At 67.9% G+C, this 51,694-nt stretch carries 46 protein-coding genes; 19 read left to right on the forward strand and 27 right to left on the reverse strand.

Annotated features, from left to right (window positions below):
• Both WBB14_RS20095 and WBB14_RS20100 read right to left on the reverse strand, forming a co-directional pair.
• Positions 1-698 (reverse strand): alcohol dehydrogenase catalytic domain-containing protein (locus tag WBB14_RS20095; protein ID WP_424241395.1); only part of this gene is annotated, 698 nt, incomplete at its 3' end.
• A gap of 61 nt (positions 699-759) precedes the next feature.
• Positions 760-1,968 (reverse strand): ABC transporter substrate-binding protein, encoded by a 1,209-nt coding sequence (locus WBB14_RS20100; RefSeq protein WP_424241396.1) that lies wholly within the window; start codon positions 1,966-1,968, stop codon positions 760-762.
• A 232-nt stretch (positions 1,969-2,200) separates the two neighbouring features.
• Here WBB14_RS20100 and WBB14_RS20105 point away from each other — a divergent pair, with 232 nt between their 5' ends.
• A complete protein-coding gene (locus WBB14_RS20105) occupies positions 2,201-2,941 on the forward strand; it encodes an IclR family transcriptional regulator (protein WP_424241397.1) in 741 nt (246 codons plus the stop codon).
• Positions 2,942-3,019: 78 nt separating this feature from the next.
• On the opposite strand, the gene rocF is transcribed toward WBB14_RS20105, so the two are convergent.
• Positions 3,020-3,982, reverse strand: a complete 963-nt coding sequence (rocF, locus tag WBB14_RS20110) for an arginase (protein WP_424241398.1) — start codon at positions 3,980-3,982, stop codon at positions 3,020-3,022.
• The gene (gene rocD / locus WBB14_RS20115; protein WP_424241399.1) at positions 3,982-5,217 is read right to left on the reverse strand and encodes an ornithine--oxo-acid transaminase; all 1,236 of its coding nucleotides are present in this window, start codon (positions 5,215-5,217) and stop codon (positions 3,982-3,984) included. The genes rocF and rocD overlap by 1 nt, the downstream gene beginning before the upstream one ends.
• Positions 5,218-5,378: 161 nt before the next feature.
• Here rocD and WBB14_RS20120 point away from each other — a divergent pair, with 161 nt between their 5' ends.
• Together WBB14_RS20120 and WBB14_RS20125 are read left to right on the forward strand one after the other, a co-directional pair.
• Positions 5,379-6,200 carry a MetQ/NlpA family ABC transporter substrate-binding protein gene (locus WBB14_RS20120; RefSeq protein ID WP_424241400.1) on the forward strand — a complete coding sequence of 274 codons (822 nt, stop codon included), beginning with the start codon at positions 5,379-5,381 and terminating at the stop codon, positions 6,198-6,200.
• A 156-nt stretch (positions 6,201-6,356) separates the two neighbouring features.
• Positions 6,357-7,757, forward strand: coding sequence for a GGDEF domain-containing protein (locus WBB14_RS20125; protein WP_424241401.1), 1,401 nt, complete (start codon positions 6,357-6,359; stop codon positions 7,755-7,757).
• A 30-nt stretch (positions 7,758-7,787) separates the two neighbouring features.
• Here WBB14_RS20125 and WBB14_RS20130 read toward each other — a convergent pair whose 3' ends face one another.
• Positions 7,788-8,975, reverse strand: a complete 1,188-nt coding sequence (locus WBB14_RS20130) for an MFS transporter (RefSeq protein ID WP_424241402.1) — start codon at positions 8,973-8,975, stop codon at positions 7,788-7,790.
• A gap of 91 nt (positions 8,976-9,066) precedes the next feature.
• Between WBB14_RS20130 and WBB14_RS20135 the strand changes: the two genes are divergently transcribed.
• Complete coding sequence (locus WBB14_RS20135) at positions 9,067-9,522, forward strand: Lrp/AsnC family transcriptional regulator (RefSeq protein ID WP_424241403.1); 456 nt, start codon at positions 9,067-9,069, stop codon at positions 9,520-9,522.
• 10 nt (positions 9,523-9,532) lie between these two features.
• Here WBB14_RS20135 and WBB14_RS20140 read toward each other — a convergent pair whose 3' ends face one another.
• The 4 genes from WBB14_RS20140 to WBB14_RS20155 form a co-directional block, all read right to left on the reverse strand.
• Positions 9,533-10,702 carry a metallophosphoesterase gene (locus WBB14_RS20140; RefSeq protein WP_424241404.1) on the reverse strand — a complete coding sequence of 390 codons (1,170 nt, stop codon included), beginning with the start codon at positions 10,700-10,702 and terminating at the stop codon, positions 9,533-9,535.
• 139 nt (positions 10,703-10,841) lie between these two features.
• A complete protein-coding gene (locus tag WBB14_RS20145; protein ID WP_424241405.1) occupies positions 10,842-12,068 on the reverse strand; it encodes an alpha-hydroxy acid oxidase in 1,227 nt (408 codons plus the stop codon).
• Positions 12,069-12,173: 105 nt separating this feature from the next.
• Positions 12,174-13,037: an archaetidylserine decarboxylase gene (gene asd, locus WBB14_RS20150; protein WP_332014084.1), complete on the reverse strand. Its 864-nt coding sequence runs from the start codon at positions 13,035-13,037 to the stop codon at positions 12,174-12,176.
• Between the two features lie 233 nt (positions 13,038-13,270).
• Positions 13,271-15,625: a cytochrome P450/oxidoreductase gene (locus WBB14_RS20155; protein WP_424241406.1), complete on the reverse strand. Its 2,355-nt coding sequence runs from the start codon at positions 15,623-15,625 to the stop codon at positions 13,271-13,273.
• Between the two features lie 112 nt (positions 15,626-15,737).
• Between WBB14_RS20155 and WBB14_RS20160 the strand changes: the two genes are divergently transcribed.
• The gene (locus tag WBB14_RS20160) at positions 15,738-16,574 is read left to right on the forward strand and encodes an IclR family transcriptional regulator (protein ID WP_424241407.1); all 837 of its coding nucleotides are present in this window, start codon (positions 15,738-15,740) and stop codon (positions 16,572-16,574) included.
• On the opposite strand, the gene WBB14_RS20165 is transcribed toward WBB14_RS20160, so the two are convergent.
• Positions 16,571-17,512 carry a LysR substrate-binding domain-containing protein gene (locus tag WBB14_RS20165; RefSeq protein WP_424241408.1) on the reverse strand — a complete coding sequence of 314 codons (942 nt, stop codon included), beginning with the start codon at positions 17,510-17,512 and terminating at the stop codon, positions 16,571-16,573. The two genes, WBB14_RS20160 and WBB14_RS20165, sit on opposite strands and share 4 nt — an antisense overlap.
• A gap of 144 nt (positions 17,513-17,656) precedes the next feature.
• Between WBB14_RS20165 and WBB14_RS20170 the strand changes: the two genes are divergently transcribed.
• Together WBB14_RS20170 and WBB14_RS20175 are read left to right on the forward strand one after the other, a co-directional pair.
• Positions 17,657-18,619, forward strand: coding sequence for a Bug family tripartite tricarboxylate transporter substrate binding protein (locus tag WBB14_RS20170; protein ID WP_424241409.1), 963 nt, complete (start codon positions 17,657-17,659; stop codon positions 18,617-18,619).
• Positions 18,616-20,208 (forward strand): sulfatase family protein, encoded by a 1,593-nt coding sequence (locus WBB14_RS20175; RefSeq protein ID WP_424241410.1) that lies wholly within the window; start codon positions 18,616-18,618, stop codon positions 20,206-20,208. Before WBB14_RS20170 ends, WBB14_RS20175 begins: the two co-directional genes overlap by 4 nt.
• A gap of 108 nt (positions 20,209-20,316) precedes the next feature.
• Here the strand turns inward: WBB14_RS20175 and WBB14_RS20180 are convergent, their stop codons facing one another.
• The 6 genes from WBB14_RS20180 to WBB14_RS20205 form a co-directional block, all read right to left on the reverse strand.
• Positions 20,317-21,948, reverse strand: coding sequence for an ATP-binding cassette domain-containing protein (locus WBB14_RS20180; protein WP_332016091.1), 1,632 nt, complete (start codon positions 21,946-21,948; stop codon positions 20,317-20,319).
• 172 nt (positions 21,949-22,120) lie between these two features.
• Positions 22,121-23,116 (reverse strand): serine hydrolase, encoded by a 996-nt coding sequence (locus WBB14_RS20185; RefSeq protein WP_424241411.1) that lies wholly within the window; start codon positions 23,114-23,116, stop codon positions 22,121-22,123.
• Positions 23,117-23,273: 157 nt separating this feature from the next.
• Positions 23,274-24,143: an HpcH/HpaI aldolase/citrate lyase family protein gene (locus WBB14_RS20190; RefSeq protein ID WP_424241412.1), complete on the reverse strand. Its 870-nt coding sequence runs from the start codon at positions 24,141-24,143 to the stop codon at positions 23,274-23,276.
• A 9-nt stretch (positions 24,144-24,152) separates the two neighbouring features.
• On the reverse strand, positions 24,153-24,872 hold the full coding sequence (locus tag WBB14_RS20195) for a response regulator transcription factor (protein ID WP_424241413.1): 720 nt from the start codon (positions 24,870-24,872) through the stop codon (positions 24,153-24,155).
• A 320-nt stretch (positions 24,873-25,192) separates the two neighbouring features.
• Positions 25,193-25,663, reverse strand: coding sequence for a hypothetical protein (locus WBB14_RS20200; protein ID WP_424241414.1), 471 nt, complete (start codon positions 25,661-25,663; stop codon positions 25,193-25,195).
• Positions 25,664-25,765: 102 nt separating this feature from the next.
• A complete protein-coding gene (locus WBB14_RS20205) occupies positions 25,766-26,365 on the reverse strand; it encodes a GNAT family N-acetyltransferase (RefSeq protein WP_424241415.1) in 600 nt (199 codons plus the stop codon).
• Between the two features lie 108 nt (positions 26,366-26,473).
• On the opposite strand from WBB14_RS20205, the gene WBB14_RS20210 reads away from it, so the two are divergent.
• Positions 26,474-27,706, forward strand: coding sequence for an NAD(P)/FAD-dependent oxidoreductase (locus WBB14_RS20210; RefSeq protein WP_424241416.1), 1,233 nt, complete (start codon positions 26,474-26,476; stop codon positions 27,704-27,706).
• Positions 27,707-27,795: 89 nt separating this feature from the next.
• Here WBB14_RS20210 and WBB14_RS20215 read toward each other — a convergent pair whose 3' ends face one another.
• Positions 27,796-28,929 carry a 3-deoxy-7-phosphoheptulonate synthase gene (locus WBB14_RS20215; RefSeq protein WP_424241417.1) on the reverse strand — a complete coding sequence of 378 codons (1,134 nt, stop codon included), beginning with the start codon at positions 28,927-28,929 and terminating at the stop codon, positions 27,796-27,798.
• Between the two features lie 241 nt (positions 28,930-29,170).
• Here WBB14_RS20215 and WBB14_RS20220 point away from each other — a divergent pair, with 241 nt between their 5' ends.
• Together WBB14_RS20220 and WBB14_RS20225 are read left to right on the forward strand one after the other, a co-directional pair.
• A complete protein-coding gene (locus tag WBB14_RS20220) occupies positions 29,171-30,397 on the forward strand; it encodes an EAL domain-containing response regulator (protein WP_424241418.1) in 1,227 nt (408 codons plus the stop codon).
• Between the two features lie 180 nt (positions 30,398-30,577).
• On the forward strand, positions 30,578-31,888 hold the full coding sequence (locus WBB14_RS20225) for a ferredoxin reductase family protein (RefSeq protein WP_424241419.1): 1,311 nt from the start codon (positions 30,578-30,580) through the stop codon (positions 31,886-31,888).
• Positions 31,889-31,893: 5 nt separating this feature from the next.
• Here the strand turns inward: WBB14_RS20225 and WBB14_RS20230 are convergent, their stop codons facing one another.
• Together WBB14_RS20230 and WBB14_RS20235 are read right to left on the reverse strand one after the other, a co-directional pair.
• On the reverse strand, positions 31,894-33,552 hold the full coding sequence (locus WBB14_RS20230) for a mucoidy inhibitor MuiA family protein (RefSeq protein ID WP_424241420.1): 1,659 nt from the start codon (positions 33,550-33,552) through the stop codon (positions 31,894-31,896).
• A 145-nt stretch (positions 33,553-33,697) separates the two neighbouring features.
• Complete coding sequence (locus tag WBB14_RS20235; RefSeq protein ID WP_424241421.1) at positions 33,698-34,588, reverse strand: LysR family transcriptional regulator; 891 nt, start codon at positions 34,586-34,588, stop codon at positions 33,698-33,700.
• Between the two features lie 104 nt (positions 34,589-34,692).
• Between WBB14_RS20235 and WBB14_RS20240 the strand changes: the two genes are divergently transcribed.
• The 3 genes from WBB14_RS20240 to WBB14_RS20250 all read left to right on the forward strand — a co-directional run bounded on the left by WBB14_RS20240 (position 34,693) and on the right by WBB14_RS20250 (position 39,897).
• Positions 34,693-36,000: an MFS transporter gene (locus tag WBB14_RS20240; RefSeq protein ID WP_424241422.1), complete on the forward strand. Its 1,308-nt coding sequence runs from the start codon at positions 34,693-34,695 to the stop codon at positions 35,998-36,000.
• 86 nt (positions 36,001-36,086) lie between these two features.
• Positions 36,087-36,797, forward strand: coding sequence for a DUF2325 domain-containing protein (locus WBB14_RS20245; RefSeq protein ID WP_424241423.1), 711 nt, complete (start codon positions 36,087-36,089; stop codon positions 36,795-36,797).
• A gap of 97 nt (positions 36,798-36,894) precedes the next feature.
• Positions 36,895-39,897: a PAS domain-containing protein gene (locus tag WBB14_RS20250; protein WP_424241424.1), complete on the forward strand. Its 3,003-nt coding sequence runs from the start codon at positions 36,895-36,897 to the stop codon at positions 39,895-39,897.
• Positions 39,898-39,932: 35 nt separating this feature from the next.
• Here the strand turns inward: WBB14_RS20250 and WBB14_RS20255 are convergent, their stop codons facing one another.
• On the reverse strand, positions 39,933-41,420 hold the full coding sequence (locus WBB14_RS20255; RefSeq protein ID WP_424241436.1) for an RNA polymerase factor sigma-54: 1,488 nt from the start codon (positions 41,418-41,420) through the stop codon (positions 39,933-39,935).
• A gap of 119 nt (positions 41,421-41,539) precedes the next feature.
• Complete coding sequence (locus tag WBB14_RS20260) at positions 41,540-42,541, reverse strand: sigma-54 interaction domain-containing protein (protein WP_424241425.1); 1,002 nt, start codon at positions 42,539-42,541, stop codon at positions 41,540-41,542.
• A 185-nt stretch (positions 42,542-42,726) separates the two neighbouring features.
• On the opposite strand from WBB14_RS20260, the gene WBB14_RS20265 reads away from it, so the two are divergent.
• Positions 42,727-44,103 (forward strand): sigma-54-dependent transcriptional regulator, encoded by a 1,377-nt coding sequence (locus tag WBB14_RS20265; RefSeq protein ID WP_424241426.1) that lies wholly within the window; start codon positions 42,727-42,729, stop codon positions 44,101-44,103.
• A 2-nt stretch (positions 44,104-44,105) separates the two neighbouring features.
• Here the strand turns inward: WBB14_RS20265 and WBB14_RS20270 are convergent, their stop codons facing one another.
• Complete coding sequence (locus WBB14_RS20270; protein WP_424241427.1) at positions 44,106-44,489, reverse strand: hypothetical protein; 384 nt, start codon at positions 44,487-44,489, stop codon at positions 44,106-44,108.
• A gap of 164 nt (positions 44,490-44,653) precedes the next feature.
• On the opposite strand from WBB14_RS20270, the gene WBB14_RS20275 reads away from it, so the two are divergent.
• Both WBB14_RS20275 and WBB14_RS20280 read left to right on the forward strand, forming a co-directional pair.
• A complete protein-coding gene (locus WBB14_RS20275; protein ID WP_424241428.1) occupies positions 44,654-44,887 on the forward strand; it encodes a hypothetical protein in 234 nt (77 codons plus the stop codon).
• A gap of 75 nt (positions 44,888-44,962) precedes the next feature.
• Entirely contained in the window at positions 44,963-45,583 is a 621-nt protein-coding gene (locus WBB14_RS20280; RefSeq protein WP_424241429.1) for a DUF4142 domain-containing protein, read from the forward strand.
• Between the two features lie 34 nt (positions 45,584-45,617).
• Here WBB14_RS20280 and WBB14_RS20285 read toward each other — a convergent pair whose 3' ends face one another.
• From WBB14_RS20285 to WBB14_RS20295, 3 genes are all read right to left on the reverse strand, one after another.
• Positions 45,618-45,959 (reverse strand): DUF883 family protein, encoded by a 342-nt coding sequence (locus WBB14_RS20285; protein WP_424241430.1) that lies wholly within the window; start codon positions 45,957-45,959, stop codon positions 45,618-45,620.
• A gap of 76 nt (positions 45,960-46,035) precedes the next feature.
• On the reverse strand, positions 46,036-46,365 hold the full coding sequence (locus WBB14_RS20290; RefSeq protein ID WP_424241431.1) for a four-helix bundle copper-binding protein: 330 nt from the start codon (positions 46,363-46,365) through the stop codon (positions 46,036-46,038).
• A gap of 218 nt (positions 46,366-46,583) precedes the next feature.
• A complete protein-coding gene (locus tag WBB14_RS20295) occupies positions 46,584-47,654 on the reverse strand; it encodes a DNA topoisomerase IB (RefSeq protein WP_424241432.1) in 1,071 nt (356 codons plus the stop codon).
• 126 nt (positions 47,655-47,780) lie between these two features.
• Between WBB14_RS20295 and WBB14_RS20300 the strand changes: the two genes are divergently transcribed.
• The 3 genes from WBB14_RS20300 (at position 47,781) to WBB14_RS20310 (ending at position 49,252) form a co-directional block, all read left to right on the forward strand.
• On the forward strand, positions 47,781-47,948 hold the full coding sequence (locus WBB14_RS20300; protein ID WP_424241433.1) for a hypothetical protein: 168 nt from the start codon (positions 47,781-47,783) through the stop codon (positions 47,946-47,948).
• A 48-nt stretch (positions 47,949-47,996) separates the two neighbouring features.
• On the forward strand, positions 47,997-48,149 hold the full coding sequence (locus WBB14_RS20305; RefSeq protein WP_013393887.1) for a DUF3309 family protein: 153 nt from the start codon (positions 47,997-47,999) through the stop codon (positions 48,147-48,149).
• Positions 48,150-48,310: 161 nt separating this feature from the next.
• The gene (locus tag WBB14_RS20310) at positions 48,311-49,252 is read left to right on the forward strand and encodes a 2-hydroxyacid dehydrogenase (protein WP_424241437.1); all 942 of its coding nucleotides are present in this window, start codon (positions 48,311-48,313) and stop codon (positions 49,250-49,252) included.
• Positions 49,253-49,262: 10 nt separating this feature from the next.
• On the opposite strand, the gene WBB14_RS20315 is transcribed toward WBB14_RS20310, so the two are convergent.
• Complete coding sequence (locus WBB14_RS20315) at positions 49,263-50,096, reverse strand: universal stress protein (RefSeq protein WP_424241434.1); 834 nt, start codon at positions 50,094-50,096, stop codon at positions 49,263-49,265.
• 114 nt (positions 50,097-50,210) lie between these two features.
• A partial coding sequence (locus WBB14_RS20320) for an FUSC family protein (RefSeq protein WP_424241435.1) occupies positions 50,211-51,694 on the reverse strand: 1,484 nt, incomplete at its 5' end.

Genomic DNA, 51,694 nt, shown 5'->3' on the forward strand with positions numbered 1-51,694 from the left:
GCGTCGGGCGCCGCGCCGTCGATGGCGGCCAGGGCGCCGGCTTCCAGCGCGGCCTGGCGCTTGGCCGGGTCGATGTCAACCACGATGGCGCCCGCCCCGCCCAGGGCCTTGATCAGCGTCAGGCTCATCAGGCCCAGGCCGCCGGCGCCGAAGATGACCACGGGGTGCGACCGGTATACGTCGGCGCCTATCTTCTTGAGCGCGGAATAGGTGGTGAGCCCGGAGCAGGCATAGGGGGCGATCTGCGCAGGATCGAGGTCGCCGATGTCGATCAGGTAGCGCGGGTGCGGCACCAGGATATGGTCGGCGTAGCCGCCGGCTCGGTGCACGCCCAGGCAGGCGGGCGCGGAGCAATGGTTTTCCATGCCGGCCAGGCAAGGCGGGCAGTTGCCGCAGCCGATCCAGGGATAGACCAGGTAGTTGCGGTCCGCCGACAGCCCCTGGGCGTCGGGGCCGGCCGCGACCACCGCGCCCACGGTTTCGTGGCCCATGGTGAGGGGCAGCGAGACGCCGCGGTCCTTCAGCGACAGCGTGCGGCCCTGGCCCAGGTCGTAGCCGCCTTCCCACAAGTGGATATCGCTGTGGCAAACGCCCGCCGCGCGCACCTTCAGCAGCACCTGCGACCCTTGCGGCGTGGGGGTGGGCGGGTTCATTTCCTGCAAGGGTTCGCGGAAGTTCACGACGCAATAGCACTTCATGGGATGTCTCCTCCTGGGTGTTTTGACGGCCGGCCCGCAGGGCGGGCGCGGCGTGGCAAGGCTATTTCTTTATGCTCGGGCATTCACTGTCCGCCAGGGACACGAAGACCTTTTCGCCCGGCACCGTGGACAGGATGCGGTAGAAGTCGCCGGGGTACTTGGATTCGGCGGGCTTCTTCACTTCGACCAGATACAGATCCATGATGACGCGGCCGTCTTCGGGGCGCACCCGGGCATTCTTGATCAGTTTGGTGGTGATGGGCAACTCGCGCATCTTCTGGTTGACGGCGGCGCCGTCGAAGCTGCCGACGGCCTGGGCGGCTTGCAGGTAGTGGGTGGTGGCGACGTAGCTCAACGCTTGCACGATGGACGGCGCGCGCGTCACGCCCATCTTCTTCTGCCAGCGCTGGGTCCAGGCGCGGGTGTCCTCGTCGGCGTCCCAGTAGAAGCCGGTGGGAAAGGTCAGTCCCTGCGCCACGGGCAGGCCCATCGCCTGCACATCGTTGATGAAGGTCAGGAAGGTCAGCATGCGCTGCTTGCCGCCGGTCAGGCCGAACTCCTGGGCCTGCTTGATCAGGTTCACCAGATCGCCGCCGGCGCTGGCCAGGCCCACCACGTTGGCCTTGGACGATTGCGCCTGCACCAGGAACGAAGCGAAATCCATGGCGCCCAGGGGATGGCGCGTGCTGCCCAGCACCTTGCCGCCCGCCGCGTCGACGAAGCGCGAGGCGTTGGCTTCCAGGGACTTGCCGAATACGTAGTCGGTGGTGATGAAGTACCAGGATTTGCCGCCGCTTTCGACCACGCTCTTGACCACCGCGTTGGCCAGGGCATAGGTGTCGGGCGCCCACTGCGTGCTGAGGTTGCTGCATTGCTTGCCGCTGAAGTCGCCGGCGAAGCCGCCGCTGATGAGGGCGGTGCCGCCTTTTTCCCGCGCCACGCCTTGCGCGGCGAGGCCCGCGGAGCTGGCGCCGCCGTCCACCACCGCCACCAGGCCTTGCGTGTCGAACCAGCGGCGCACCAGGGCCGAGGCCACGTCCGCCTTGTTCTGGTTGTCCGCGCCTATGACCTCGACGGTCTTGCCGGCGACCTTGCCGTCGAAGTCCTCGACCGCCATGCGGACCGCCATTTCCGAGCCCAGGCCGCCCAGGTCGGAATAAATGCCGGAGCGGTCGTTGGACACGCCCAGGCGCACTACGTCGGATTGGGCTTGGGCCGCGCATGCGGCCAGCGAGGCGGCCAGCGCCGCCAACAGGGGTTTGATACGCATCTGCTTGCCTCCCGGCCCGGAGCGGGCCGAATTGTCGGTTTTTCGTTGGGATGCCGTGTATCTGCTTGCACTGCGCCAGTTCTCCATCTGGCCGAAAATTATTTCACATTGGTGAAAGAAAATTCTTGTGTGAGAATTTAGGTTCGCATATGTGAAATGTCAACATAGTGGATTTCCCAAGCCGCAGGCGTGCGCCACCGGCAAGAGGAAATCCGCGCGAGGGGTCGACGCCATGGAAGTGAAGCTCGTCGCAAGAACGCTGGAACTGATCGAACTGTTTGCGCAGGAGCGGCGGCCGATGCCGCTGACCGAGCTGGCGCAAGGCCTGGGCGCGCCCATGTCCAGCTGCCTGGCGTTGGTGCGCACGCTGGTGGCGCGGGGCTATCTGTACGAGGTCCGGCGCCGCGCCGGCTACTACCCGACGCCCAAGCTGCACGCCTTGTGCGGACTGATCCAGGCGGGCGACCCCTGGATGGAACACGTGCGCCCGCAGCTCGCCGCGCTACGCGACGCGGCCAATGAAACGGTGATGCTGGGCAAGATCCAGGATGGCGCGGTGCTGTTCCTGGACGTGGCGGAGTCCACGCATCCGGTGCACTACGCGACCCGGCCAGGCGTGCGGCGGCCGTTGCATACCAGCGCGGTAGCCAAGGCCATCCTGGCCAGGCTGGCGCCGGCCGAGCGCGACAGCATTCTGGTGGCAGCGGAGTATGAACGCTACACCGACCGCACGCTGGTCACGCGCCAGGCGTTGCTGGCGGACGTGGAGCGGACGGCGGTCCGGGGCTGGGCGGAGAATGCCGGCGAAAGCGTGGCCGACCTGACCGGGTTGGCGGTCGCGCTCGACTTGGGCGGCGAATGGTATGCGCTATGCATGGCAGGGCCGAGCTCGCGCGTGGCCGACCGGCGTGTAGAGAACCTGCGATTCTTGGCCGAGGCGGCGGAGACGATCCGCCTCGGCCGGGAAAGCTAGGGTCTGCGCAAGGCCCGAACCAATCGGAACATGCCATGGCTCGGGGCATGACACGCCGTCAAGGCGTGCCGAACCGCCTCAGGAGCCGCGGCGCATCAAGGTGGATTTGCCGAACAGGCTTTCGATCAGGTCCACCGCCAGTTCCGCGGTCTTGTTGCGCACGTCGAAAGCCGGGTTCAGTTCCACCACGTCCAGCGAGCGCATCAGGCCGGTGTCGGCGATCATTTCCATGCACAGTTGGGCTTCGCGGTAGGTGGGGCCGCCCGCCACGGTGGTGCCCACGCCGGGGGCGATTTCCGGGTCCAGGAAATCCACGTCGAAGCTCACGTGCAGATGGGTGTCGGCGTCCAGCCCCGCCAAGGCTGCTTCCATGGTGGCGCGCATGCCCATTTCGTCCAGGTAGCGCATGTCGAAGACTTCCAGGCCGGCTTCGTGGACCAGGCGCTTTTCGCCCTGGTCCACGCTGCGTATGCCGATCTGCCGCACCCAGCCCGGCTCGATGTCGGGCGTCTGGCCGGACATTCCGGTGATCTGCGCCGGGCCGTAGCCGCACAGGCATGCCACGGGCATGCCGTGGATGTTGCCGGTGGGCGTGAGCGAGTTGGTATTGAAGTCGGCATGGGCGTCCAGCCACAGCACCCGCAGCTTCTTGCCCGCCGCGCGGCAGTGGCGCGCTACCGCGCTGATGGAGCCTATGCCCAGGCAGTGGTCGCCGCCCAGCAGGACGGGCAGGCGGCCCTGGCTCAGTTCCTCGTAGACGGCGTCATGCACCGCGCGGTTCCAGGCGGCGACCTCTTCCAGATGGCGGTAACCCTCCACCGGCGGCAGCCAGGGGTTGGCAGGGCCGTAGAGGTTGCCGCGGTCGGTGACCTGAAAGCCCTGGGCCTCGATGACCGGACCGAGGTCCGCGACGCGCAGGGCTTCGGGGCCCATGGACGCGCCGCGCGCGCCGGCGCCGATGTCGGTGGGCGCGCCGATCAGGGTGATGTGGTGGGGCAGGTTGGCGGTGTTCTGCAAGTCGCGGACTCCGGGTGAGGGCATCAAGTGGCGGATAGTACCGCGGCCAACTGATCGCAAGCCCAGTCGATCTGCTCGCGCGTCACGATCAGGGGCGGCGACAGGCGCAGCGTGTGGCCGTGGGTGTCCTTGACCAGCATGCCGCGTGCCAGCAGGGGTTCGCACCACAGGCGCGCGCCGCCGGCGTCGGGCTCCAGTTCGACGGCCAGCATCAGCCCGCGTCCGCGCACCTCGCGCACCGGGCCGGGCAGGGCGCGCAGGCGCTCCAGGAAGTACGCGCCCATGGCTGCGGCGTTTTCTATCATGCCTTCCTCGGTCAGTACGCGCAGCGCGGCGCGCGCGATGGCGCAGGCCAGCGGATTGCCGCCGAAGGTGCTGCCATGCTGGCCCGGCTGGAACACGCCCAGCACGTCGGCGTTGGAGAGCACCGCGGACACCGGATAGAAGCCGCCCGACAGCGCCTTGCCGATCAGCGTGACGTCGGCCTCGATGCCTTCGTGCGCTTCGGCCAGCAGCGTGCCGGTACGGCCCAGGCCGGTCTGGATCTCGTCCAGGATCAGCGTGATACCGCGTTCGGTGCAGCGCTGGCGGACCCGGGTGAAATAGCCCGGGGGCGGCAGGACCACGCCGGCCTCGCCTTGTATCGGTTCGACCAGGAAGGCCACCGTGTTGGGCGTGATGGCGGCGTCGAAGGCATCGAAGTCGCCGAAGGGCACAACCTTGAAGCCCGGCGCGAAGGGCCCGTAGTGGCCGTAGGCGTCGGGGTCGGTCGAGAAGCCCACGATGCCGAGCGTGCGACCATGGAAGTTGTTGGCGCAGACAATGATCTCGGCCTGGTCCTGCGGCACGCCGCGCACTTCGTAGCCCCATTTGCGCACCGCCTTGATGGCGGTTTCCACGGCTTCCGCGCCGCTGTTCATCGGCAGGATCTTGTGCGCCCCGGTCAGGCGCGCCAGGTCTTCATAGAATGGCGCCATCTGGTCGTGGCGGAAGGCGCGCGAGGTCAGCGTGAGCTTCTGCGCCTGCTCGGTCATGGCGGCCAGGATGGCGGGGTGGCAATGGCCCTGGTTCACGGCCGAATAGGCCGACAGGCAGTCCAGGTACTTGCGGCCGTCCACGTCGTAGAGCCAGACGCCGCTGCCGCGCGCGATGACCACGTCGAGGGGATGGTAGTTGTGCGCGCCGAGCTGGTCTTCGACGCGGTCGCGGTGGCTGGCGGCGGACTGCGCGCCCGGCTGGGTATTCAATACCGCGCTCATGAGCGTCTCCCGAGGAGGTATTGCAGCCATCTTAGCGCCCCAAGCCGCTCTGCGGCATTGCCATTGCGTGACAAAAGGGCATTGCGGGCGGCCGCAGCAGGCTGCTGCACAATAGCGGTTGCACCGGGCAATGCCCTGTTTTTCATACCTGGATGGTCCTCATGTTCCTGCATCAACTGCTACTGAAATTCACCCGCTGCGCGGCGGCCGCCGGGTTGGCCCTGGCTTGCGCAACCAACGCCACGGCGCAGGACAAGCCGCTGCGCATCGGCGTGATTCCAAGCGTCGCGAACGCCGCTACCGAACTTGCGATTGCCCAGGCCAAGAACGAGGGGCTGGACGTCAAGCTGGTGGAATTCAATGACTGGGTATTGCCCAACATCGCGGTGGCCGACGGTTCCGTGGACGCGAACTTCTTCCAGCACGAACCTTTCCTGGAACTGTTCAACCAGCGCCGCGGGGCGGACCTGAAACCCATCGCCTACGGCTATTCCACCACCATCGGCCTGTTTTCCAAGAAGCTGAAGAAGGGCGACGCAGTGCCCGACGGCGCGACCATCGCGGTGCCGAACGACCCTGTCAATACCGGCCGCGCCTTGTTGCTGCTGGAATCCATCGGCCTGATCAAGCTCAAACCCGGCGTGGCCCATCAGGCCACGCTGCAGGACCTGGTGTCGAATCCGAAGCACCTGAAGTTCGTGCAGATCGAAGGCTCGCAGTCCGCGCGCACTTTCGACGACGTGACCGCGTCCGTTACCTACACCACCTTTGCCAAGCAGGCCGGCTTGAACGAGAAGGACGGCCTGGCGTTCGACAACACCGATCCAGCCAATGTGCGGCGTTATGCCATCCGCTGGGTGGCCACGCCGGCCGGCGCGCAGGATCCGCGCCTGCTGAAGTTCATTTCCATCTACCAGAACTCGGCCGAGGTGAAGGCCAAGCTGCGCAGCCTGTACGGCGACCTGATCGACTTTCCCTGGTAGCGAGCGGGGCCTGACCCGGGGGGGCGTTGACGATTCTTGCCAGTTGGGATCAGGGATTACTCGTATACTGGCCCCAATTTTTAACCCCCCGGCCTGTTGACGCCACCATGGCTTCTGTCCGGAGGGCCGCGCCGTCCTTCCGTCGATAGCAGAGCCATGCGTATTCCATCGTCCGATGATGCTGCCCATGCCCAGGTTCTGGCCGTGCAAGACGGCCGCATCCTGGCGGCTGCCAGTGCCATTCTGGCGGCGGGCCAAGACAGTTTTTTCGAAACGTTGGCGGAGCTCGCGGTCCAGGACATGGGCGCGGATTACGCCTGGGTCCGGCTGGACCATGGCAATGACGCCGCAGGGCTGATCACCAGCGCCAGTTGCCGCGCGGGAATCGCCGCGGATCCCGCAGGCGCGGCCCAGGCGGTGCATGCATTGCTGGCGGACCGCGCCGCCTACGTCTGCCTGCAAGGCATGCCGCAAGACGAGCCCTGGCTGGACGAGTCGGGCGTGCAGGCCTGTGTGGCGCGCACGCTTTACGACGCCAATGCGATCGCCTGCGGCCACATCGTTTTCGCTTTCAGGCGGGGGCTGGCCGATGTGTCGGCCTATGCCAGCGCGCAGGATATCCTGGCCGCGTATGCGCAGCAGGCCGTGCTGGGCGCAGCGGCGCGCGAGCGCGAATTGGCGCGGCTCAACGAGGTCATCGCGCAGTTTGGCGCCCTGTTCCGGGCGGCGCCGGTGCTGATCAACGCCTTCGATACCGACGGCCGCTGCATATTGTGGAATGACGCCTGCGCGCGGCGCTTCGGCTGGTCCGAAACCGAAATCAAGCAGAGCCATGAGCCGTTGGCCTTGTTCTATTCGGATCCCCAGGTTCGGGAACTGGTGCGGGACAGCGTGAGCGCGCGGCCCGACCGTTCGTTCCGCGAATGGCAGCCGCGCACGCGCGACGGCGAGCAACTATCGGTGCTGTGGTCCAACGTCAGGCTGCCCGACGGCAAGGTGGTCAACCTGGGGATGGACGTCACCGAAAGCCGGCGCGCCGAAGCCGCGTTGGCGCGGATGGCCAGGGTGGACAGCCTGACCGGCTGCTGGAACCGCGCCGAAATCCTCAAGCGCATGGAACAGCGGCTGGCCGACGGCCGGTGCGGCGTGGGCGGACCGACCACGGCGCTGATGCTGGACCTGGACTATTTCAAACAGGTCAACGACCGCTATGGCCATTTGGGCGGAGACGTCGCGCTGCGGCATTTCTGCGATCAGCTGCGCAGCTGTTTACGCGAAGGCGATTCGATCGGCCGGCTGGGCGGCGAGGAGTTCCTGGTGCTGCTGGCCGATGCGGATGCGGCGGTGGCGCGCGCGATCTGCGTACGTTTGCGCGCCAGCCTGCGGCAGCATCCGGCGGACATCGACGGGTCGGTGGTGACGCTGTCGGTCAGCGGCGGCATTGCCGCCTTTCTGCCCAGCGACGCGACTGCGTCGGATGTGTTGCGCCGCGCCGATCTCGCGCTCTACCAAGCCAAGCGCTCCGGCCGGGACTGTGCGGTGGAATACCGCAACTGAGCGGCGCGGTCCCGCGATCGCTGCGGCGGCTCAGGCAGCGGCCTGGCCGCGTGCCGCGCGCCGGCCGTTGAGGCGCCAATGCAGGCCCAGCGCCGCGGCGGCCAGGGCGCAGGCGGCGGCCAATCCCAAGGCCTCGAAGCCGGCATGGGTGTAGAGGGTGCCGGCGATGGCTGTGCCCACGCTGGCGCCCAGGTAGGTGGTGCAGGTGTTCAGGCCGAGCACCGCGCCGCGTTCCTCGGGCCGCGCGCGCGACAGCAGCAGCACCAGCAGGTTCAGGCTCAGCTGCGAGGCCGCGCCCCACAGCGTCGCGATGGCGAGCACCGCCGCCAGCGCATGGGCGGCCGGCAGCAGGCCCAGGTACACCAGCGCGATGACGCCCAGCGCCAAGGGCAGGGCGCGGCGCGGTCCCAGCCGCTCGATCAGCGGCGCGCCGGCCACGCCGGCCAGCAGGAATCCGGCGCCATAGGCGAAGGCGATGAAGCCCACTTGTCCGGCGGTCAGCCCCAACAGGCCGCGCACGTGGTCGGCCAGGAAGGCGTACACGCCATAGAATGCCGACGAAAACGCCAGGCAGCCCAGCAGCAAGGCGGGCACGTCGCGGTAGGACAGGGGCGCCAGCAGGCGCGACAGGCGCAGCGGCGCGGGCTGGGCGGCCCGGCGTTCCGGCAGCTTGCGCAGCCCCAGCGCGGCAATCGCCGCGCATAGCGCCAGTGTGCCGTAGGTGGCGCGCCAGCCCACGGCGTCGGAGATCAGGGCGGACAGCGGCACGCCCGCCACCAGCGACACCGACCAGCCCGCGATGACGCGCCCCAGCGTGCGCGCTTCCTGGCCAGGGTGAGCGATCAGCGAGGCGGATCCATAGGCCGCGGGCAGGATGACGCCCGCTGCGGCGCCTGCCAGGGCTTGCGCCAGCGTCAACACGATCCAGTGCGGCGCGCAGGCGGACAGGATCAGGGCGGCGATCAGCACGGCCATCGCGCCCAGCAGCGAGCGGCGGATGCCGATGCGGTCGATGCGCGCCGCCAGGAAGAAGGCGCTGGCGGCGGTGGCCGCGCCGTAGGCGGAAATCGCGGTGCTGATGGTCAGCGGCGAGGTGGCAAAGGAGCGCGCCACGTCGCTCAGGATGGGGCTGAGCGCCAGGCCGTTGGAGCCTACGACGCTGACGGCGAACATCAGGGCCGGGACGGAAGAAGACTGGCGGGTGCTACGGTTCTGCATCGCGAAATTTTATTGGAATAAAATAAGGGTTAACGCGTATATTTCCTTATTCCATAAAAGTTCGAATGCCGTTCGGCAGAACCTGATTCCAATGCCTGATCTTGATGACCGCGACCGAAAGCTATTAACACTGCTGGCCGACGACGCCACCCCCAGCTACGCCGAACTGGGCAAGATGCTGAACCTTTCCGCTCCGGCCGTGCATGAACGGGTCAAACGCCTCAAGCGCGACGGCCTGATCAAGGGCATCGCCGCCAAGCTGGACGGCGCCCGCATAGGGCGGCCGTTGCTGGCCTTCGTGCATGTGGACACCAACAACTGGACCATCACGCAACAGGTGCTGGGGCTGGCGGAACTGACCGAGGTGGAAGAAATCCACACCATCACCGGCAAGAGCGCCATGCTGCTGAAGGTGCGGGTGCGTGACACGCAGGCGCTGGAATCGCTGCTGGCCCGCATCCATCAGATAGACGGCATCACCAACACCACCAGCGACATCGCGCTGACCAGCTACCTGGAGCGCGGACCTTTGCCGGACAACGGCTGAAGCGCGCCGTTCAGCCGACTGGCGCCGCCCGCAGCCGCAGGCGCGTGATCTCGGACGGGGCGCCCAGGCGCTTGGGCGGTCCCCAATAGCCGGTGCCGCGGCTGATGTAGATCCACATCTTGCCCAGGCGGTGCAGGCCGGCCGTGTAGGGCTGCTGGAACCGCACGAAGAAGCCCCAGGGAAAGAACTGCCCGCCATGGGTATGGCCGGACAATTGCAGGGTGTAGCCCAACGGCTCGGCCGCCGCCGCGCTGCGCGGCTGGTGCGCCAGCAGGATCCTGGGCATGGCGTCGGCGGGCGCGCCGGCCAGCGCGGCCTTGGGGTTGCTGCGCTGCTGCGGGTCGAAGGAACCGGCGCTGTAGTCGGTAATGCCCGCCACCACCACGGGCAAGCCGGCGGGGTGGATGACCACGTGTTCATTCATCAACACGCGCAGCCCCATGCGGCGGAACTCGGCGATCCAGGGCGTGGCGCCCGAATAATATTCATGGTTTCCGGTGACCAGGTAGACGCCGTGGGGCGCGCGCAGCTGGCCCAGCGGACTGGCTTGGGCAGCAAGCTGTTCGACGCTGCCGTCGACCACGTCGCCGGTGATGGCGACCATGTCCGGAAGTTGTTCGTTGACGGCGTCGACGATGGCTTGCACGTAGCGCTTCTTGATGGTCGGGCCGACGTGGATATCGCTGATCTGCACGATGGTGAAGCCGTCCAGGTCGGGCGCGAGCCCGGCGATGGGCACGTCCACGTCGACGACGCGCGCCCGCTTGCGCGCGTTGTACAGGCCGACCAGGGTGCCGCCCAGCGCCAGGACTGGCACGGTCCAGGCGCTGAGGCGGAGCAGCCCGGCCCAGGGCAGATCGGCGCCGATGATCAAATTCGCCAGCCAAGTCATCAGCAGCAGCGCATCGCGCAGCACCGTCAGCACGAACAGCGACGAGAACAGGCCCATGGCGAACAGCCCGACCCAGGCGATGCGGTCGCCCCAGGGCGGGTGCACGGACGAGCGCCCCAGCATCCCCAGCGGAATCAGGATGCAGGACAGCAGCAAGGCAAGCATGGCGGCGGCGGCGCCCGCGCCGCCCAGGTCGGCGTCGGGAATCAGGCGGGCGCCCACGTAGACGTGAGCCAGGGCGCCCAGGGTCAGGAAGCGCAGGAAGAAAGAAGATTGGCGTAGGGACACGGCGGCTCTGGGGCGCGCCTGGCGGAAAGCCGCGGCGCGCGTGGCAAGGGAACCGCCATTCTATGCCGGCCGCGCGCGCGGCCAGGGCCTGCGCAAGACTCTTCTTCTGCCGTGACCTGGCCCTGGGTCGGATGCCGCCTCAACTCGCGGCCATGCCTACGCCTACCAGCAGATCCGCCTGCATCTCCCGCAGCTGGGTGATGCCCAGCATCGCCATATTGCGATCGACCTCGGCGCGCAGCAGGCCGATGGCGTGCGACACGCCGGCTTCGCCGCCGACCGCGGCCGCGTAGTTGAAGGGCCGGCCGACGAAGACGCAGCTCGCGCCCAGCGCCAGGGCCTTGAGGACGTCGCTGCCGCGGCGCACGCCGCTGTCCATCATGACGGTCATGCCGCCCGCCGCCGCGACCACGCCGGGCAGCGCGCGCAGCGGCGAGACCGCGCCGTCCAGCTGGCGGCCGCCATGATTGGACACGATGATGCCGTCGGCCCCGTGCTGCCGCGCCAGCGCCGCGTCCTGCGGGTGCAGGATGCCCTTGATGATGAGCGTGCCCGGCCACTGGCGGCGGATGCGCGCCACGTGCTCCCAACTGAGGTGGTCGCGTGCGCTGAAGTCGCGCAGCACCGACGCGGACACTATCGGCGCGCCGCGCGTGGCGAAGGAGTTCTCGAAATGCGGCATGCCATGAGACAGCAGCGTGCGCATGAACGTGCCGGCCAGCCAGCGCGGCCGCGTCAAACCGTCCCAGGCCAGGCGCAGGCCGGGCTTGAGCGGGGTGGAGAACCCGGTGCGCACATTGTTCTCGCGGTTGGCCGACACGGGGATGTCCACCGTCAGCACCAGCGTTTCGTAGCCGGCGCGGCGGGCGCGTTCCACCAGGGCGTCGATGCGCCGCGGATCTCCGGGTAGATAGGCCTGGAACCAGGTGCCCGGCGCTTCGCGGATGACGTCTTCCATCGGAATCAGCGAAGTGCCGCTGAGGATGGCGGGTATGCCCTGTTCACGGGCGGCGCGCGCCAGCACGATGTCGCCGCGGTAGGCCGAGAGCGCGCTGATGCCCATGGGGGCGATGCCGAAGGGCGAGGCGTAGCGGCGGCCGAAGATTTCGGTCTGCTGGGTGCGGCGCGATACGTCGACCAGCACGCGCGGCGAAAGCGCATATTGCGCGAAGGCGCCGCGGTTGTCGCGCAGGGACTGGTTGTCTTCGGCCGCGCCCGCAACGTAGCCGAATATCGGCCGCGGCAGGCGCCGTTTTGCGGCGGCCTCGAAATCGTCCAGCGACAGCATGCGCGCCAGCGCGCGGGGCAAGGGGCGGTCGGCCGAGGCGGCGCGGGGAGTGGCAGTGGACGAGGTGAGGGATGTCATGGCGGGCCGATAAAAGCCCGTAATCTAGCAACGCCGATTCATCGCATAAAGCGAATAAAACCAGACATCCAGTTTCGATTTAATCGAATTAGCTGCGTAGAAAAACTACGCGGGCAGCGCCATCAGCTCGCCCATGCGCACCGGACCCAGCACGGAGGGCGTGTCGGCCCAGCGGATCTGGTTGGGGCCGAACAGCACGATGGCGGTGGAGCCCAGCTTGAAGCGACCCATTTCCGCGCCCTTGGCTAGGTGGATCGGGGCGCGCGCCGCGTCATCGTAGCGGGTGGATTTCACGCGGCGCTTGTGCGGCGTGACCAGGCCGGCCCATACGGTTTCGATGGAGGCGACGATCATAGCGCCCACCAGCACCAGGGCCATCGGGCCGTGCTCGGTGTCGAAGATGCAGACCACGCGTTCGTTGCGCGCGAACAGGCGCGGCACGTTGCGGGCGGTCAGCGGGTTGACCGAAAACAGGCGGCCCGGCACGTGGATCATTTCGCGCAGGGTGCCGGCAACCGGCATGTGCACGCGGTGATAGTCCTTGGGCGACAGATAGATGGTGGCGAATTCGCCGCCCTGGAATGGCGCCGCGCGTTCGGCGTCGCCGCCCAGCAGGTCGGCCACGCCGTAGTTGTGGCCCTTGGCCTGGAAGATGCGGCCGTGCTCGATCGCGCCCATCTGGCTGATGGCGCCGTCGGCCGGACACACCACCGAGCCCGGTTCGTCGTCCAGCGGCCGCGCGTCTTCCTTGAGCGCGCGCGTGAAGAAGTCGTTGAAGCAATCGTAGGCCAAAGGCTCTTCCTGCAGCGCTTCGCGCATGTCCACGCCATAGCGGCGGACGAAGCGCGAGATCATCCAGTTCTTGACCGCCGGTTCCCGGCAGTCGGACGCGTACCCGAAGAGCCGCGACACCAGGTGGTGGGGGGCGAGATACTGGCTGGCGAGGAAAAGTTGGTCTTTGATCGACATCTAGGAGCGCTGAGAAATGACCCCGCGGCTGGCCGCGGCATGGGCCGGCCCGCTGGGGGCCCGCCTGCAGGCCCGGGACTGGCCGCGTCAAAAAACGTCGTCCCGCGTTGCAGCGGGACGACGTGGTGATGAGCAGAGGGGTGAATTCTACCGCTTTCAGGCCGACTTCAGGCGTGTCGATGCGCGCATGCAATGCCGGGCGCATCGGCCCGGCATTGCATGCCTGCCGGCCGCTACAGCTCCAGCACGATGCGCCCGCCCTGGGCGCGCGAGCAGCAGGCCATCATGCGGGTGCCGGCCTCACGCTCGGCGCGGGTCAGCACCACGTCGCGGTGATCGACCGCGCCGCCCAGCACGCGCACCTCGCAGGAGCCGCAGAGTCCTTCCTCGCAATCGCTCTGCACGTCGATGTTGGCGCCGCGCAGCGCGGTCAGCAGGGTCTGGCCGGCGGGCACCTGCAGCACGATGCCGGAGTCCTTGAGCTCGGCCTCGAAGGCATGTTCCTTGGACGGGTCCAGCGTGGCGAGCGTGGAATGGAAATGTTCCACCCGCAAGCTGTCCTCGGGCCAGGCGGCGCAGGCGGCCTGCAAGGCGTCCAGCATGCGCTCGGGGCCGCAGGCGTAGATCTGCGTGCCGGCCTCGGGACGGGACAGCAGGGTGGCGAAGTCGTTGCGGTTGCCTTCGTCGCTGATGTGCAGATGCAGGCGCTCGCCGTGCAGCGGTTGCAGCTCGTCCAGCAGGGCCATGCAGGCGCGCGAGCGGCCGCTGTAATGCAGTTCGTAGGCCATGCCCAGTTCGCGCGCTCGGCGCGCCATGGCGCTGATGGGCGTGATGCCTATGCCGCCGGCGATGAGTATCAGGCGACTGGCGCTTTCGTCCATGCGGAAGTGGTTGCGCGGACCGCGCGCGCGGACGATGCTGCCCGCACACAGGTGCTGGTGGATCCAGGCCGAGCCGCCGCGGCCCGCCGTTTCCTTGAGCACGGCGATCTCGAGCGCATTCGAGGCCGCCGGATCGCCGCAAAGCGAGTACTGGCGCGACAGGCCCGTATCGCCGCATTCGACATCGATGTGCGAGCCCGGCGTCCAGCGCGGCAGCGGCTTGCCGTCGGGCGATTCGAGCCGGATGCGCGCGATGCCGTCGGCCGCGGCCGTGACCTGGGTCACCACCAGCTTGCGGCTGATGGCGTGGGTGGAGGGTTCGCCGATGCGCACCGGCTGCGCTTGCCCAAGCAGGGCGGGATCGCGGCGCTCGGGATTGTCGGCCGGATTCCATTCCACCCACAGGTGCTCGGGGCCGCGGAACGAGGTATTGGGCACGTAGGTGAACTGCTGCTGCGCCAGGCGCATGTGCGGCAGGCGGCGGGTCAGTTCTTCCAGGAAGATCTGCATCTCCATGCGCGCCAGGTTCTTGCCCATGCACTGGTGCGCGCCGTAGCCGAAAGTCAGCTGGTCGCTGGCGTTGTCGCGGCGGATGTCGAAGAAGTCGGCGTCGGCGAAATGGCGTTCGTCATGGTTGGCCGACGAGGACACGATCAGCAGCTTGGCGCCCGCCGGGATCGCCACGCCGGCGATCTCGGTGTCGCGCGTGGCCAGGCGGCGCCAGGCCGCGACCGAGCCGTTGTGGCGCAGGCACTCCTCGACCGCGTTGGGCAGCAGCGCGGGGTCTTCGCATAGTTCGCGCCAGGCGTCGGGATGCTGCAGCAGCAGCTTGAGGGCGTTGGCCGAGGCGTTTGCGGTGGTCTCGTGGGCCGCGACGATGCCGGCCATCATCATGGAATGCAGATAGGAGTCCGTGACGACCTCGGGATGGTCCTTCTGTTTGCGGATGCCGTACTGCATCCAGCCCGGCGCGTCGGGATCCAGGCGCATCTTGTCCAGGATCTTGCCCGCCAGTTGCCAGAAATTCCCTACCGCATGCGCCACTTCGACCTGTTCTTCCGGCTTGGGTCGGCCCCAGGTGTTGACCGTGTGCGCGATGGAATATTTGCGCAGCAGGTCCATGTCTTCCTCGGGTACACCCAGGAAGTGCAGGGCCACCGTGAGCGGCACTTCCCACAGCATCTGGTCGACCAGGTCGGCGCGGCCGTCGTCGATGAAGCGGTCCACGTATTCGCGCGTCAGGCGCCGCACCATGGGTTCGTGGTGCTTGAGTTCGTCCGGCGTGAAGGGATCCATCAGCACGCGGCGGCGCGGCATGTGGGCCGGCTCATCCTCGTTGACCAGGGTGCGGTTCATCGCATAGCCGTAGGTCGCCAGCACGGCGTTGGCCTCGGGGCCGGTCGGGGTGATCTTCTCCAGCGCGATCGAGGGGCTGTAGGTGTGGTTGTCGCGGAACACCGCCTTGATGTCGTCATAGCGGGTCACCACCCAGTAGCCCAGCTTGGGGCTGTAGAACACCGGTTCCTGCTCGCGCGCCCAGCGCACGTATTCGGGCGGATCCTGCTGGTAGCCGTCGCCGAAGGGATCGAACTCCGCGGCCCGCGGGCTGACCGGACAGCCTTGGGCCCGGGCCAGCGCGGCGTGGTCGATGGGACAGCCGCCGGTGCTGGCGGGCGTGGTGGGTGCGGGGGTGGCTGGGTGGCCCATGGTGTCGCTCCGGATTACAATTGCGTAAATCATATACGCATTGCGTAATTATTCAATTGGGGTAATCTCCGGGCTGCGTCCGCAGCCGCCTGGCAGCTCCTTCATCGCGCCCATGAAACAGACTCCCGATCCTTCCTCCGTCCCCGCCACGACCGCCGCCGCGCCGCGTCCGCGGGAAAGGCGCCAGCGTGTACAAGCTGCCGAAACCGGCATGGCGGTGCTGAAGGGGTTGGGCCGGCTGGGCGGACGCGCCAGCCTCACGCTGCTGGCCGCGCAGGTGGATGAAAGCCCCGCCAAGGTGCACCGTTACCTGGTCAGCCTGATGGAAGAGGGCCTGGTGGCGCAGGATGCCGCCACTCAACAGTACTACCTGGGCCTGGAAGCGATGCTGCTGGGCTTGGCCGCTCTGCGCCAGGCCGATCCCATCCGCCTGGCCGAGCCCAGCCTGGTGCGCCTGCGCGAAAACCTGGAAGTGACCTGCTTCATCGCGGTCATGGGCAACAAGGGACCCACCATCGTGCGCTTCGAGGAGCCGGGCCTGCCTGTGACGGTCAATGTGCGCATGGGCTCGGTGCTGTCCATGCTCTGGTCCGCGACCGGGCGGGTGTTCCTGGCGTTGCAGGACGATGCGCGGGTGCGGGCGCTTGCCGAGTCCGAACTGGCGCGCGCGCCGGCCGACATGCGCGCGCAGCTGGATGCCGCCGACCCGATCGGCTGCCTGCGCCGCGAGGTGCTGGCCGCGGGCTGCGCCACGGTGCGCGACACCAATTTGAAGGGCATCAGCGCCGTGTCGGCGCCGTTGCTGGACCACAACGGCCGGCCCTGCGCCGCGCTGACCGCGCTGGGCGCGACAGGCGGATTCGACGCCTCGGCGGACGGTCCGATCGCGCAGGCGGTGCGGCGCGAAGCCGAAGCGGCCAGCGTGCTGCTGGGTTATCAGAGGCCTTAGTCCGTCTCGGTCTGACCGGCGCCGGCGGACAAGCCGCGCAGCCATTCCATCGCCGCCTGCACCACCGGCATACCCGCCGTATTGCGGTTGACCACGGCGCCGATGGCGCCGAAGTTGGCTTCCAGCCGCAGCGGCAGCACCGCCACGCCGCCTTGCCGCTCGCAGTAGCGCGCAATTGCCTGGGGCAGGGCCGCCAGGCGGTCGTCCTCGGCCAGCAGCGCCAGGGTGGCCAACAGCGAATTGGACTGGATGCTGGAATCGGGAGGACGCGCCCCGGCATGCACGAAAGCCTCGTCCAGGCGCTCGCGCATCATGGTGGCTTCCAGCGGCAGCACCCAGGGCCAGCGCGCAAGCTCGGCGGCCTGCAGCGAGTCACTTCCCGCCAGTGGATGCCCGGGGCGCGCCACCACCAGGATAGGTTCTTCGTGCAGGCGGATCACCTCGCAGTCCGCCGGCAGCAGGCGGCTGCCCAGGCGGCCCAGCATGATGTCCAGCTCGTCGCGCGCCAGCTTGTCCGTGAGCTCGCCGAGCGCGCCTTCCACCAGTTTCACTTCCAGCCTGGGCGACTGGCGCAGCAGATGCGCAATCAGTTGCGGCGCGAGCTTGGGCGCGGCCGAGGGCAGGGTGCCCAGGCGCAGCAGGCTGGCGCCGCGCTCTTCGGCGGCCCGCAATTCCGCTGCCACCCGCTGGGCCGCGCCCAGGCTGTGCCGGGCGTGGCGGATCATAACCATTCCGGCATTGGTCGGTTGGGTGCCATGGGTCCCGCGCTCGAACAGCGCATAGCCCACCTGTTCCTCCAACTGCGCCAGCGCCTTGGAGGCGGCGGGCTGGGACATGTGCAGGCGCTCGGCGGCGCGGCCCAGGTTACGCTCGTCGTCCAGCGCGACCAGCAGTTCGGCGTGACGCCGCTTGAGATGGGTGCTGGCGCGCTCTGGCATGGCAATTCATATTCATATGGTTATGAATCGTTCAGTTTATTTCATTTCACGCGGACACCTGGCCCTGGGCATACTTGCCGCTCTACGAAAGACAGGCGCGCCCCGGGCCAGGCCAGGGAAGGGCGCCGCGATGGAGACAAAGCAATGAAGAAATTCTGGATGGTCCTGGCCGCAAGCTGGGCCTGTGGCATGACGGGCGTGGCGGCTGCCGCGGATGCGTACCCGGCGCGGCCGGTGCAGATCGTGGTGCCGTTCTCGCCGGGCGGCGCGGTGGACGTGCTGGCGCGCCAGTTGGCGCAGCGCCTGGAGCCCCGCGGCTACACCCTGGTGGTGGAGAACAAGCCGGGCGCGGGCGGCAATATCGCCGCATCCATGGTGGCGCGCGCCGCGCCCGACGGCTACACGCTGCTGATGGGCACCACCAACACGCACGGCATCAACAGCGCGCTGTATGCCAGCTTGCCTTACGACCCGGTGCGCGACTTTGCGCCGGTCGGCCTGGTGGCGGACAACGTGGTGGTGCTGCTGGCCAATGCCGATTTTCCGGCCTCGACGCTGGCCGATGCGGTCAGCCTGATCAAGGCCAATCCCGGCAAGTACACCTATGGCTCCCCCGGCCTGGGCACGGTGCACCAGTTGGCGATGGAACAGTTGAAGCATGCCGCCGGCCTGGACGTGGTGCATGCGCCGTACAAGGGTGCGGCGCCGGCGATGGCCGATCTGGTGGCCGGCCACGTGCCGCTGATGATAGGCGGCATCGCGCCGGCCATTCCTTTCCTGGCGTCCGGCAAGGTCAAGGTGCTGGGCGTGGCCAATACTGAAAAGTATGCCGCGCTGCCCGACGTGCCGCTGTTTTCCGACGTGGCCGCGGGCGTCGCGGTGCGTTCCTGGATCGGCTTGTTCGCGCCCGCCGGCACGCCGCCCGCGGTGGTGAAGAAACTCAGCGCGGACCTGCAGGCCGTGCTCACCGATCGCGCGTTCGAACAGGCGCTGCAGCCCCTGGGCATGGTACCGATCTATATGACGCCCGAGGCCTTCGGCGACATGGTCAAGCGCGACATGCCGGCCTGGCGCGCAGCAGTGGAGATGTCCGGGGCGAAGCAATGACGCGCGCCGCGAAGCCCGTCAATTTTCTGCTGTTCATCACTGACCAGCACCGCGCCGACCATCTGGGCGCGTATGGCAACCAGGTGGTCCACACGCCCAACCTGGACCGCCTCGCCGCGTCCGGTTGGCGCGCCGACAACATGCACGTAGCCACGCCCATCTGCATGCCGAACCGGGCCAGCCTCATGACTGGGCGCTATCCGTCCGCGCACGGCGCGCGCCACAACGGCATAGCGCTGTCGCTGCGCAGCCGCACCTTTGTCGAAGCCATGCGCGAGGCCGGCTATGGCACCGCGCTGGTCGGCAAGGTGCACTTGCAGAACATGACCGACATCCCGCCTTCCTGGCCGGTGCGCGCCGAAGACAGGCTGCCGCGCGAGGCGGTAGAGCCCGACGCCGGCCGCTACGACCAGGAGCAGCGCAAGCTATGGCTGGAATGCGCCGACCACGAGCTGAGCTATCCCTACTACGGTTTCGACCAGGTCGACCTGGTCGACGACCACAGCGACGACGTGCACGGCCACTACCGGCGCTGGCTGCGGCGGGTACATCCGGAGGTCGAGGCGCTGATCGGCCCGGCGCATGCGATTCCCGCACCGGAGTACGAGCTGACGCGCATCCGCCAGGCGTGGCGCACGCGCGTGCCTGAAGAGCTGTACCCCACGGCCTACATCGCCGACCGCAGCATCGAAGCGCTGCGCGGCTATGCGGCGTCGGACCAGCCATTCTTCCTGCAATGCTCGTTCCCCGATCCGCACCATCCCTTCACGCCGCCGGGGCGCTTCTGGGACCTGCACAAGCCCGAGGATATGGAGCTGCCCGCATCCTTCCACGGCGCAGGAAACCCGCCACCGCACGTGGCCTGGCTGCGCGCGCAGCGCGATGCCGGCACCGCGGTCAAGCACACGCCCGCGATCTTCTCCTGCAACGAACGCGAGGCGCGCGAAGCGCTGGCGCTGAACTACGGATCGATCGCCAACATCGACAAGCAGATCGGCAGGGTATTGGCCGAACTGGAGGCGCTGGGGCTGGCCGACAACACGGTGGTGATCTTCACCAGCGACCATGGCGATTACCTGGGCGACCATCAGCTGATGCTGAAGGGGCCGATCCATTACCGCGGCCTGACCCGCGTGCCATTCATTTGGCGCGATCCCGCCGCCGCGCCGACGGCGGGCGCGGCCAGCGACGCCTTGCTCAGCACCATCGACGTGGCGCCCACCGTACTGGCGCGCGCCGGCGTGCAGCCCTACAACGGCATCCAGGGGCGCGACATGGCGGGGCTTATCGCCGGCCGCGAGGCAGCCGTGCGCGATGCGCTGATGATCGAGGAAGAAGGGCAGCGTGTGATTCTCGGCTTCAAAAGCCGCATCCGCTGCCGCACCTTGCTGGCCGAGGGCTTCCGTGTCACGGTCTACGATGGCGCGCGCTGGGGCGAACTCTACGACCTGAAGCAGGATCCGCACGAGTTGCGCAACCTGTGGGATGAACCGGCGCATGCCGGCGACCGCGCGCGGCTGCTGGAAAGGCTGGCCTACGGCATGCTGGAACACATCGACACCAGCCCCTATCCCAGCGCGCTGGCGTGATGCGGCGCGGCCGGCTTAGGCGCGGCCGGCTTAGGCGCGGCCGGCTTAGGCGCGGCCAGCTCAGGTGCAGCCGGCCGGGGTGGACCGACCCGCCCGGCGCGCTGTGCGTCAGGCTGCCTTGGCGGCCAGCTTGGTCTTGTAGAGCCAGTCCTTGTAGTCGTCCAGGTCGCCATCGAAGGGGCTGACCTCGCCGTCGGCCACGATGATGAATTCATCGGTGGTGGCGCGCAGCAGGTGGCGGTCGTGCGACACCAGCATGAGCGTGCCTTCGAACTGGGCCAGCGCGGTGGTCAGGGCTTCGCGCGTTTCGAGGTCCAGGTGGTTGGTAGGCTCGTCCAGCAGCAGCAGGTTGGGGCGCTGCCAGACGATCAGGGCCAGCGCCAGCCGCGCCTTTTCGCCGCCGGAGAACGGCGCGATGGAACTGGTGGCCATGTTGCCGTTGAAGTTGAAGCTGCCCAGGAAGTTGCGCAATTCCTGCTCGCGCACCGTGGGCGCGATCTTCGTCATATGCCACAGCGGCGATTCGTCATGGCGCAGCATCTCTACCTGATGCTGGGCGAAGTAGCCGATCGACAGTCCCTTGTTGAACTGCGCCTCGCCGGCCAGCGTCGCCAGTTCGCCCGCGATGGTCTTGATGAAGGTGGACTTGCCCGCGCCGTTGATGCCCAGCAGGCCGATGCGCTGGCCTGCTTGCAGCGAAAAATTGATGCCCGACACGATGATCTTGTCGGACTCGACTTCCGTTTCCTCGTCCGCGATGCGATAGCCGGCGCTGACCGCGTCCATGGTCAAGAGCGGGTTCGGCGCGCGCAAGGGCTCGCGGAACTCGAACGAGAACTCGGCGGCCGCGCGCAGCGGCGCCACTTCTTCCATGCGGGCCAGCGCCTTGATACGGCTTTGCGCCTGGCGCGCCTTGCTGGCCTGGGCCTTGAAACGGTCGATGAAGGATTGCAGGTGCGAGCGCTGGCGCATCTGCTTTTCCATCATGCCTTGCGCCAGTTCCAGCTGCGCGGCGCGTTGGCGCTCGAAGGATGAATAGTGGCCCGAATAACGCTTGAGCTTGCGCTCATCGATATGGACGATGACGTTGACCACGCCGTCCAGGAAGTCGCGGTCATGAGAAATGACAATCAGCGTGCCCGGATAACGCTTGAGCCAGTCTTCCAGCCAGATGATGGCGTCCAGGTCCAAGTGGTTGGTGGGCTCGTCCAGCAGCAGCAGGTCGGACGGGCACATCAACGCCTGCGCCAGGTTCAAACGCATGCGCCAGCCGCCGGAAAAGCTCGTCAGCGGCAGGTGCATCTGCGCCTGCGTGAAACCCAGGCCGGTCAGCAGTTGCTCGGCGCGCGAATGCACCGTGTAGGCGTCGGCGTCGGCCAGCGCGGCGTAGATGTCGGCCATGCGCAGGCCGTTCTCGGTGCTCTCCGGTTCGGCTTCGAGCTGCGCCAGTTCCGCTTCCAGCTTGCGCAAGGTCACGTCGCCGTCGATGGCGTATTCAATGGCCGGCCGGTCCAGCGCAGGCGTTTCCTGCGCCACATAGGCCATGCGCCAGCTGGACGGGTAGTCGAGGTCGCCCTGGTCGGCGTGGAGCGTGCCGCGCAAGAGGCCGAACAGGCTGGACTTGCCGGCGCCGTTGGCGCCGATCAGGCCGATCTTGTCGCCGGGGTTGAGCAGCAGGTCTACCTTGTCGAGCAAGGGCTTGACGCCGCGCATGAGTGAAACTTGTTGGAAGCGGATCATGGGTGGTGCGACAGGGCACGCGGCAGGATTTCCGCCGGCCAGGTGCGGTGAAAAATAATCGGGGAAAGGGGGGCGCACAAGCGGCGCGGCAGGCGGACGGAACGGGCGTTCGTTCCACGTCAAGGGCGGTATTGTACAGGGCGCAGCGCTCCAGGCGCGCGCGTGGCGCCAGTTAGCGCGATGCGAACCGGCTGTCCAGCACCCGCCGCAGGCGCACCGCATCGCCGAAGCGCGAGCCGCTGGTGCCCTGCGCGTTGAGCAGCACCATGGCCAGGTTGCGTTTTCCAACCTTCACCGCCATGACCAGGCAGTCGCCGGCTTCGCGGGTGGTGCCGGTTTTGGACACCCGAATGTCCCATTGCGGACGGCCCACCAGGATGTTTGTGTTGCGGAAGGTCTGGCCCGCGGCCTGGTAGCTGGTTTCGCCGGTGTATTGCGAAATCAGCGGCTGCGCGGAAATCGCCGCGAGCAACTTGACGAGATCCCTGGCCGAGGACTGGTTGTCGTTGGACAAGCCGCTCGGTTCGGCGAAGCTGGAGTCGGTCATGCCCAGCGCGCGGGCTTCGGCGTTCATCGCCGCGACGAAGGCTGCCGTGCCGCCGGTATAGGTGCGTCCCAGGGCTTGCGCGGCGCTGTTTTCGGAAGGGACCAGCGCCAGGCGCAGCAAATCGGCGCGGCTCAATTTGGTGCCGGCCGTCAGGCGCGAGGGCAACTCACTGGTGGAGCGGGTGTCGCTGGCGTCGATGGTAATGATTTCGTCCATCGGCAGGCCGGCCTTCACCAGGGTCAGCGCCGCCATGAGCTTGGTGATGGAGGCGATGGGCCGCACGGCGTCTTCGTTGCGCGCGAACAGGACTTCGGCGGTGTCCAGGTCCTGGACCAGAATCGTGCTGGACTTGAGCTTGCCGATTTCCTTGGCCGGGTCGCGCGTGACCAGGGAGGCGTTGACGGCTGCGTCCGGGTCCAGCGGATCGGGCTGCGCGCCCCAGCGCTGGACCGCGATGCGCTTGCCGTAGCCATGCTGGCACATCGGCAAGGAGGGCTGGGAATTGCAGGGGTGGAAATTGGCAGCCTGAGCCCGCGCCGGTGCCGGCAAGCTGGCCGCCGTGGCGGCCCATAGCGCCGCGACGCAGAATGAGATCGACATTTGCCGCAAGATCAGCGCCACGAGCACTCCCCGATTCGCCGGCGCGGCGCCCGGCAGCGCGTTACCGAAATATGCATTTGAAAGCTGATATTACTGCGGCCGGCGTTGTAGTCGCCGCCGGGCGTACCCGTACATGTCGGCGCGTACAGGTACGCGGGCGTGCCTGCGGCACAGGACGCTAGGCGCGCGCAATGGCGTCGGCCAGCGCCAGCACGCGCTCCGCCTCGCGTGCGTGCAGGTTTTCCACCAGCGCGCCGTCGACCACGGCCACGCCCAGGCCGGCGGCCTGCGCGTCCCGCCAGGCGTCCAGGCGCTTGCGCGCGCTGGCAAGCTCCGCTTCCGTGGGCGCGAAGGCGGCGTTGGCCGCCGCGATCTGCTTTGGATGGATGAGCGTCTTGCCATCGAAGCCCTGGTCGCGTCCCTGCCTGCAGGCCGCCTCCAGGCCGGCGTCGTCGTGCAGGTCCAGGTGCACGCCGTCCAGCGCCGCCAGACCGTGGGCCCGAGCCGCCATCACCGCCAGCGAGCGCGCCAACAGGGTTTCTTCGCGCGACGGCGTGTGGCGCGCGTGCAAGTCCTTCACCAGGTCCGAGGTGCCGACGACGATGGCCGCCAACCGCGGATGGCCGCCGGCGATGGCGTCCAGCCGCAGAAACCCCAAAGGCGTTTCCGCCATGGCCCATAAGGGCAGGCTGGCAGGCGCGCCGGCCGCGTCCAGCGCCCGCGCGAGTGCGTCGAGCTCGGCGGCGGACTGTACCTTGGGCAGCAGCACCGCGTCGGCGCCCGCCTCGGCAATGGCCCTGACGTCGTCCAGGCCCCAGGGCGTGTCCAAGGCATTGACGCGCACCACGCATTCGCGGCGGCCATAGCCGCCGGCGCGCAGGGCCGCGGCGACTTGTACGCGAGCCTGCGCCTTGGCATCGGGCGCGACGGCGTCTTCCAGGTCGAGGATCAGGACGTCGGCGTCCAGGCTGCGGGCCTTGTCCAGCGCGCGCGCGTTGGCGCCAGGCATATAGAGGACGGAACGGCGTGGGCGGATGGGAAGCGTCATGGGGCGGTTTCAGTTCTTGGAGTTGCCGACGATCTGCACAGGCGTGGTGCAGACGTAGCCCACGCCGTACACCGTGCGTATGCCCATGTCGCCGCCGGCCTGCGCGCGCAGCTTGCGGCGCAGGCGGTGCATGTGGGCGTCCAGCCGGTGCGTGTCGTAGGCCTCGCTGCTGCCGCCCAGCGCCTCGATCAGGCGGCCGCGCGACAGGGGCAGCGGCGCGGCCTGGATCAGCGCGCCGATCAGCCGGCTTTCGGTATCGGTGATGTCCACGCAGACCTGCTGCGGCGACAGCAGCGTGCGGCGCGCCGGATCGAAACGCCAGGCGTCGGATTCAGGGGCGGAGACGTCGCCGGCCGGCACCACCCGCAGGCGGCGCGACAGCGACACCAGGGTGGCGCCCAGTTCGGCCAGGTTGACCGGCTTGGTCAGGTAGTGGTCGGCGCCCAGGCTCAGGCCCGAGACCTTGTCTTCGCTCAACAGGCGTCCGGTGAGCATGATGATGCCCATCGAAGGGAATGAGGTCCGCAAGTGGGACACGCGGGTCAGCGCATCGCCATCGGGCAGCATGGCGTCCAGCACCAGGATGCCCGGCGTGACGGTAAGCAACAGCCGGTCCAGCTCCGCCAGGGAGCCGGCAGTGAGGATGTCGCGGTCCAGGCCGAGGTCCTCTATGTACTCGGCGATGGTGTCGCGCCAGTCTCCGTGGTCGTCGACGATGATGATGGTCACGGCGAGTCCGGCGTCAGCGCTTGCGCGCAAGGAGCTTCGAGTGCAAACACGCTATCCGCTCCTTGTATCTGGGTCTTTTTGTATAGGGAGAGTCTGCTGGCGCGATATTGTTCGTATCGCGCGCTTGCGGAGAATATCATCATCGCCCTTGCGGCGCCGCGTCAAGAATCAAGGATGGCAGCCGGGCGGCGGAGGACTTTGGCCTGATCAAAAAATGCGCAGCCCGTTGCGCGTCGGCCGAACGGCCATCAGCCATGGGTTCGAGCCTGTTTTATCCACAGAAATTGTGGATAAGGCCAGCGTTGTGGATACTGTACTTTTTATGTAGGCAGGTGCTCGACCAGAACACCAGGCGGCACCTTGCGCATGCGGTCGCGCTCGATGCGCGGCGGGGCAAAACGGGTCTTGCGCGCGGCTGCGTTCTGCAGCAGCACGGATAGCACAGCGCCCTTGTCCTGTATCCATTGGGTTTTGCCGCGCAGCAATTTCATCGCGTTCTCGGCCGTGCCCAGGCGATAGGTCATGGCGTTGATCTGGACCGAGGTCTTGCCGTTGAAGAGGGACGCGTCCTGTTCGGTAATGGCCGCGGCGTCGAGGTTGTTGCTGTCGTGGTCGATGCGGTAGACAAACTTCAAGCCGCTGTGCGGGTCCAGCGCCACGACGAGCTTGTCGGACCCCGATATGTCGGACAGCATGCCTATCACCGGCGACTCGACCAGTTGGTTGCCGCGCTGTTCCTCGGTGTAGATGTATATCGTGTTGCGCGCGGGCGCGGCGAAAGTCTGTTGCATACCTGGGCTTCAATAGTGCGGGGCGGGCCTCGCGGCCCGGACAAGCTGCGAAAAGAGCGAGGCGGCCTGGCCTTGCGCGGCCCGGCCTTACGCGGCCCGGCCTTACGCGGTGCGCCGCATGCGCAGCAGCAAGCGCGCTTTGACCGCGGGCCAGTCCTCGTCGAGGATCGCGAAGTAGATCATGTCGCGCGCGCGCCCCGATTGCGCGATCAGGTGCTTGCGGAACACGCCTTCCTCCACGCCGCCGATGCGCAGGATGGCCTGGCGCGATTGCATGTTGCTCAGTTCAGTCTTGAATACAACGCGCATGATACCAATTGTTTCAAAAGCGTGCTGCAACAACAGGAATTTGGCCTCGGTGTTGGCGCCGCTACGCTGGCTTGCGGGCGTGAGCCAGGTGCCGCCGATCTCCAGGCGCTTGTGGGCCAACGCAATGTCCATGTAGCGCGTCGCGCCGATGATCTCGCCATTATCCTGGCGCACGATGACGAAGGGCAGGCAGTTGCCGTCGCGCTGGCCCGCCAGCGCGCGATCCACATAGCGCTGCATGTCGTCCGGCGTCTGCACGGGCTCGGGCTGCAGGCGCCACAGCTCGGGATGCAGGCCTGCCTGCGCGAGCGCGGCCGCATGGCTGGCGGCCAGGGGTTCAAGGCGCACGACCTCGCCAGCGAGCGTGACGGGTTGAAGGCGGGCGGGTGTCATGGCGTATTCCCAGGAAGCAACGAAGTCGATGGAGGCGTGCCGCGCAGGGAGCGATTCTACGCGCGCGCGCCCTTGCCGAACACTGTCCGCGAGAGCAGAATGCGCCGCATGAAAACAGACGCCTTGGTCTTGGGTGCGGGCATCGTCGGGGTGAGCGCCGCCCTGCATCTGGCGGCGCGCGGCCGTTCCGTGGTGTTGCTGGACCGGCGCGGTCCTGGCGAGGAAACCAGTTATGGCAACGCCGGCCTGATCGAACGGGCCAGCGTCATTCCCTATGCCTTTCCGCGCGACTGGCGCAGCCTGTGGCGCTACGCCAGGAACAATACGCCGGACGTGAGCTATCACCCGCGCTTCCTGCCCCGCATCGCGCCGTGGCTGCTGCGCTACTGGTGGCACTCGGCGCCGTCGCGCCTGGCGCGCGCGGCCGAGGCCATGTTGCCGCTGATCGAGCGCAGCGTGGCCGAGCACGATGCGCTTCAGGAGGAAGCCGGCATTTCCCATCTGTTCCGGCGCAATGGCTGGATCGACGGCGTGCGCAGCGAAGCTGGCCTGGCCCGGGCCGTCGCCGAGGCGCAGGCGCTAGCGCCGTATGGCCTGAACCACCGCGTGCTGGACCGCCAGGCGCTGGCGGCGCTGGAGCCTGCGCTGGCGCGCATGGCGGGCGCGGTGCACTGGCTGGATCCGGTCAACGTGTCGGACCCTGGCGCCGTGACGCGGGGCTATGCGGCCTTGTTCGAGCGGCGCGGCGGCGTGCTGGCTCGCGGCGACGCGCGCAGCCTCAAGCCGTCGGGCAAGGGTTGGCAGGTGCAGGGCGAGCAGGGCCTGATCGAGGCCCGCGACGTGGTCGTGGCGCTGGGCCCGTGGTCGCCGGACATCTTGCGCCCGCTGGGATATCGCATCCCCATGGCGGTCAAGCGCGGCTATCACCAGCACTTCGCGCTGGAGGACGGCGCGAGCTTGTCGCATCCGGTGGCCGACATCGAAAGCGGCTTCCTGGTGACGCCCATGACGCTAGGCGTGCGCCTGACGACGGGCGCGGAATTCGCGGCGCGCGATGCGCCGCCTTCACCGATCCAGATCCAGCGCACGCGCGCGCTGGCCGCGCAGCTGTTGCCGCTGGGCGAGGCCGTTGAACGCGAACCTTGGATGGGATGCCGGCCCTGCATGCCGGACATGCGCCCGGTCATCGGGCCGGCGCCGCGCCACCCGGGGCTGTGGCTGGCTTTCGGCCATGCGCATCATGGCTTCACGCTGGGGCCGGTGACGGGCAAGCTGCTGGCCTGCATGATCACGGGCCAGGCGCCGGATATGGATCCGGCGCCTTACCGCGTCGGCCGCTGAGGGCGGACGCCGCGAGAGGCGGGAGGGGAACGGCTGTCAGGCCTGAATCCCGGGCAGAAGACTTAAACCGAGGATTCAGGCCTGAATGGTCAGGCCTGCCTTGCGGCCTGTTCGCGGCGCTGGCGCACGGCCAGGGCCAGCGTTTCCAGCACGGGTGCGGTCTGGGACCAGCCCAGGCAGGCGTCCGTGATCGACACGCCGCGGCGCAGCGGCTGGCCGGGCTTCAAGTCCTGGCGGCCTTCTTCGAGATGGCTTTCGATCATCACGCCGGTGATGCGGCCGTCGCCCTGGGCGATCTGGGCGGCGATATCGTTGGCCACATCGACCTGGCGCAGGTGCGACTTGTTGGAGTTGGCGTGCGAGCAGTCGATCATGACCTGTTCGCGCTGGCCGGCCGCGCGCAGGGCGGCGCAGCAGGCGTCGACGCTGGCGGCGTCGTAGTTCGGGCCTTGCTTGCCGCCGCGCAGGATGACGTGGGTGTCCTGGTTGCCGCGGGTTTCGAAGATGGCGGCCATGCCCATCTTGGTCATGCCCATGAAGGCATGCTTGGCGCTGGCGGCGACCATGGCGTCGGCCGCGATCTGCACGCCGCCGTCGGTGCCGTTCTTGAAGCCCAGCGGGCAGCTCAGGCCCGAGCTCAGCTGGCGGTGGCTGGGGCTTTCGGTGGTGCGCGCGCCGATGGCGCCCCAGGCGATCAGGTCGGCAATGTACTGCGGGCTGAGCAGGTCCAGGAATTCGGTCGCGGTCGGCAGGCCCAGGCCGCTGATGTCCAGCAGCAGTTCGCGCGCGCGGCGCAGGCCTTCGTTGATGCGGAAGCTGCCGTCCAGGCGCGGGTCATTGATGTAGCCCTTCCAGCCCACGGTGGTGCGCGGCTTTTCGAAGTACACCCGCATGACGATGAGCAGGTCCTTCTGGTGCTGTTCGGCGGCAATGCGCAGCAGGCGGGCGTACTCCATGGCCTGGCCATGGTCATGGATGGAACAGGGGCCGACCACCAGCACCAGGCGGTCGTCGCGGCCATGCAGCACGTTGGCGATCTGGACGCGGCTTTGTTCGACCAGCGTCTGGATCTCGGCCGACACCGGCAGTTCGTCCTGCAGCAGGGCAGGCGAAATCAAGGGGCGTACCGCGCTGATGCGGGTATCGTCCGTGCGCGTGTTGTCCTGGGTGGAGTCGGCCGCGCCGACCTCGCGGTCGTGCAGGGGGTCGTCAATGCGGGTCAAGGGTAGCTCCGTGCCGTAGATGCGGGAAGAAAGACATCTATTATGGCACCGGCCGCGCCGCGGAGCGACGGAAGGCTGCCTCCGTCTGGCTGATGTTCCGGATACTACGACTATCGGCGATGGGCTTGCATTAACCCGTTAGCAATAACGACAGTCCGGTCGCGAATGCCTTAGCATGGTGTACACAGTTTCTCAGCGGCCGCCTGCGGGGGCCCGCCCTATATGACTAGGACGGTAGAGCATGCCTAAAACGGAACCCGGCGGGACCCGACGGATACTGCTCGTCGAAGACCATCCGGTCGAACGCGCCTATCTGCAGAACGTGCTGCTGGCGCTGGGTTTCCGCCGGGTGGCCGGCCTGGGCAGCAGCATCGAAGCCGTCACCGCGCTGGCGCGGCAGTTCTACGACGTGGTCATCAGCGACATCGTCACGGGCGAGGGCGACGGCACGCGCCTGCCCAACGAACTGCGGCGGCTGGTGGACGCCGGCCGCCTCAAGAGCATGCCGCCCATCATCTGGATCAGCAGCCTCAGCGATGAACTGTTGCAGTCGCATGTGCGGTTGGCCTTGCAGGCGGGCTGTCCGTCGGCGCAGGCGCTGTCCAAGCCGGTGTCGCGCACGGCCATGCAGCAGGCGATCAAGACGGCGCTGCGCAGCCTGGACGAAGACGACGCCGCGTCGCCGCGGCCGCGTTCGCTGCGGCGTGACGTCATCGAGGCGGCGCTGGGCCATGCGTTGATCACGGGGCAGGGCATGAGCGTGGTGCTGCAGCCGCAGATGAGCCTGTCCACGGGCCACGTGCTGGCCGCCGAAGCGCTGTCGCGCTGGGACCATCCCGACCTGGGACCGATTCCGGCTGCGGACTTCGTGCCCGCCGCGCACCGGCTGGGACTGGACCGCACCTTGTTCTGCCGGGTGACCGACAGGGTGCTGGAGGTCCTGCAGCGCATGCATGCCGAGGACATCGCCGTGCCCATCGCGATCAATGCCTCGGCCTCCACGTTGTGCTCGCGCGACCTGCCGGGCCTGCTGGAGCAACGCGTGGCGCAGGCGGGCCTGCCGGCGCGGCTGGTCAAGGTCGAGCTGACCGAGGACGAGCCGGTGACCGATTGGCTGGCCTTGTCCTCGGCGCTGAACCTGCTGCGGGTGCGCGGTTTCGAATTGGCGATGGACGACTTCGGCGCCGGCATCGCCTCCATGCGCCTGTTCTCGGCCATGCCCTTCACGGAACTGAAGATAGACCGCGACTTCATCGTGCACATGCACCGCGAGCCCGCGTCGCGCGCGGTGGTCGCGGCCGCCATCGAGATGGGCCGCGTGCTGGGCCGGCGCGTGGTCGCCGAAGGCGTGGAGCATGAACGCGACGTGGAGCTGCTGCGCGAGCTGGGCTGCGACATGGCGCAAGGCTACGGGATTTCCGTGCCGCTGGAACCCGACGCCTTCATCGAGTTCTGCCGCGCCCATTGATCCTGCGCAGGGTGCATGGGGTATCCTGGCGCAGGCCGTGCCTACAGCCGATTTTTAGCAGGCTTGACCCGGATCAAGACCGCCGCCGCGCATGGGAAAACGCCATCGGCGGCGGATTTACCATAGCCCCATGCGGGCCGCGCAGCGTGCGCGGCCTCCCCAAGATGGAGCGATGAACCGATGCGACGCCTATTGGCCGCCGTTCTGCTGATCTCCCTGCTGGCCTGGGCCGGGGCCTACTGGGCGCAACCTCCGGCCGAACTCAACGTCTGGACCGCGCGCGACCAGCTCATCCTGTTGACTGGCCTGGGTGCGTACGCGGTCATGACCCTGATCATGCTGCTGGCGGTGCGCCCCATGTGGCTGGAAACGCGGATGGGCGGGCTGGACAAGATGTACCGGCTGCACAAGTGGAGCGGCATCCTGGCCGCCGCGCTGGCGGCGGCGCACTACCTGATCAAACTGGGCAAGCCGCTGCTGCTGGCGCTGTTCGACCCGGTGCCCAAGACGCCGCGCGCCGCGGCCTTGCTGGACATGTTCCGCGGCTCCGCCAAGGACATAGGCGAATGGGCCGTGTGGATCCTGGCGGCGATGGTGCTGCTGACACTATGGCGGCGCTTCCCGTATCACATCTGGCGCCAGGTCCACCGCATTGCGGCAGCCATCTTCCTGGTGGTGGCCTTCCACGGCGTGGTGCTGACGCCCGCCGCCTGGTGGTGGCAGCCCGCAGGCTGGCTGGTGGCCGTGTGCACTGGCGTGGGGACCGTCTGCGCGTTGATGGCGTTGACCGGCAACATCGGGCGCGGACGCCGCTACAAGGGGCAGGTGCTGGCCATCGACCATCTTTCCGGCGACATCCTGGCGCTGACCTGCAGGGTGGAGGGCGACTGGCATCACCGCGCCGGACAGTTCGCCTTCCTGACCACGGACCGGCGCGAGGGCGCGCATCCCTACACCGTGTCCGGCGCGGACGACGGCACCGGGCGGGTACAGTTTTCCATCAAGGCGTTGGGGGACTACACGCGGCGCCTGCAACGCAACCTGCAGGTAGGGCAGGACGTGATCATCGAAGGCCCGTATGGCTGTTTCGACTTCCAGCGCGACGATGGGCGGTCGCAGATCTGGGTGGCGGCCGGCATCGGCGTCACGCCGTTCATTTCATGGATGGAATCGCTGCAGACGGACCCGGACACCGCACCGGTCGCGACCCTGTACTACTGCGCGCGCAACGCCGACGACGCGCCGTTCGCGGACCACCTGACAGCGCTGTGCGCGCGCGTCCCGAACGTGGCCTTGCATGTGCGCTACAGCGAGACCCAGCGGCCGCTGACGGCCGCCGAGCTGGTAGCGGACCACACACCGGGCGCGCCCTGGCCCAGCGTGTGGTTCTGCGGCCCGACGGGATTCGCCGATGCGCTGAAGGATGGGCTGCACCGGCGCGGCATGCCGGTGAGCGAGCTGTTCCACCAGGAGGCTTTCCAGATGCGCTGAGCGCGTCAGATTCCGGACACCTCGATATCGCCCGGATAGTCCACCGAGAATTTCAGCACCGTTTCGCGCGACTTGCCGGGCTCCAGTTCCCAGTCCCAGACCAGCTTGCCGTCTTCCTCGCGCTTGATCTCGCGATCGGCTGGCGACAGCAGCTTGACCACGATCTTCTCGTTGCGCGAAATGGGCAGGCGGTCCTTGAACGACACCTGCTCCTTGGTGGCCTTGTTGTTCTTGACCGTGATCTTGTACTCGTAGGTCACGCGCTTGCCGCTGCCGGAGAAACCGGTGCTTTCGGTATAGCGGTTGACCAGCTGGCGCTTGATGGAGATGCCTTCATCGGCGCCCAGCGCGAGTTCGAGCTTCTCGCCGGGCATCACGGCCTTCATGGCGCTGGAAGCGACGAAGGCGTCGTCCAGGAATGTGTTCAAGGCGCCGGCCAGGAAGGGGAAGTCCGTGCTGTTGCTGGCGTGCGCCGTCAGGAACATGGCTTCGCGCAGCGCCGGCGTCGACTGGTACTGCAGGGTGGCGGGCAGCTTGGCGGTGGCGATGGCCACGCGCTGCGAGGAATTGTCGGACAGCAGGGTGGCCGGATTCTTGATCTGGAACGATGCGCTGGTGGCTTCCGCCTGCACCTGGGCAGTGGCCTGCTCCAGGGGTTCCGGCACCATCTCGACGGCGGGCGCTGCGGCGTCCTCGAAGGACTGGACGCGCTGGCGCGCCATCTTGGCCTGGGCTTCGGACTGCTGCATGGCCGCCACCGGCGCGGGGCTGGGGCGCGGGCGGGGCGGAGGTGGCGGCGCGGCCACGTCCACGATCCACGGTTGTAGCGCGGGCGCGCCGCCGCCCAGCGAGGGGCGCGCGGTGGACAGCGTGAGCTTGACGTTGTTCCAGTCTTCGCCGGTGTTCTGGCGGATGACGCCGAAGTAGCCCAGATCCACGCTGCGGTCCGCCGGGCGCAGGCGCGCGTCGTAGGCGGGCGTCCAGCGGGCGCCGGCCACGGCGTAGGAAACGTTCAGGTCCAGCTTGCCCGCGCGCGCCAGGTTCACGCGCAAGGTGACGGTCTTGGTGCGGCGGTTGAGCGAATTCTGCAATTGGCCCAACTGGTTCTGCAATGCGCTCAGTTCGCGCTCCAGCGCCGCTTTCTGCTCCTCGACGCGGCGCAGCCCGGCCAGCGCGCGGGCCAGCGAATCCGCGCTCAGCGATTGGATCGCCTTCAGTTCGTCCAGCGTCAGGCGCGCGCCGTCCTTGGCGGGCTCGGTGGCGCCGCGCTGCATCATCAGCACCAGTTCGCGCTGGTTGTCCAGCACCGCGGCCTCATCATCCAGCAGCGCCTGCTGGCCTTGCAGCTTGCGCACCTGCTCTTCCAGCTGCTTGACGCGTTCGTTGGCGGTGTCGGCCTGATAGGCGTCGCGCACCTTCACGTCCAGCAGCGTGGCCTGGCCGGTGCTCTTGGCCGAAACCTGCAACGAGTTTTCCTGCAGGCTGGCCGGCAGCTTCTCCAGCACCAGCTCATGCTCGCCGGCGGCCAGCTCGCTGCTGGCGGCGCGCGTCACGACGGCGCGGTCCTGGTAGACGGTCACGGAACCGATGGAAGAGGCCAGCCCGGCGGCAGCGGCCAGGCCGGGGATCGTGGCGATGGCCAAGGCCAGAAGGGTACGTCGCACTATTTCACCTTTAGACAGGTTGGAATCGCGCGGCGCCGTGCCCATCGACAGGGACGGACCGCCGCGCGCGCCAAATTTACATTGCGGCCCGGATGCGGGTTTTACAGAAGATGACAAACGCGACAGTGCGATACCGTGGCCCCGCCTAGGGGTGGGCAAGCTCGCGCAACATGTCGACGGCATTGGCGGCCGCGGTCGATCGGTCATGGCGGCGGTAGGCCATGTCCAGCAGCGCGTGCGGCGCGTCGCCCTTGATCGGCCGGTACTCGATGCCTTGCGCGCCCATGTGCCGCATGGCGGCGGGCACGATGGAAATGCCCACGCCGGCCGCGACCAGGCTGACGATGGATGCCATCTGCGGCGCTTCCTGGATGACGCGCGGCGCGAAGCCGGCGCGTAGGCAGGCCGACATGATCGCGTCATACAGGCCGGCGCCTATGGGGCGCGGATACAGCACGAAGTCTTCGTCCGCCAGCGCCGCGATGGGCACGCTGCGCTTGCGGCTGAGCGCATGGTCGGGGGGCAGGGCCACCAGCATGGGTTCGTCCAACACGCGTTCGGACGCGAATTCCGGATCCAGCACGTAGGGCGGGCGCACGAAGGCCACGTCGACCTCACCGGCGCGCAGACCGCGCAGCAGGGTGACCGTGTTGCTTTCCGTGAGCGTGACCCGCACGTTGGGGTAGCGGTCCTTGTACGCGCGGATTGCCTGCGGCAGATAGGGGTGGAATACGGCGGAAGCCGTGAACCCCACGGTGATCGCGCCGCGCTCCCCGCGCCCCAGCCGGCGGGCCGTGTCGATGGCGCGGTCGGCGCTGGCGAGTATGGCGCGCGCGTCCTCCAGGAACTGGGCGCCGGCCTCGGTCAGCGCGATGCCTCGCGGCAGGCGCAGGAAGAGCGGGGTGCCGATCTCGCGCTCCAGCTGCTGGATCTGCTGGCTCAGGGGCGGCTGGCCTATGCCCAGCCTGGCGGCGGCGCGGGTGAAATGCAGTTCTTCGGCGACGGCGGTGAAATAACGCAGGTGGCGCAGTTCCATCGTTTAAAAATATGGTTAGGGTCAGTTTCATATATTGGACATATGAAGGGGAAAAGTCTACCTTGGTTGCGTGGGCTGCATGCCCGCTGCTTTCGAGAATTCCGATGTCTTCCCCCTTCGCCAGTCCCTCATCACCAAGCGCCGCGTCCGCGCCGGCGGCGCCTGTCTCCACGCCTTCCGATCACCTTGCCCGCGGCACTCCCGGGTTGCGGCGCGCCCAGTGGGCCTTGTTCGCGGCCGGTTTTTCCACGTTTTCGCTGCTGTATTGCGTGCAGCCGCTGATGCCGCTGTTTACCCACGCATTCGGCGTGTCGCCTGCGCAAAGCAGCCTGGTGCTATCGCTATGCACCGGCTTTCTGGCCGTCGCCATCTTTTTCGTGGGCCTGTTCTCGCAAGCCGTGCCGCGCAAGCGCGCCATGGCGCTATCGCTGTTCGCGTCCGCCGTGCTGGGCACCGTGGCCGCCGCCGCGCCGGATTGGCACAGCTTGCTGGCCCTGCGCGCGCTGCAAGGCCTGGCCATGGGCGGGGTGCCGGCGCTGGCCATGGCCTATCTGGCCGAAGAGGTCGAGCCGGGCACCCTGGGTTTCGCCATGGGCCTGTACATCGGCGGCAGCGCCTTCGGCGGCTTGTCCGGCCGCGTCATCACCGGCCTGGTGTCGGATCACTTCGGCTGGCGCGCCGCGCTGGCGACGCTGGGCCTGTTGGGCATCGTGGCGGCGGCGCTGTTCGTCTGGCTGCTGCCTGCGTCGCGCCGTTTTGCGCGGCAACGGGGCAGGGGCTGGGCCGGGGTGTGGGGCGACGTGCGCGCAGGCGCGGCCTCGCATCTGAAGAATGGTCCGCTGTGCGGGCTGTTTGCGCTGGGCGGCCTGTTGATGGGCGCCTTCGTCACGGTCTACAACTATGTAGGCTTCCGCCTGCTGCTGCCGCCGTTCTCGCTGAGCCAGACCTTCATCGGCTTCATCTTCGTGGTGTACCTGGTCGGGATCTGCGCGTCGACCTGGTTCGGCCGCCTGGCCGACCGCCATGGGCGGGGCGTGATGCTGTCGGCCGCCAGCGGGCTGGCGCTGGCGGGCCTGCTGCTCACCCTGTCCAACTGGCTGCCATTGCTGATAGTCGGGATTGTGGTGTTCACCTTCGGCTTTTTCGCGGCCCACGCGGTCGCCAGCGGCTGGGTCGGACAGATGGCGCGAGGCTACAAGGCGCTGGCCGCGTCGCTTTATCTGCTGGTGTACTACATCGGCGCCAGTGTGCTCGGCGCATTGGGCGGCCACTTCTGGACCACGGGACAGTGGCCTGGCGTGGCGGCGATGGCGGGCGCGCTGCTGGCCTTGGCGTTGGCGATCAGCGCCAGCCTGTACTGGCGCACGGGCCGCGCAGCGGCGCCCGCCGTGGCGGGAGGCAGTGTCTCGTGAAGGTAATGCCTAAAAGCTAGTAATTCTCATTTATAATTAGCGGCCCGCTAGTCGAGCGCCATTCCCATCCAGATCCGAGGGCCGCGATGAATCCTATCTCCCCCGACAGCCAGAACCTGCAGCGCGAGCATGCCGCGCTGCTCGCCGCCTACGGCCAGGCGCAAGCGCATTGCAGTCGGCTGCTGGCGGCGCAGGCGGCGCGCATCCTGTATCTGGAGAGCGAGGCCATGCGCCTGCGCGCGGCCGTCATCCTGCGCGATACCGCGCTGGCCTGGGCGCGCGAAGACCGCAAGGCGCTGGAAACCTCCATACCCGGATTGCCCCGGCGCGTGGCGTTGGCCCGCAGCGTCGCCCAGTTGATGGAACGGGTGCAGACCCTGATGCGCGAGCGGCTGGCCTGGCAGGGACGGGCTGGCGCCGCCGCGCGCCAACTGGAGACGCTGACGGAGCCGCCTGCCTGGCGACCCGCGCCGTCGGCGGTCGTGCTGCGCGAAAAAGCGGTGCTATGCGTGGGCGAGGATGCCGTCGCCCTGGCGCTGACCCGCAAGATGGTCGAACTGGCCGGTGGACGCTATCTCGGCCACGACGGCGGCCCGGATATCGACGGCAATACGCTGGAAGCCAGCCTGGTCGCCGCGGACCTGGTGATCTGCCAGACCGGTTGCGTCAGCCACGGCGCCTACTGGCGCGTCAAGGACCATTGCACCCGCACGGGCAAGCAATGCGTGCTGGTCGACAAGCCCGAGGCCTTGCAGGCGCTGCGGCTGGAACGCGAGCCGCTGAACACGGGCGGCTGAACTGCCCGGCTCCGCCAGGCGACCCGTAGCGTCGGGTTACGTAGCGTTTCGGCTGCGCGGCCGCTGCCGCAATACAGTCGGGGGCAAAGGGGCCGAGATGCTGACCAAGCGAGACCAAGTGGCGCTACCCTGGACGGACACGCTTGCCCGCCTGGAGGATGAGCGCATCATGTTGCAGCGGATAGCCGCCGGCGTGCCGCTGGCCGAGGTGCTGGAACATGTGCTGCATGCCATCGAGGCGCAATCCAGCGTGAACCTGCGCACCGCCATCGCGCTGGTGGATGAGACCGGCGCCTTCCTGCTGCACGGCGCCGCGCCCAGCTTGCCGATGGTATATAACGCGGCGATACATAGAGCGGCCATCGGCCCCGGCTCGGCCTCCTGGGGCGAGGCGGCCTATACCGGCAGTCCGGTCTACGTGGAAGATATCGCCTTGAATCCCGGCTGGGAGCGCTGGCGCGACCTGGCCTTGGCGCACGGTTTGCGGGCCTGCTGGTCCACGCCGATCAAGGCGCCCGACGGACGCCTGCTGGGCGTTTTTTCCAATTACTACGGCGTCGCGCGCTCGCCGTCGGCCCACGATATCGATGCGATCGCGCTGGTCACGCGCAGCGCCGCTCTGGCGATAGAACGCCATCTGACGGAGCTGGCGTTGCGCCAGAGCGGCGAACGCTGGCGCGCCATGTTCGCCGGCATGCAGGAGGCGTTCTTTCTCAGTGAAGCATTGCGCGACGACACCGGCCGCATCGTCGATTTCCGCTTCCTGGAAGTGAATCCCGCATTCGAACGCCAGACCGGAATGAAGGGCGGCGACACACTGGGCCACACGCTGCGCGAGATGATCCCGGGCGTGCCCGGGCAGATCATGGACACGTTCGCCCAGGTGGTCGAGACCGGCGAGCCGACCCAGTTCGAATTCATGGTGCCGGCTCCAAAGGAAGCCTGGTACGAAGCGCGCGTGCGCAAGGACGGCGCCGGCAGGATGATGGCGCTGTTCCTGGACGTCACGGCGCGCAAGATGGCCGAAGCCGAGCTGTGGGAGGGGCAGCACCGCAAGAACTACCTGGCCGCGTTCGGTGACCGCATGCGCGAGCTGCATTGCCAGGAAGATGTCGAGCGGGCTGCCTGCGAAGGCCTGTGCCAGCATCTGGCGCTGGCTCAGGTGGCGGTGCTGGATGCGGCAGGCGAAGGCCAGGGGCCTGCCATCTCCTCATGCTGGCCGCCTGGCGCCGAGTTGCTGGGACAGCCGCCATGTACGCTCGATACCCTGGGTGACGACTACCATGCCGCGCTGCGCCAGGGACGCACGACCTATCTGGCGCCTCTGTTGGGAGAAGCCGGCGGCGAGATCCGTCCATGGGCCATTGTGGTGCCGCTGCGGCGCTGGGGCAGGCAGGGAGGCGCGTTGCTGGCGTGCCCCTCGTCCGGCAGCCGTCTCAAGGGCAGCGACATCGCGTTCATCGAAGAAGTGGCGGAACGCATGTGCGGCGCCGTCGAGCGTTCGCAGTACGCCCGCACGCTCGAGCAGCGCGTCGAGGATGCGATCGCGGAGCGCGACCGGATCTGGCGCCTGTCGCCGGAACTGCTGGCGGTGCTCGACCGCCAAGGACGCTTCGTCAGCGTCAATCCGGCGGTGCGTCTCATCCTGGGCTGGACGCCGGAACAGTTCATGTCCATGGAGTTGCCCGAACTGGTCCATCCGGACGACCAGGCCGCGACGCTGGGGGCCTGGAGCTGGGCCTCGGAGGACATGGGGCCGCGGCCCGCCGCCAGGCACCTGGAAAACCGCATGCTCAAGCGTGACGGCAGCTATTGCTGGATAACCTGGAGCATGTCGTGGGCGCAGGACAGCCTCTACGTGGCGGGACGCGACGACACCGACCTGAAGCTGCAAGCCGAGGCCTTGCGCGATACCGAGAATGCCTTGCGCCAGTCCCAGAAGATGGAAGCGGTGGGGCGCCTGACGGGGGGCATCGCCCACGACTTCAACAATATGCTGCAAGGGATCTCCGGGGCGCTGTACCTGGTGCAGCGCAAGATCACGGCGGGCGCGCCGGAACAGGCGTTGCGCTTTGTCGACGTCGCCATGGATTCGGCCAATCGGGCGGCCCATCTGACGCAGCGGCTGCTGACCTTTTCGCGGCGCCAGCCCATCGACCCCAAACCGTTCTGCGCGGCCTCCGCGCTGCAATCCATGGTTGCCCTGTTCCACCGTTATACGGGCGAACGCGTGGCGCTGCGGCTGGACTTGCCGCAGGCGCTGTGGACGGTCTGCTGCGACAAGAACCAGTTCGAGAACGCCATGCTGAACCTGGTGATCAACGCCTGCGATGCGATGCCCAACGGCGGCACGCTGACGGTCGCCGCGCGCAACGTGGAGGCGGACGATCCCCAGCTCTTGCAGTCCGTCGGCGCGCATGCGGGACGCTTTGTGGAAGTCTCGGTGACGGACGTGGGCTGCGGCATGCCGCCGGACGTGTTGGCGCATGCTTTCGACCCGTTCTTCACCACCAAGCCCATGGGCCAGGGCACCGGCCTGGGCCTGTCCATGATCTATGGCTTCGCCAAGCAGGCGGGCGGCGCGGCCGGCCTGGAGAGCACGGTGGGCGTAGGCACCACGGTCAGGCTGTTCCTGCCGCGCCACGATGGCGCGCCCGAAAGCTTGCAGAATGGCGAGCGCGCGGCGGTGGCGTTGCCTGGCGCGGCGCGCAAGGAAGTGGTGCTGGTAGTGGAGGACGACGCGAACGTGCGCGAGATGGTGTGCGAATGCCTGGCTGAACTTGGCCTGGAGGTGCTGGCCGCCTCTGACGGCGAGGCCGGGCTGGAGCTGTTGCAGTCCGCGCGCGGCATCGACCTTCTTGTGACCGACGTCGGACTGCCCGGACTCAATGGGCGGCAATTGGCGGACGCCGCCCGCGTGACGCGTCCGGGCCTGCGCGTGTTGCTGATGACGGGCTACGCTGAAAGCGCGGCGCGCGGCCAAGGCTTTCTGGAACAGGGGCTGGAGCTGATCGTGAAACCCTTCCAGCTGGACAAGCTGTCCGAGCGCGTGCAGGGCATGCTGGACAGCTCGCCGGGTAAGGCCGGCCAGGAAGCCTAGCGCCGGTCCGCGGCATGGCGCGCCTTGCGCCGGGCCTAATGGCGGCGGCGCAATTCCGCGGGCGGCATGCGCAATTGGCCGCGATACTTCGATACCGTGCGCCGCGCCAGCAGTATGCCGTTGGCGGCCAATTGCTGGGTCAGGGCCACATCGGACAGCGGCATGGCCGGATCCTCGGCCTCGACCATTTCCTTGATCAAGGCGCGCACCGCCGTGGCCGAGCAGGAGCCGCCGGTGTCGGTGGCCAGCTCGCGCGAAAAGAAGTGGCGGAATTCGAAGACGCCGCGCGGCGTCACCATGTACTTGCCGACGGTCGCGCGCGATACCGTGGATTCATGCATGTCCAGATCGTCGGCCACTTCGCGCAGCATCAACGGCCGCAAGGCCACGTCGCCATACTCGAAGAAGGTCTGCTGGCGCTTGACGATGGCTTCGGCCACGCGCTGGATGGTGACGTAGCGTTGTTCGACGTTGCGTACCAGCCAACGGGCCTCCTGGAGCTCCTGCGCCATGGGGCTGCGGTCGCCCAGGCGGGCGCGCCGGAACAGTTCGGCATAGGTCTGGTGCAATCGCGCCTGGGGCATGGCGTTGCGGTTGGGCAGCACGCGCCAGCGCGATTGCCACTTGTCCACGAACACGTCGGGCACCACGTAGACAGGCGCCTCGGCGCTGTAGCGACCGCCCGGCTTGGGGTCCAGGCTGCGGATCAGCGCGCAGGCCTCGCGCAACGCGTCCTCGGAGCAGCCCAGTTGTTGGCGCAGGCCGATGCAATCGTTGCGCGCCAGCCGGTCGAGCTGCTCGCGCACGATGCGCAAGGCCAGGGCCCGCAGCTCGTCGCCGATGCCGGTGGCCGCCGCCAATTGCAGCGACAGGCATTCGGACAGGTCCCGCGCGGCCAGTCCTGGAGCATCCAGCTGCTGGACCAGGCGCAGCGCCGTCATCCATTCGCCCTCTTCGGGGACGGCGTCGGCGTCGCGCCGGGCGTCGCCCCACAGGCTGGCCAGCGGCACGCGCAGGTAGCCGTCGTCGTCAAGCGCATCGATGATGAACTCCGTCAACAGGCGGTCGCGCGGCGCCAGCTGATAGTTGCCCAGCTCCAGCGACAGGCGCTGGCTCATGGAAAGCGTCGAAGCGGCCCAAAGCCCCTGGTCGCGCTCCTGGCCATCGCCCTGGCTGCGCGTGGGATAGTCGCCGGAGTAGGCGGGCGCGTCCGGCAGCGGCGGCTCGGCCTGCGGCGCGGGTTCGGACGCGGCGGGACCGGTGGCGTCGGCGGCATGATCGGCGGGAGGAAAGACCGCCATGGCAGGGCTCTGTTCAGCCTCCTGCTCATCGGCGTCTTCCAGGAACGGATTGCTGGCCAGGGCCTGCTCGACCGCGGTGGTGAATTCCAGCGCGGTCATCTGCAGCAGCTTGACGGATTGCTGCAGCCGCGGCGCCAGCGTCATCTGCTGGCGCAGGCGCAATTCTTGCGTGGGGTAGACCAATCGAGTCTCCTGGACAGCGGCTGCCGACGGGCAGCCCATCCAGATACTCAAGCAAAGACCGTGCCAAGTCCCGCAGCGGGCAGGGCGGGGGAATCGTGCGCGCCTGCCGGCTCAGTATTACAAGACGGCGGTAAGAAATGCCGCCCGGCGCGTGGAAATCAGGAGGCGGCGCCGTCCTTCTCGTAGCCGTCCAAGCGGTTGTAGAGCGTCTTCAGGCTGAGTCCCAGCGTCTCGGCGGCAATGCGCTTGTCGCCCGAATGGTGCGCCAGGGTTGCGAGTATGAACGCGCGCTGGGCTTCGTCCAGCGGCATGCCGACGGGGAATGTCAGCGCGCCATCGCGCACGGTGGCGCGCGACTCGTCGCGGGAGCGGGGCAGCAGGTCGGCCGCGAGCTCGTCGTCCGCCAGGATGTACGCGCGTTGCACCGCATTGCGCAGTTCGCGCACGTTGCCGGGCCAATCGTGCCTGGAGATCGCTTCCAGCATGCGCGGGCTGAAGGTTTTGTGGCTGCCGTGCGCCGTGTTCAGGGTCTCCAGGAACCAGTGCGCCAGCACCATCGCGTCATCGCCACGCTCGCGCAGGGGCGGCACGCGCAGCGGAATTACCAGCAGGCGGTGCAGGAAATCCTGCCGCAGGCGGCCTTCGGCGACCGAGGCGAGAGGATCGCGGTTGCTGGCGCAGATGATGCGGACATTGGCGCGCAGCAGATCGGAGCCGCCCACCCGCTGATAGGTGCCGGACTCGAGCACGCGCAGGAAATTGACCTGCAGGTCAGGCGGCATTTCGGTCACTTCGTCCAGGAACAGCGTCCCGCCGCTGGCATATTCGAAGTAGCCCGCGTTCTGCGCCACGGCGCCGGTGAAGCTGCCTTTCTCATGGCCGAATAGTTCGGCGTGCGCCAGGCTGCCGCTGATGGCCCCGCAGTTCACCGCAACAAAAGGCTGGGCGCGGCGTTCGCTCGAATCGTGGATGGCGCGCGCGACGATTTCCTTGCCGGTTCCGCTTTCGCCCACGATGAAGACGCTGGCGTCGGTGGCCGCTGCCAGTTGCAGTTGCGCGCCCAGCTTCTGCATCACGGGGGAGAGGCCGGATACATCCATCAGTACGCCCGGAGGCGCGGACGCCGTCTCGCGCGCGGCGTTGGGGGTGCGATTCGCCATGCTGATTCCTTGGCCCGGCCTTGGGCCGTGCGCATCCATTCATGCTAGAGGGACGCAGCGGCCCGGGATGCGACGATTTGCAAGCATACGAAAACGTTGATGGAAAGTATCGAACATTTACCCCGCCTCAGGCCGTAGTCGCTATGCTGGATCACTGAGCGCAACATTCGCGATACGGAGTAGGCATGCCCCATTTGCTGATCGTTGACGACGACCCCACGATACGCGAAACCCTGGCCGAGATCGGCCGCGAGAACGGGTTTTCCGTGGCGCTGGCCGCGAGCGTCAAGGACGCGCTGATCCAGCTGGAACGGCACGCGCCCGACCTGGTGTTGACGGACATCCGCCTGCCCGAAGGCAGCGGCATGGACATCTTCAAGAACGAGGCCGCCGCCAGCGCCGAGGTCGTGGTGATGACCGGACACGGCACCGTGGACAACGCGGTCCAGGCGCTGCGCCTGGGGGCCACCGACTATCTCGTCAAACCCATTTGCATGGAACGCTTGAACGGGATCTTCGCGCGCGTGAGCGCGAACTCGGACAGCGATCCTGCCGGCGCGCCGTTCGAGGAACCGGGGCGCTACGGCAGGATGTACGGGGCATCCGACTGCATGCAGGATTTTTACCGCCAGATCGGCCGGGTCGCGCCCACCAACGTTACGACCCTGCTGATCGGCGAGAGCGGCACCGGCAAGGAACTGGCGGCGCATGCCATCCATGAACTCAGCGCGCGCCGCCAGCGCCCGCTGATCGCGGTGAACTGCGGCGCGATCTCGCCCAATCTGATCGAAAGCGAAATGTTCGGGCACGAGCGCGGCAGCTTCACCGGCGCGGACCGCCAGCACAAGGGATACTTCGAGCGCGCCGACGGCGGCACCCTGTTCCTGGATGAAGTAACCGAAATGCCGCTGGATCTGCAAGTGAAGCTGCTGCGCGTGCTGGAAACCGGGCAGTTCATGCGGGTGGGCACCAATCGGGAGATCGCTTGCGATATCCGGATCGTCGCCGCCACCAACCGCGATCCCGAGCAGGCGGTCAGGGAAGGCAAGCTGCGCGAGGATCTCTACTACCGGCTGAGCGTGTTTCCCATCAAGCTGCCAGCGCTGCGCGAACGCGGCGACGACATCCTGTTCCTCGCGAACCGCTTCCTGCAAGGGTTGAACCAGGAAGCGGGCAAGAACAAGGAATTCTCGCCGCGCGCGGTGGCGGCGCTGCTGCAGCACGGGTGGCCCGGCAATGTGCGGGAACTCAAGAACTACGTGCGCCGCGCCTTCATCATGGCGGAAGGCGACAGCCTGGAGGCGGACATGCTGACGCCGCGGGTGTCGCCGGCCGGCGAGGGCGCGGGCGGCCAGGTGAGCGTGCCCGTAGGGGAAACGCTGGCGGAAGCGGACCGGCGCCTGATCCTGGCGACGCTCGAACGTTGCAACGGCGTGAAGAAGCAGGCCGCGGCCGTGCTCGGCATCAGCCCCAAGACGCTGTACAACCGACTGGAGGAATACGCCGCGGCAGACACGGATGCGCCCGCCGCGACGCCTGCCCGGAAGCAGGACCGGTCCTGACTTCATTTGCCGTAGCGCGTTTTCAGGTCCGCCATGCAGGCGTCCTTGGCGTTGCCGGACATGCCGTCGCATTTCTCCTTGCCAACCTTGTAGTCGGCGTCGTTGCGGACCTTGGCCGCGTCATGCGAGGCCTCGGCCTTTTCCTTGCCTGCCTTGGCATCGGCACGGGCCTTGTCGCGCGTGGCTTCGGCCTGCTGCTGGCAGACGTCTTTCTGGTTGCCCTTCATGCCGTCGCAATGCTTCTTGTCCAGCTTGTACTGGTTGTCGATCTGCTCGTTGCTGCGCACGGCGGTAGAGCCGCCTTGCGTGGTTTGCGCCTGGGCCTGGAAGGCCAGCGCCGAGAGACTCAGGGCGACCGCGGGGAGAACGACTCGGGACAAATTCATGGTTGACTCCTTGGATGGGGGCCCGGCATCGTCCGGGCCTGGCGTCATCGGCAAGCAAGCGCCGTTCCCGGGCTGGCTGGGCACGCCGCTTGCTCGGCGTCAGACCGCAGAGGCTGCCCATGCGCACGCCTGCCGCATCCATTTAACGAACTGGGGATACGAACATGGAAACCAAGCGAACAGACCACGGAAAGGCAGATGCGGGACATGGCAAGGCCAATGCACCGCACACGGAAACCGAGGCCGCGCATCGCAGCGGGCAATTTGGCACGGACAAGCCCGGCTTCGGCAAGCCGCCCGCCGCGCCCAAGCGCGAATCGGACAAGAAGCCCAATGACAAGGGCGCGGAGTATGAGGAAGGCGGCCAGTATCCGGGCACGCGTCCTGGCACCAAGTAGCCGTCCTGCGGCGTTCACAATCCGGTTGTACGCCCAGCCAGGACCAAAGCCGGACTATCGTTGCGGGAGGCTGATATGAAGACGACGACATGGCTGTGCGGCATCGTCGCGGTTTGCCTGCTGATCGCGCCGGGCGTGCTTGGCGGCGTGCAAGCGCAGGAGCTGGCGGAGCCTGATGCGCGCTTCCTGCAGGCTGCGGCGGGCTCGGGGATGTTCGAGATAGAGGCTGCGGAGCTGGCAAAAAAACGCGCCGGCGACGGCGACGTCAAGGCCTTTGCGGCGAAGATGCTGGAGCAGCATCGCGCCATGAATGCCCAACTGAAGGTCCTGGCCGAGAGCAAGCAGGTGATACTGCCGACCGAGCCGTCCGAACCGGACCGCGGCACCCTGGAACAGCTAAGCAACAGGACCGGGCCGGACTTCGATGCGCTTTACATCGAAAAGGCAGCCATGGACGCGCACACGATGGCCAGCCGCCTGTTCGAGACCGCGGCGCGCGAGTCCAAGGATCCGCAGGTGCGCGACTTCGCGGCGCATTCGCGGCCCATGCTGGCCGAGCATCTGGCGATGGGCCGCAAGCTGCAAGGCGAACCGCCGGCCGATCCCGATAAGATCCAGCCCGCCGTGAAGGGCGAGGCGCCGGCCGTCTCGCCCGCGTCCCGCCAGGCGCCCGCGTCGATAGCGCCGGCGAAGTGAGGGGACGCGCGAGGCGCCTTGCCGTACTCCGTGGCTACTGCCGTCCCACCACCACGCCGAACAGGAAAGCCGCGCCGGCCACCAGGCCGATGGCCTGCCAGGGCCGGGCGTGGATGTATTCCTCGGTGCAGTCTATGGTCTCCCGCATCAGGTCGCCGGCATTGTCGGAAGCATCGCGCAGGCTGCGCCGCGTGGCGCGCAGTTGCTCGGACAGGCGCGTCTTGAGCGCCTCCAGGTCGGTGGCAGCGGTGTCGCTGAGGGTGGCTTCCAGATCGTCGATCCAGGCCTCCGGATGCCGCGCGCGCCTGTGTGCGCCGCGGTTGTCCGGGCCGTTCTCCGGAAAATCGGAGGGCAGGGGGGTGTGGGTAGAGGCCATCGGTAGCTCCTGGCAGTCGGGCGGAAAGTACGTTGGCGCGGCCGGCCCGGGCGACCGCGCGGTGGGTCGGGAGGTCTCAGGCCTCCAGCATGTCGCGGCAGGCCAGCGTGCAGCCCAGGCATGCGCCTGCGCAAACCTGGCAATGCACCGCTTCATGCGACGAACACTCGCGCGCGCAGGCGTCGCACATCAGTGCGCACAAGGTGCACTGGGCGGTGGCGAACTCGCCATCGCGCGCCAGCATGGCCGCGCACAGCCGGCAAACGGCGGAGCAATCGGTGCACAGTCCGATGCAGCGCTTCATGGGCGCCGGGTTCTCCCGCAGGCAGGCCGAAGCGCATATATCGCAGGCGACGGCGCATTCGTAGCAGGCTTGCACACATTGCTCGAAATTTGGGTCTCGCATTGCATCTCCTTGTGATACCCGGTACGCGCCACAACTGCGCCGCAACCGGCGTGCCTGGCACCAGGGCCACATCCGCTTGCAATTTGAAGCCCAGCATCCGTACCTGGATCCGCGAAGCCGGCGCGTGCCGGCAGGCGGCCGGAAGACAACGCTAAGATACTGCCGCCGCGTTCTGCCGTCGATGTTCCGCGCCGCAGCCGCAGGCCAAGAACGCGCGCTCATCGATCCTTTGATTCTTGAACGGCCGGTGGCGCCGCACCGGCCTGCGCCCGCAGAAAGGCCAGCAAGCGGCGTTCGTCCGGGTGCAGGCCGCGGGGCGCCTGCGGCGCGGCCGCGGCCGCGGGCAACGCACCCTCCAGATAGGCGGCCAGAATGGCCGGATGCACATAGCAGGCCCGGCACACTGCCGGCGTATTGGCCAGGCGCCGCGCCACCAGCTTGACCACTTCCACCACGTTCTTCTGCGCCTGGGCGGCATTGTCGGCGGGACAACTCTGCAACGCTGCGTAGGCCATGACGGAACCCGCCCAGGTCCGGTAATGTTTCGCCGTGAACTCGCCCCGGCCCGCCGCGCGCAGATAGGCATTGACCGCGCCGGAGTCCACCGGATGGCTGCCGCCGTCCTCGTCCAGGTACTGGAAAAGCTGCTGGCCGGGGATGTCCAGGCAGCGCTTGATGACGCGGGCCACGCGCCGGTCCGCGGCGCTGACGTCGTGGCTGACGCCGCTCTTGCCCTGGAAGCGGAAACGGAAGCGGTCGCCGCTGACGCTGGCGTGGCGGCGCTTGAGCGTGGTCAGGCCATAGGACTTGTTGGCCCTGGCGTACTCGCGCGCGCCGATGCGCACCAGGGTCGCCTCCAGCAGCCGCACCAGTACGGCTATCACCTTGTCCTGGGACAGGCCAGCGGTCCGCAGATCGCGTTCGACCTGGCGCCGTATGCGTGGCAGCGTCTGCGCGAATGCCGCCAGGCTCTGGTACTTGCTCGCGTCGCGCACCGCGGTCCAATCGGGGTGATAGCGGTATTGCTTGCGTCCGCGCGCGTCGCGCCCGGTGGCCTGCAGGTGTCCAAGCGGAGACGGGCAGATCCATACCTGTTCATAGGCCGGCGGTATCGCCAGGGCCTCGATGCGCTGGATTTCCCGCGCCTTGCGTATGCGCTTGCCGCGCGCATCCAGGTAGTTGAAGGCGTTGCCGTTGATGCGGACCCGCGTATAGCCCGCCTGGCTGTCATCGTAGTAGACCAGCGCCGCGCCGCCGGACGCGCGCGGCGCTTGGGACCGTGGGTTCATGTCGTCTGCGTCAGCCAGGGGGGGGAGGGAGGCTGCCATCAGCATGCGGCGTGCCCGTCCCAAGCACGTGCGCAGGCCCGGGCACGCGGCTTGCTGACGGAGAAATGGATTTTCCTGGAGACAGCCATGCACATCGCGTACTCGTACTACCTGCACGTTCCGCCCAAGCCAGATCCGATACCGCCGGGTTCGCCTCCCGGCGACCTGCCGGTGGATCCGGATACCGACGAACCGGACGTCGACCTGCCGCCCTTGTCGCCGCCGGTCAGGGAAATCACGCCGCCCAGCCCTTGACGCGGGCCACGGGATTCTCCAAAACCCAACAAGAACCGAGGAGTCGCCATGTCGACCATCCTGTTGATTATTCTGATCCTTCTGCTGGTAGGCGCCGTGCCGGCCTGGCCCCATAGCCGTGGCTGGGGCTATTACCCCAGCGGCATACTGGGCATATTGCTGATCGTCCTGATCGTGATGCTGCTGACCGGACGACTGTAGCGGGGCCGGTCCGGCAACGCAGGCGCGAGCCGTGTCGGGCGGCTCGCGCGGCGCCCTGTCGCTGGGCGGCCGCCTGGCGGACGGCGGGTGGCGCGCGGCACTGCCCAGGCGTAACATCGCCGGGTTTTTATGCAGCCCCCGCGATGCGCGGCATTCCCGACATGACCATCCCCTTGCTTGTCCTGATTGAAAGCGTGCAGGACTATCTGCCCGAAATCGAAGCGCGCGGCTTTCGCGTGATCTTTGCGCCCACCGACGCATCGCGCGCCGAGGCCATCCGCGACCATGGCCACGAGATCCGCAGCGTGCTCACGCGCGGCGCCACGGGCCTGCACGCGGAAGAAATGGCAGCAATGCCCAAGCTCGAAATCGCCTGCTCCCTGGGCGTGGGCTACGAAAATATCGATCTGGCGGCGGCGGCCGAGCGCGGCATCGTGGTGACCCATGGCCCGGGCGCCAATGCAGTTTCGGTGGCGGACCATGCCATGGCGCTGCTGCTGGGCGCGGCGCGGCGGCTGCCGCAGGCCGATGCTTCGGTGCGCCAGGGCCACTGGAGCGGTTTCATGGGGCCGCAGGTCTCGGGCAAGCGCCTGGGCATCCTGGGCCTGGGCACCATAGGCCTGGAAATCGCCCGGCGCGGCGCCCTGGGCTTCGGCATGAGCGTGGGCTATTACAGCCGCAGCGTTCGTCCGGAATCCGGCTATGCCTATTTCGACAGCCCGCGCGCGCTGGCCGCGGCGTCGGACTTCCTGGTGGTAGCGACGCCGGGTGGAGCGGGCACGCGCCATCTGGTGAACGCCCAGGTGCTGGAAGCGCTGGGACCCGAGGGCTATCTGGTGAACATCGCGCGCGGCAGCGTGGTCGACACGCAGGCGCTGATCTCGGCCCTGGCCGAACGCCGCATTGCGGGCGCCGGCCTGGACGTGGTGGACGGCGAGCCCGACGTGCCCAAGGCGCTCATCGCGCTCGACAACGTGGTGCTGACCCCGCACAGCGCGGGCCGCTCGCCGGAGGCCGTGCATGCCACCGTGGCGCTGTTCCTGGACAACGCCACGGCGCATTTCGGCGGCAGGCCGGTACTGACCCCCGTGCGCGGGGGCTAGCAGCCAGAGGCTAGTGGGAGAACATGATCGGCACGGTCATGCTCTTCAGGATGGACGCGGTGGCGCCGCCCAGCGCCCACTGGCGCAGCTTGCTGTGGCCGTAGGCCCCCATGACGATCAGGTCCGCGCTATGGTCGGCGGCGGCATTCAGGATGGTGCTGCCCACGCCGACGCCCTTGATGTCGCGGCGCACGTGTTCGGGCGCTGGCATGCCTTGCGCGACGCAATAGGTCGCCAGGTCCTCGAAGGGCGCTTCATGCTTCGGGCTGGCGGCGCCTTCGTTCATGGTCAACACGGTCATGTGCGAAGCCAGGCGCAGGATAGGCGCGGCGTCGGCCAACGCGCGGGCGGCTTCGCGGCTGCCGTCCCAGCAGCACAGCACGCGGTCGCCGATGACCGGGAATTCGCCGCTGGACGGAATCGCCAGCACCGGGCGGCCCGCCGTCAGCAAGGTCTGCTCGACGAACTCGATTTCGTGCGCGGCTTCGACGTCCTCGCGGTTTTCCTGGCTGACCACGATCAGGTCGCTGGTGCGGCCGAGCAGCGCCACGGTCTCGCTGGGCGAAGAGGTGCCCGCGCGCATGAAGGCCGGTACGTCGGCTTCGGCGGCAGCCTCCAGAAAGGCTGTTTCCACCGCATCGCGGTTTTGCGCGTGCAATTCCTTGATGATGCCCAGCGAACGAGACATGAGCACGGATTCGCCGTAGTAGTACTGCGGCGGCGCGGCGTTGGCATAGATGCCGACCAGCTCGGCCTTGTGGCGCTTGGCCAGGGCCAGGGCAGCTTCAATGCGGCGTTTGCAGTCGAATCCGTGATCCAGGTGGACGGAAATGCGGCGATACATGGAGGCCTCCTTGTTTAAGCGTGCCATGTGCCTATGGTCACGCTTTCCGGCCATTTCGCCCTTGATGCGCGTCAAGCCGGTGGCAGTTCGCCGGGGCCAACGCAAACCCGCGGGCTAGGCCGAGGGCCGCGCCCGTTCCACGCGCTCGCGCAGCTGGCGCAACTGGCGCGCTTGCTGCGCGATGCGCTCCAGCGGTCCCGCCAGTTCCGGATAGCCGGCGGCGACCGCTGCGGGCACTGCCAATTGGCGGGCCGCTGATGCCGGCGCGGGCTCCTGCGGATGCAGCGCGTGCGCCAGCATCGGACCATACTCGGCGAGCGCCCGGGCCGCGGGCGATGCGGCGGGCAAGGCGGCTTGTATCTCCAGCACGGTGCCCGCCGCCGTGACGCGGCGCATCGCGTTCAGCAGGTTTTCCGCCGTGTCGACGTTGCGGTCGCGATGGACCGGATTCTGCTGCAGTCGTTGCAAGGAAGCTTGCGCATTGTCGGCCGACAGGCAGGCCATGCGGCGCAGCGCCACGATGTCTTGTCCGGCGCGGGCATCGCCGCTTTTTTCCCGGACCAGGGCCAGCGCATAGGCGGCGTGGCGCTCCAGCGCCAGGCTGAGCGCGCCGGCCAGCTGGCGCGGCTCTTTTTCAGGCCAGACCAGAAAACCCACCAGCAGCGCCAGAATGCCGCCCAGCACGCTGTTGAACGCGCGCAGGGCGGCGAGCATGGGTTCTTGGATTTCCGGCTGCTGGATATGGGTGACCAGCACGAACTGCGACGTCAGGAAGAACGTGAACAGCGCGTAATGGATGGTGCGCGCCGCGAACGTGCCCAGCGCGATGGGCAGCACCGCCAGGGCCACGGACAGGGGCGTGCCGAGGAACAGTCCCAGCAGCGAGGCGCCGATGGCGCCGGCCACGCTGCCGGCCACGCGTTCCAGGGTGCGCTGCCAGGTGGTGGCGAAGTAGGGCTGCAGGATGAAGACCAGCGTCAGCGACATCCAGTAGCCATGGTTGACGGCGAAAGTCTTGGACAGGGCCACCGCGATGGTGGCGCCCACGCCCACGCGCAAGGCATGACGGAACGCGTCCGATTCGAAGCTCAGGTTCTGACGCAACGCGCGCCAGGCGTCTTGCGTGCGGCTGGGCCCGAGGCGGTCGCGTGCCGGCGCCACGGGCGCATCGCCCAGGTCGAACAGCGACTGGGTCACGGCCTGCGCGGTGTGCAGCAGGCGGTCCAGCACCGGGACCATGGTGGCCAGCTCCGGCGCATGCGCCATGGCGCCGCCGCGCAGCTCATGCAGGCCGGCGCTGTAATGGGCCAGGCGATCGCGCAGGCACTGGGCCTGCTTGGCGTCGCGCAGGTCCGAGGTGCTGGCGATGGCATTGCACAGGCTGGCATAGCGATGCAGCGCGTGGGAAAGATGGGCGCCCGCGCCGCGCCCCAGCCAGCGCGGCGCATTCGATTCCAGCAGGTCGGCCGCGGCCACCAGCGCGATGAAGCTGTCCTCGGCATTGTCCAGCAGGTACAGCAACTGGTGCGCGCGGGCGCGGCGCGAGGGCCGCGCGTCCTGCACTTCGCGGATGCGCACGCGGGCGGCTTCCAGCGCGG

The organism is Achromobacter sp., assembly GCF_049647645.1.
In the GTDB taxonomy this organism is placed as follows: Bacteria; Pseudomonadota; Gammaproteobacteria; order Burkholderiales; family Burkholderiaceae_B; genus Achromobacter.

What these genes read in the sequence shown, in the direction of transcription:
- WBB14_RS20100 (WP_424241396.1), bottom strand. Translation starts at nt 1,968, where the DNA reads ATGCGTATCAAACCCCTGTTGGCGGCGCTGGCCGCCTCGCTGGCCGCA.
- WBB14_RS20105 (WP_424241397.1), top strand. Translation starts at nt 2,201, where the DNA reads ATGGAAGTGAAGCTCGTCGCAAGAACGCTGGAACTGATCGAACTGTTT.
- rocF (WP_424241398.1), bottom strand. Translation starts at nt 3,982, where the DNA reads ATGCCCTCACCCGGAGTCCGCGACTTGCAGAACACCGCCAACCTGCCC.
- rocD (WP_424241399.1), bottom strand. Translation starts at nt 5,217, where the DNA reads ATGAGCGCGGTATTGAATACCCAGCCGGGCGCGCAGTCCGCCGCCAGC.
- WBB14_RS20120 (WP_424241400.1), top strand. Translation starts at nt 5,379, where the DNA reads ATGTTCCTGCATCAACTGCTACTGAAATTCACCCGCTGCGCGGCGGCC.
- WBB14_RS20125 (WP_424241401.1), top strand. Translation starts at nt 6,357, where the DNA reads ATGCGTATTCCATCGTCCGATGATGCTGCCCATGCCCAGGTTCTGGCC.
- WBB14_RS20130 (WP_424241402.1), bottom strand. Translation starts at nt 8,975, where the DNA reads ATGCAGAACCGTAGCACCCGCCAGTCTTCTTCCGTCCCGGCCCTGATG.
- WBB14_RS20135 (WP_424241403.1), top strand. Translation starts at nt 9,067, where the DNA reads ATGCCTGATCTTGATGACCGCGACCGAAAGCTATTAACACTGCTGGCC.
- WBB14_RS20145 (WP_424241405.1), bottom strand. Translation starts at nt 12,068, where the DNA reads ATGACATCCCTCACCTCGTCCACTGCCACTCCCCGCGCCGCCTCGGCC.
- asd (WP_332014084.1), bottom strand. Translation starts at nt 13,037, where the DNA reads ATGTCGATCAAAGACCAACTTTTCCTCGCCAGCCAGTATCTCGCCCCC.
- WBB14_RS20155 (WP_424241406.1), bottom strand. Translation starts at nt 15,625, where the DNA reads ATGGGCCACCCAGCCACCCCCGCACCCACCACGCCCGCCAGCACCGGC.
- WBB14_RS20160 (WP_424241407.1), top strand. Translation starts at nt 15,738, where the DNA reads ATGAAACAGACTCCCGATCCTTCCTCCGTCCCCGCCACGACCGCCGCC.
- WBB14_RS20165 (WP_424241408.1), bottom strand. Translation starts at nt 17,512, where the DNA reads ATGCCAGAGCGCGCCAGCACCCATCTCAAGCGGCGTCACGCCGAACTG.
- WBB14_RS20170 (WP_424241409.1), top strand. Translation starts at nt 17,657, where the DNA reads ATGAAGAAATTCTGGATGGTCCTGGCCGCAAGCTGGGCCTGTGGCATG.
- WBB14_RS20175 (WP_424241410.1), top strand. Translation starts at nt 18,616, where the DNA reads ATGACGCGCGCCGCGAAGCCCGTCAATTTTCTGCTGTTCATCACTGAC.
- WBB14_RS20180 (WP_332016091.1), bottom strand. Translation starts at nt 21,948, where the DNA reads ATGATCCGCTTCCAACAAGTTTCACTCATGCGCGGCGTCAAGCCCTTG.
- WBB14_RS20190 (WP_424241412.1), bottom strand. Translation starts at nt 24,143, where the DNA reads ATGACGCTTCCCATCCGCCCACGCCGTTCCGTCCTCTATATGCCTGGC.
- WBB14_RS20200 (WP_424241414.1), bottom strand. Translation starts at nt 25,663, where the DNA reads ATGCAACAGACTTTCGCCGCGCCCGCGCGCAACACGATATACATCTAC.
- WBB14_RS20205 (WP_424241415.1), bottom strand. Translation starts at nt 26,365, where the DNA reads ATGACACCCGCCCGCCTTCAACCCGTCACGCTCGCTGGCGAGGTCGTG.
- WBB14_RS20210 (WP_424241416.1), top strand. Translation starts at nt 26,474, where the DNA reads ATGAAAACAGACGCCTTGGTCTTGGGTGCGGGCATCGTCGGGGTGAGC.
- WBB14_RS20220 (WP_424241418.1), top strand. Translation starts at nt 29,171, where the DNA reads ATGCCTAAAACGGAACCCGGCGGGACCCGACGGATACTGCTCGTCGAA.
- WBB14_RS20225 (WP_424241419.1), top strand. Translation starts at nt 30,578, where the DNA reads ATGCGACGCCTATTGGCCGCCGTTCTGCTGATCTCCCTGCTGGCCTGG.
- WBB14_RS20235 (WP_424241421.1), bottom strand. Translation starts at nt 34,588, where the DNA reads ATGGAACTGCGCCACCTGCGTTATTTCACCGCCGTCGCCGAAGAACTG.
- WBB14_RS20240 (WP_424241422.1), top strand. Translation starts at nt 34,693, where the DNA reads ATGTCTTCCCCCTTCGCCAGTCCCTCATCACCAAGCGCCGCGTCCGCG.
- WBB14_RS20245 (WP_424241423.1), top strand. Translation starts at nt 36,087, where the DNA reads ATGAATCCTATCTCCCCCGACAGCCAGAACCTGCAGCGCGAGCATGCC.
- WBB14_RS20250 (WP_424241424.1), top strand. Translation starts at nt 36,895, where the DNA reads ATGCTGACCAAGCGAGACCAAGTGGCGCTACCCTGGACGGACACGCTT.
- WBB14_RS20255 (WP_424241436.1), bottom strand. Translation starts at nt 41,420, where the DNA reads ATGGGCTGCCCGTCGGCAGCCGCTGTCCAGGAGACTCGATTGGTCTAC.
- WBB14_RS20260 (WP_424241425.1), bottom strand. Translation starts at nt 42,541, where the DNA reads ATGGCGAATCGCACCCCCAACGCCGCGCGCGAGACGGCGTCCGCGCCT.
- WBB14_RS20265 (WP_424241426.1), top strand. Translation starts at nt 42,727, where the DNA reads ATGCCCCATTTGCTGATCGTTGACGACGACCCCACGATACGCGAAACC.
- WBB14_RS20270 (WP_424241427.1), bottom strand. Translation starts at nt 44,489, where the DNA reads ATGAATTTGTCCCGAGTCGTTCTCCCCGCGGTCGCCCTGAGTCTCTCG.
- WBB14_RS20275 (WP_424241428.1), top strand. Translation starts at nt 44,654, where the DNA reads ATGGAAACCAAGCGAACAGACCACGGAAAGGCAGATGCGGGACATGGC.
- WBB14_RS20280 (WP_424241429.1), top strand. Translation starts at nt 44,963, where the DNA reads ATGAAGACGACGACATGGCTGTGCGGCATCGTCGCGGTTTGCCTGCTG.
- WBB14_RS20285 (WP_424241430.1), bottom strand. Translation starts at nt 45,959, where the DNA reads ATGGCCTCTACCCACACCCCCCTGCCCTCCGATTTTCCGGAGAACGGC.
- WBB14_RS20290 (WP_424241431.1), bottom strand. Translation starts at nt 46,365, where the DNA reads ATGCGAGACCCAAATTTCGAGCAATGTGTGCAAGCCTGCTACGAATGC.
- WBB14_RS20295 (WP_424241432.1), bottom strand. Translation starts at nt 47,654, where the DNA reads ATGAACCCACGGTCCCAAGCGCCGCGCGCGTCCGGCGGCGCGGCGCTG.
- WBB14_RS20300 (WP_424241433.1), top strand. Translation starts at nt 47,781, where the DNA reads ATGCACATCGCGTACTCGTACTACCTGCACGTTCCGCCCAAGCCAGAT.
- WBB14_RS20305 (WP_013393887.1), top strand. Translation starts at nt 47,997, where the DNA reads ATGTCGACCATCCTGTTGATTATTCTGATCCTTCTGCTGGTAGGCGCC.
- WBB14_RS20310 (WP_424241437.1), top strand. Translation starts at nt 48,311, where the DNA reads ATGACCATCCCCTTGCTTGTCCTGATTGAAAGCGTGCAGGACTATCTG.
- WBB14_RS20315 (WP_424241434.1), bottom strand. Translation starts at nt 50,096, where the DNA reads ATGTATCGCCGCATTTCCGTCCACCTGGATCACGGATTCGACTGCAAA.